The sequence below is a fragment of the Pseudoxanthomonas sp. OG2 genome (genome assembly GCF_014192765.1).
GTDB classification, from domain to species: Bacteria; Pseudomonadota; Gammaproteobacteria; order Xanthomonadales; family Xanthomonadaceae; genus Pseudoxanthomonas_A; species Pseudoxanthomonas_A beigongshangi.
In genome coordinates this window covers 2,325,490-2,383,160 of sequence record NZ_JACHYM010000001.1, presented here as the reverse complement: position 1 = coordinate 2,383,160, position 57,671 = coordinate 2,325,490, and the positions used below count along the sequence as shown (strand labels likewise).

Annotated in this window: 47 protein-coding genes (2 of these 47 only partly in view); 23 read left to right on the top strand and 24 right to left on the bottom strand. The window is 68.1% G+C overall.

Going from position 1 to position 57,671, the window contains the following annotated elements:
* Positions 1–350, top strand: partial view of a glycoside hydrolase family 30 beta sandwich domain-containing protein gene (locus FHW78_RS10945; RefSeq protein WP_255443193.1) — the 3' end only. It extends 1,099 nt beyond the left edge of the window; the window shows 350 of its 1,449 coding nt (coding positions 1,100–1,449); its start codon lies off the left edge, out of view; its stop codon occupies positions 348–350.
* A 73-nt stretch (positions 351–423) separates the two neighbouring features.
* Positions 424–1,437, top strand: a complete 1,014-nt coding sequence (locus tag FHW78_RS10940) for a LacI family DNA-binding transcriptional regulator (protein ID WP_183640098.1) — start codon at positions 424–426, stop codon at positions 1,435–1,437.
* Positions 1,438–1,606: 169 nt separating this feature from the next.
* Here the strand turns inward: FHW78_RS10940 and FHW78_RS10935 are convergent, their stop codons facing one another.
* The 7 genes from FHW78_RS10935 to FHW78_RS10905 form a co-directional block, all read right to left on the bottom strand.
* Positions 1,607–3,181, bottom strand: coding sequence for a sodium/sugar symporter (locus tag FHW78_RS10935; RefSeq protein ID WP_183640096.1), 1,575 nt, complete (start codon positions 3,179–3,181; stop codon positions 1,607–1,609).
* Positions 3,182–3,532: 351 nt separating this feature from the next.
* The gene (locus tag FHW78_RS10930) at positions 3,533–3,979 is read right to left on the bottom strand and encodes a hypothetical protein (RefSeq protein ID WP_183640094.1); all 447 of its coding nucleotides are present in this window, start codon (positions 3,977–3,979) and stop codon (positions 3,533–3,535) included.
* 43 nt (positions 3,980–4,022) lie between these two features.
* Positions 4,023–6,140, bottom strand: coding sequence for a prolyl oligopeptidase family serine peptidase (locus tag FHW78_RS10925; protein ID WP_183640092.1), 2,118 nt, complete (start codon positions 6,138–6,140; stop codon positions 4,023–4,025).
* Between the two features lie 49 nt (positions 6,141–6,189).
* A complete protein-coding gene (locus FHW78_RS10920) occupies positions 6,190–8,007 on the bottom strand; it encodes a hypothetical protein (RefSeq protein WP_183640090.1) in 1,818 nt (605 codons plus the stop codon).
* A 21-nt stretch (positions 8,008–8,028) separates the two neighbouring features.
* Positions 8,029–8,958 carry an ATP-binding cassette domain-containing protein gene (locus FHW78_RS10915; RefSeq protein WP_183640088.1) on the bottom strand — a complete coding sequence of 310 codons (930 nt, stop codon included), beginning with the start codon at positions 8,956–8,958 and terminating at the stop codon, positions 8,029–8,031.
* A 53-nt stretch (positions 8,959–9,011) separates the two neighbouring features.
* Positions 9,012–9,425, bottom strand: coding sequence for a GntR family transcriptional regulator (locus tag FHW78_RS10910; protein ID WP_183640086.1), 414 nt, complete (start codon positions 9,423–9,425; stop codon positions 9,012–9,014).
* A gap of 706 nt (positions 9,426–10,131) precedes the next feature.
* Entirely contained in the window at positions 10,132–10,881 is a 750-nt protein-coding gene (locus tag FHW78_RS10905) for a GntR family transcriptional regulator (RefSeq protein WP_183640084.1), read from the bottom strand.
* Between the two features lie 136 nt (positions 10,882–11,017).
* Here FHW78_RS10905 and zwf point away from each other — a divergent pair, with 136 nt between their 5' ends.
* The 9 genes from zwf (at position 11,018) to FHW78_RS10860 (ending at position 25,115) form a co-directional block, all read left to right on the top strand.
* Positions 11,018–12,496 (top strand): glucose-6-phosphate dehydrogenase, encoded by a 1,479-nt coding sequence (gene zwf, locus FHW78_RS10900; protein WP_183640082.1) that lies wholly within the window; start codon positions 11,018–11,020, stop codon positions 12,494–12,496.
* 4 nt (positions 12,497–12,500) lie between these two features.
* Positions 12,501–13,226, top strand: coding sequence for a 6-phosphogluconolactonase (gene pgl / locus FHW78_RS10895; protein WP_328805074.1), 726 nt, complete (start codon positions 12,501–12,503; stop codon positions 13,224–13,226).
* 77 nt (positions 13,227–13,303) lie between these two features.
* The gene (locus FHW78_RS10890) at positions 13,304–14,071 is read left to right on the top strand and encodes a PspA/IM30 family protein (protein ID WP_183640080.1); all 768 of its coding nucleotides are present in this window, start codon (positions 13,304–13,306) and stop codon (positions 14,069–14,071) included.
* A gap of 51 nt (positions 14,072–14,122) precedes the next feature.
* Entirely contained in the window at positions 14,123–15,781 is a 1,659-nt protein-coding gene (locus tag FHW78_RS10885; RefSeq protein WP_183640079.1) for an ATP-binding protein, read from the top strand.
* Positions 15,778–16,635, top strand: a complete 858-nt coding sequence (locus FHW78_RS10880; protein WP_183640077.1) for a hypothetical protein — start codon at positions 15,778–15,780, stop codon at positions 16,633–16,635. Before FHW78_RS10885 ends, FHW78_RS10880 begins: the two co-directional genes overlap by 4 nt.
* Positions 16,632–18,326 carry an OmpA family protein gene (locus tag FHW78_RS10875; RefSeq protein WP_183640075.1) on the top strand — a complete coding sequence of 565 codons (1,695 nt, stop codon included), beginning with the start codon at positions 16,632–16,634 and terminating at the stop codon, positions 18,324–18,326. Before FHW78_RS10880 ends, FHW78_RS10875 begins: the two co-directional genes overlap by 4 nt.
* 178 nt (positions 18,327–18,504) lie before the next feature.
* Positions 18,505–19,023: a c-type cytochrome gene (locus FHW78_RS10870; protein WP_183640072.1), complete on the top strand. Its 519-nt coding sequence runs from the start codon at positions 18,505–18,507 to the stop codon at positions 19,021–19,023.
* 312 nt (positions 19,024–19,335) lie between these two features.
* Positions 19,336–21,066: an ExeM/NucH family extracellular endonuclease gene (locus FHW78_RS10865; protein ID WP_183640070.1), complete on the top strand. Its 1,731-nt coding sequence runs from the start codon at positions 19,336–19,338 to the stop codon at positions 21,064–21,066.
* 341 nt (positions 21,067–21,407) lie between these two features.
* Positions 21,408–25,115 (top strand): indolepyruvate ferredoxin oxidoreductase family protein, encoded by a 3,708-nt coding sequence (locus tag FHW78_RS10860; RefSeq protein WP_183640068.1) that lies wholly within the window; start codon positions 21,408–21,410, stop codon positions 25,113–25,115.
* Positions 25,116–25,167: 52 nt separating this feature from the next.
* Here the strand turns inward: FHW78_RS10860 and FHW78_RS10855 are convergent, their stop codons facing one another.
* Positions 25,168–25,986: a hypothetical protein gene (locus FHW78_RS10855; protein ID WP_183640066.1), complete on the bottom strand. Its 819-nt coding sequence runs from the start codon at positions 25,984–25,986 to the stop codon at positions 25,168–25,170.
* Between the two features lie 403 nt (positions 25,987–26,389).
* Here FHW78_RS10855 and FHW78_RS10850 point away from each other — a divergent pair, with 403 nt between their 5' ends.
* Positions 26,390–27,112, top strand: coding sequence for an iron-containing redox enzyme family protein (locus FHW78_RS10850; RefSeq protein WP_183640064.1), 723 nt, complete (start codon positions 26,390–26,392; stop codon positions 27,110–27,112).
* Complete coding sequence (locus FHW78_RS10845) at positions 27,109–27,528, top strand: VOC family protein (protein WP_183640062.1); 420 nt, start codon at positions 27,109–27,111, stop codon at positions 27,526–27,528. The genes FHW78_RS10850 and FHW78_RS10845 overlap by 4 nt, the downstream gene beginning before the upstream one ends.
* A gap of 111 nt (positions 27,529–27,639) precedes the next feature.
* Here the strand turns inward: FHW78_RS10845 and FHW78_RS10840 are convergent, their stop codons facing one another.
* The 5 genes from FHW78_RS10840 to FHW78_RS10820 all read right to left on the bottom strand — a co-directional run bounded on the left by FHW78_RS10840 (position 27,640) and on the right by FHW78_RS10820 (position 34,896).
* Complete coding sequence (locus FHW78_RS10840) at positions 27,640–29,454, bottom strand: peptidase M61 (RefSeq protein WP_255443192.1); 1,815 nt, start codon at positions 29,452–29,454, stop codon at positions 27,640–27,642.
* Positions 29,455–29,635: 181 nt separating this feature from the next.
* On the bottom strand, positions 29,636–30,229 hold the full coding sequence (locus FHW78_RS10835; protein ID WP_183640058.1) for a DUF938 domain-containing protein: 594 nt from the start codon (positions 30,227–30,229) through the stop codon (positions 29,636–29,638).
* Between the two features lie 19 nt (positions 30,230–30,248).
* Positions 30,249–31,088 (bottom strand): NYN domain-containing protein, encoded by an 840-nt coding sequence (locus tag FHW78_RS10830; protein WP_183640056.1) that lies wholly within the window; start codon positions 31,086–31,088, stop codon positions 30,249–30,251.
* A gap of 1,124 nt (positions 31,089–32,212) precedes the next feature.
* Positions 32,213–34,309, bottom strand: a complete 2,097-nt coding sequence (locus FHW78_RS10825) for a M13 family metallopeptidase (RefSeq protein ID WP_183640054.1) — start codon at positions 34,307–34,309, stop codon at positions 32,213–32,215.
* Between the two features lie 107 nt (positions 34,310–34,416).
* On the bottom strand, positions 34,417–34,896 hold the full coding sequence (locus FHW78_RS10820; RefSeq protein WP_141454834.1) for a winged helix-turn-helix transcriptional regulator: 480 nt from the start codon (positions 34,894–34,896) through the stop codon (positions 34,417–34,419).
* Between the two features lie 157 nt (positions 34,897–35,053).
* Between FHW78_RS10820 and FHW78_RS10815 the strand changes: the two genes are divergently transcribed.
* From FHW78_RS10815 to FHW78_RS10805, 3 genes are all read left to right on the top strand, one after another.
* Positions 35,054–36,361, top strand: coding sequence for a D-amino acid dehydrogenase (locus FHW78_RS10815; RefSeq protein ID WP_183640052.1), 1,308 nt, complete (start codon positions 35,054–35,056; stop codon positions 36,359–36,361).
* A complete protein-coding gene (alr, locus tag FHW78_RS10810; RefSeq protein ID WP_183640050.1) occupies positions 36,340–37,413 on the top strand; it encodes an alanine racemase in 1,074 nt (357 codons plus the stop codon). The genes FHW78_RS10815 and alr overlap by 22 nt, the downstream gene beginning before the upstream one ends.
* Before the next feature lie 145 nt (positions 37,414–37,558).
* A complete protein-coding gene (locus FHW78_RS10805) occupies positions 37,559–37,879 on the top strand; it encodes an I78 family peptidase inhibitor (protein WP_183640048.1) in 321 nt (106 codons plus the stop codon).
* Here FHW78_RS10805 and FHW78_RS10800 read toward each other — a convergent pair whose 3' ends face one another.
* Positions 37,880–38,986 carry a DNA topoisomerase IB gene (locus FHW78_RS10800; protein ID WP_183640046.1) on the bottom strand — a complete coding sequence of 369 codons (1,107 nt, stop codon included), beginning with the start codon at positions 38,984–38,986 and terminating at the stop codon, positions 37,880–37,882.
* Between the two features lie 89 nt (positions 38,987–39,075).
* Here FHW78_RS10800 and FHW78_RS10795 point away from each other — a divergent pair, with 89 nt between their 5' ends.
* From FHW78_RS10795 to FHW78_RS10765, 7 genes are all read left to right on the top strand, one after another.
* Positions 39,076–39,453, top strand: coding sequence for an I78 family peptidase inhibitor (locus tag FHW78_RS10795; RefSeq protein ID WP_183640044.1), 378 nt, complete (start codon positions 39,076–39,078; stop codon positions 39,451–39,453).
* Positions 39,454–39,794: 341 nt separating this feature from the next.
* Complete coding sequence (locus tag FHW78_RS10790) at positions 39,795–40,115, top strand: I78 family peptidase inhibitor (protein WP_183640042.1); 321 nt, start codon at positions 39,795–39,797, stop codon at positions 40,113–40,115.
* Positions 40,116–40,309: 194 nt separating this feature from the next.
* Entirely contained in the window at positions 40,310–44,767 is a 4,458-nt protein-coding gene (gene gltB, locus FHW78_RS10785) for a glutamate synthase large subunit (protein ID WP_183640040.1), read from the top strand.
* A gap of 124 nt (positions 44,768–44,891) precedes the next feature.
* Entirely contained in the window at positions 44,892–46,337 is a 1,446-nt protein-coding gene (locus FHW78_RS10780) for an FAD-dependent oxidoreductase (protein WP_183640038.1), read from the top strand.
* Between the two features lie 129 nt (positions 46,338–46,466).
* A complete protein-coding gene (locus tag FHW78_RS10775) occupies positions 46,467–47,342 on the top strand; it encodes a methylglyoxal synthase (RefSeq protein ID WP_183640036.1) in 876 nt (291 codons plus the stop codon).
* 369 nt (positions 47,343–47,711) lie between these two features.
* Positions 47,712–48,893, top strand: a complete 1,182-nt coding sequence (locus FHW78_RS10770; protein ID WP_183640034.1) for a benzoate/H(+) symporter BenE family transporter — start codon at positions 47,712–47,714, stop codon at positions 48,891–48,893.
* 119 nt (positions 48,894–49,012) lie between these two features.
* The gene (locus tag FHW78_RS10765) at positions 49,013–49,486 is read left to right on the top strand and encodes a PepSY domain-containing protein (protein WP_183640032.1); all 474 of its coding nucleotides are present in this window, start codon (positions 49,013–49,015) and stop codon (positions 49,484–49,486) included.
* 138 nt (positions 49,487–49,624) lie between these two features.
* Here the strand turns inward: FHW78_RS10765 and FHW78_RS10760 are convergent, their stop codons facing one another.
* From FHW78_RS10760 to FHW78_RS10715, 10 genes are all read right to left on the bottom strand, one after another.
* Positions 49,625–49,861: a hypothetical protein gene (locus FHW78_RS10760; protein WP_183640030.1), complete on the bottom strand. Its 237-nt coding sequence runs from the start codon at positions 49,859–49,861 to the stop codon at positions 49,625–49,627.
* A 94-nt stretch (positions 49,862–49,955) separates the two neighbouring features.
* A complete protein-coding gene (locus tag FHW78_RS10755) occupies positions 49,956–51,197 on the bottom strand; it encodes a TCR/Tet family MFS transporter (RefSeq protein ID WP_343205554.1) in 1,242 nt (413 codons plus the stop codon).
* Between the two features lie 49 nt (positions 51,198–51,246).
* Entirely contained in the window at positions 51,247–52,110 is an 864-nt protein-coding gene (locus FHW78_RS10750; protein ID WP_183640026.1) for a D-hexose-6-phosphate mutarotase, read from the bottom strand.
* On the bottom strand, positions 52,107–53,408 hold the full coding sequence (locus FHW78_RS10745) for a lytic murein transglycosylase (protein ID WP_183640024.1): 1,302 nt from the start codon (positions 53,406–53,408) through the stop codon (positions 52,107–52,109). Before FHW78_RS10745 ends, FHW78_RS10750 begins: the two co-directional genes overlap by 4 nt.
* A 104-nt stretch (positions 53,409–53,512) precedes the next feature.
* Complete coding sequence (locus tag FHW78_RS10740; RefSeq protein WP_183640021.1) at positions 53,513–53,932, bottom strand: YchJ family metal-binding protein; 420 nt, start codon at positions 53,930–53,932, stop codon at positions 53,513–53,515.
* A gap of 48 nt (positions 53,933–53,980) precedes the next feature.
* Positions 53,981–54,973 (bottom strand): hypothetical protein, encoded by a 993-nt coding sequence (locus FHW78_RS10735; RefSeq protein ID WP_183640019.1) that lies wholly within the window; start codon positions 54,971–54,973, stop codon positions 53,981–53,983.
* Between the two features lie 115 nt (positions 54,974–55,088).
* The gene (locus FHW78_RS10730) at positions 55,089–55,655 is read right to left on the bottom strand and encodes a hypothetical protein (RefSeq protein WP_183640017.1); all 567 of its coding nucleotides are present in this window, start codon (positions 55,653–55,655) and stop codon (positions 55,089–55,091) included.
* 119 nt (positions 55,656–55,774) lie between these two features.
* Positions 55,775–56,377: a GTP cyclohydrolase I FolE gene (folE, locus tag FHW78_RS10725; RefSeq protein ID WP_141454851.1), complete on the bottom strand. Its 603-nt coding sequence runs from the start codon at positions 56,375–56,377 to the stop codon at positions 55,775–55,777.
* A 94-nt stretch (positions 56,378–56,471) separates the two neighbouring features.
* Positions 56,472–56,783: a DUF5076 domain-containing protein gene (locus tag FHW78_RS10720; RefSeq protein WP_183640015.1), complete on the bottom strand. Its 312-nt coding sequence runs from the start codon at positions 56,781–56,783 to the stop codon at positions 56,472–56,474.
* A gap of 124 nt (positions 56,784–56,907) precedes the next feature.
* Positions 56,908–57,671: the 3' portion of a HAMP domain-containing sensor histidine kinase gene (locus FHW78_RS10715; RefSeq protein ID WP_183640013.1), read on the bottom strand. The gene runs 577 nt beyond the window's last position; 764 of the gene's 1,341 nt are visible here — the last part of the coding sequence; its start codon lies off the right edge, out of view; the stop codon is at positions 56,908–56,910.

Sequence of the window (57,671 nt, the reverse complement as noted above, 5' to 3'; positions counted from 1 at the left end):
CGCTGGATCAGGATGGCGGCCCGCACGCGGGCGGCTGCGATACCTGCCGCGGCGTGGTCACCATCGACTCGCGCACCGGCGAGGTCAGCCGCACCGACGAGTACTACGCCCTGGCCCATGCCAGCCGCTTCGTGCGGCCGGGCGCTTCCAGGGTCGCGTCCGAGAGCGAGGGTGGCGATCTGGATCACGTGGCGTTCCGCAACGAGGACGATGGCTCGCTGGTGCTGGTGATGACCAATTCCGCCAACCGTACCCGCCGCTTTTCGATTGGGCAGGGCGGCCGGACCCTGCGCTACGCCCTGCCGGCGCGCAGCCTGGCGACCTTCGTGTGGACGCCGGAGGCGCCGTGACGCAGCGCGCAAGGCCGACGCCGCGCGCTCTGGCAGAATGACGCCCTGGAAGAGGTGAAGGAACCCCAGCGCCATGCGCATTCGGATTGAGGACGTGGCCGCCGCCGCCGGTGTTTCGATGAAGACGGTATCGCGCGTGCTCAACCACGAGCCGAACGTGCGCGAGGAGACCCGGCGCCGGGTCGAGGATGTCGTCGCCCGGTTGCAGTACCGTCCCAACCCGTCGGCGCGCAGCCTGGCCGGCCAGCGGTCCTACGTGGTGGCGCTGGCCTACGACAACCCGTCGCGCAACTACCTGATGGAAATCCAGAGCGGCGTGCTGGAAGCCTGCCGTGCCCAGCACTACACCCTGGTGCTGGCGCCGGTGACCTTCGGCCAGCGCGGCTACACCGCCGACATAACCTCGCTGGTCGAACATTTCGGCCTGGACGGGGTGCTGCTGATCCCGCCACTGACCGACGACAAGGCGCTGATGGCGCAGCTGGAGGAACACGAGATCCCGTTCGCCAGCATTTCCCCGCGCGTGCGTCGTGGCCGTATCGGAGTGACCGTGGACGAGCACGCCGCGGTCTGTGACCTGGTGGCCGAACTGGTCGCCCTCGGCCATCGCCGTATCGGCCACATCAAGGGCCACAAGGCGCATGGTGCCTGCGCCTGGCGTTTCGCCGGCTATCGCGACGCGCTGGAACGCGCCGGCATCGACTTCGATCCGAACCTGGTGGTGGAAGGCGAGTTCACCTACGAATCCGGCGTGCATGGCGCCAACCAGCTGCTGGATCTGAAGGATCCGCCGACCGCCATCTTCGCCGCCAACGACGACACCGCCGCCGGAGTGATCCGGGTCGCGGGCCTGCGCGGGCTGAGCGTGCCACGCGATCTGTCGGTCTGCGGCTTCGACGACACGCCGATCTCGCGCCACATTTTTCCGGCCCTGACCACGGTCCGCCAGCCAACCCGCGACATGGGCCGGGTGGCGACCCTGGAACTGCTCAACAGCATCCGCGATCCCGATGCGGGCCGGATGGTGCCGATCCAGTACTCCCTGGAACTACGCGAATCCATCGCCCCGCCCCGCCGCAAGCGATGACGTAGAGCGGAGCTTGCTCCGCTGCTTCTTTGCGCCATCCCCCCAGCCGAGCAAGCTCGGCTCTACACGTAGAGCGGAGCTCGCTCCGCTGCTCTTCGCGCCATCCCCAGCCGAGCTCGCTCCGCTGCTTCTCGCGCCATTCCAAGCCAGGCAAGCGCGCGCCTGCGAATCACCAGAAGATCGTGTACAGGGCGAACAGGATGATGATCACGCCCACCGCGCCGATGTTGAACACGCCCGGGGTGCGGTAGTCCACATCGTCGGTGCGGATGAAATCCTTGCCTTCGGCCCGCGCGGTGGCCAGCGACACCACCACCGCCAGCACCAGCGCGGCCAGGAACACGATGCCGACCCGGTCCATGAACGGCAACAGGTAGACGCCGGTCTTCTGTGCCCAGAAGAAGGCCGCCGACAGCAGCACCGAACCCAGCGCCGCGGCCAGCGCGCCGGCCTCGTTGGCGCGCTTCCAGAACAGGCCGAGCACGAAGATCACCACGATGCCCGGAGTGAAGAAACCGGTGAATTCCTGGATGAACTGGAAACCCTGGTCGAAGCTGCCCAGCAGCGGCTTGGCCGCCAGGATGCCCAGCAGCACGGCGACGGCGGCGGCGATGCGACCGACCTTCACCTGGCGTGCCTCGCTCGGCTTGCTCTTGGACTTGGCGTAGAAGTCGAGGGTGAAGATGGTCGCCACCGAATTGATCTTGGACGCCAGCGACGCGACGATCGCCGCCACCAGCGCGGCGAACACCAGGCCGAGGATGCCGGTGGGCAGCAGGCGCATCATCGTCGGGTAGGCCTGATCAGGTTTCTCCAGTCCCGGCGCCAGCACCACCGCGGCGATGCCCGGCAGCACCACGATCACCGGCATCAGCAGCTTGAGGAAGGCGGCGAACAGCACGCCCTTCTGCGCCTCGGCGATGTCCTTGGCGGCCAGCGCGCGCTGGATGATGTACTGGTTGAAGCCCCAGTAGCTGACGTTCATGATCCACATGCCGCCGATCAGCACGCTGATGCCGGGCAGATCCTTGTAGAAGGGGTTGTCCTTGCCGAGGATCATCTCGAAGTGCTCGGGATGCTGCGACCACAGCTTCTGGAAGCCGGCGACGACGCCCGCGCCTTCGCCGATATGGCTCAGGGTCAGGCCGGCGACCAGCAGGCCACCCAGCACCAGCAGCGACACCTGCACGATGTCGGTCAGCGCTACCGCCTTCAGCCCGCCGTATAGCTGGTACACCAGCGCGAACACGCCCAGCAGGGTCAGCGCCAGCATCTGATCCATGCCGGTTACCTGGCTGACCGCGATCGAACCCAGCCACATGATCGAGGTCAGGTTGACGAACACGTACAGCAGCAGCCAGAACACTGCCATCAGGGTGCGGATGCGGGTGCCGTAACGCTGCTCCAGGAACTGCGGCATGGTGTAGATGCCGTTGCGCAGGAACACCGGCAGGAAGAACTTGCCGACGATCAGCAGGGTCAGTGCCGCCATCCATTCGTAGGAGGCGATGGCCAGGCCGATGGCGTAGCCGGAACCGGACATGCCGATGATCTGCTCGGCGGAAATGTTCGCGGCGATCAGCGACGCGCCAATCGCCCACCATGGCAGCGACTTGCTGGCCAGGAAGTAGTCCTTGGCGTCCTTCTGGTGGCCGCCCTTCTCGCGGGACACCCACTGGGCCAGGATGAAGATGCCGGCCAGATAGACCAGGACGATGCCGATATCGAGTGCGGACAGTTCCACTACGGGCTCCCGTGGTAATGGATGGCGCATCGTCGCGCATCGGGATCCGTGGAAACACGCGCGCTGTCGCACGATGCGCGGCCAGTCGCGGCTCCATGGGATCCACCCGGCGGACGACAGGCGGAATCGCGGCATCACACGCCGGCAAGCACAAGGTTTCCCGCCGCTGATGACAGCGCTGTCAGCTTACGCAACGGGATCGTGTTTGCATCGTGCGATGCACCAATCCGGTGATTGGTATTTCTTTGGTGGTGAGGCAGGCCGGTTTAGATCGGTACAAACCCACTCGCGATGAAAGCGGCACCCGCCGCGCCGCGGCCGGATGCGCGAGGTGCCCGGAAGGCTCGTTCGCTACCGGTGGGCCTTGGCGCAGGCCAACACGTGGTTGTAGTCGCTGGACATGCAGCGATAGAACTCCCGGCGCTCGCCGGTCGCGCCTTCACAGTCGGCGAGCGTCAAGCCCTCCAGCTGCGTCCTCAACGGCGCCGCCATGCGATCGAAATCCGCACGGGCCAGGTAGCCACCATCGAGATTGCGCTGGCCGACTTCCAGCATGGTTTCCACGCCCGAGCGCGCGTTCTCCACCGCCCTGGTGCAGGACAGCTCATTGTCGGCGTCCCGCACCTGCAGGAGTTGCCGGGTGATCGCGTCGACATCCTCCCGCACCCGCGGCGGCAGCTCGCGCGTCGCCGTGGTTTGCTCGGGCGAATCCGGCGTGGCGATGGCGGCGGCGCACGCCGTCAGCAACCAGGCCCCGGCCGTCAGCACCGATGCACGGCGTTTCCCGTTCCCTTCCATGGCATCCCCGTCCCCTCGTTCGAGGGGCGCGAGTATAGCCGCGTCAGCGTGGCCGCAGTCGCTCGTCATCCAGGCGCAGGTTCTTGCGCAACGATTCGCGCAAGGCCGCATCCGGCGGCAACGGCGCGCGTCCGCCCAGGTGCCGGTGCAGCATGGTCTCGACGAGATAGAGATAGGCTTCGCGGGTGACCGGATTGACCAGCTGGTGGCGTCCCTCGGCATCGACGAACAAGGTGACGTCCTTGCCCATCGATTGCAGTTGCGCGGCGTAATGCAGCACGCTGCGGATCGGCACGCGTTCGTCGTCCGCGCCGGCCAGCAACAGCACGGGCCTGCGCAGCGAGGCGGCATTGGCGATCGGCGACTGCGCGCGCAGGCGTTCCATCACGCCGGCATCGGCCGGATCCAGCGACAGCATCCGCATGGTCGCGGCCATCGGCACGCCGCGGGTCATCTGGTCGCGCCCGCGCGCGTACCAGCGCAGCACCCAGCCGAAGTCCGCCGGCGGCACCGCGGCGATGCCGACCTTGAACAGATCCGGCTGGAAGGTCACGCCCTGCAGCGCCGAGTAGCCGCCAAAGGAGGCGCCGAGGATGCCGACGCGCTGGCCGTCGCCTATGCCCTGGGCAAGCAGGTGGCGCACGCCTTCCACGATGTCCTGCTGGACCCGGCCGTTGCCGAAGTCGCCATTGCCGGCGAACAGGTAACGGCGACCGTGTCCGGTGGATCCGCGGAAGTTCGGTTCGAACACCACGTAGCCACGATTGGCGAGCATCTGCGATTGCCCGCCGAACTCAGGCCGGAACAGGTTGAACGGACCGCCGTGGACGTTGGCCACCAGCGGCGCGCGCGCGGGATCCACGCCGGGCGGCACCAGCACGAAGCCATGCACGCGCATGCCGTCGGACGCGCGCCAGCTGAAGGCGATCTTGCGCGCCATCGCCGACTCGGGAAGCCGCCGGACCGGCGTGCGGTCGTGGCGGAAACCCAGATCCCCCAGCACTTCGCGCAGCAGGCCGTCGCGCGGGTCGAACAGGTACAGGCGTTCTCCCTTCAGGGAGGCGGCGCGCTCGTGCACCAGCCAGCGCGCGGCGGGACCGCGCCCGACCTCGATGCGCAGGTCGCGGTGCGGAAGGCGTTGCTGGAGCAAGGCGAGGGATCGCGCCGCCTCCGCCTGCAGGCCATAGGCCATGGCGTCGGTGCTGCGATAGGACGCGAACAGGGGTTCGCGGGTCACCGGATCCAGGGTGACCTGCGCCAGATCGGCTTCATTGCGCGGGTCGGCATGCAGTGTGCGCAGTTTTCCCTGCGCATCCAGGCGCGCCAGTCGGCCGAGATCACCGTCGGCATCCGTGTTGAGCAGGAGATCGCGTCCCTGCTCCAGCGTGCCCAGCATGGAGCAGCGCTGCAATCGCTCGCAGCGCAGCACCGGCCGCGCGCGCCCCTGCTCCACGCGCAGGATGACGTGCGCCTCGCCTTCCACCCGGGCCATCCAGGCCAGCCTTCCCAGCGGATCCACTTCGAAATCGATGATTTCCCGCGCGTCCTCGTGCACCAGCGTCTGCTTGCCCTGCACGTCCACGCGCTGGATCCGCCAGCGCCTGGGCTGGCGCGTGATCGCGGGGGGACTCTCCATCACGAAGGCCGCGGCGGGCGACGCAGGATCCACGGCGACAAAGCGGCGCTCGAAGGTCCCGCCCAGGCGATCGATCGCCCCGGAGCCGGACTGCCCCGCCACCGCCAGCGCGAACAGCTGGCGGGAGGACGCCAGGAACAGCCAGCGGCTGTCGCGCGACCACGACAGTTCGTCCGCGTCGGTGTGTGCGAGCACCCGCTTCGGCGTACCGCCCGCGGTTGGCAGCAGCCACACGCCCCGGTTGGCGCCCTCATCCTTGAGGAAGGCGACCTGTTTTCCATCCGGCGAAAGCCAGGCGCCGATCAGGATGGGACGGGCGATGAAGTCGATCCGCGCGAACATCGGCGCGGCGGGCCGCGCGCGTTCGGCGGCGACGGCGGCGCGCAGCGCGGCGTCCTCGTCGGCACGGGCGGGCGCGCACAGCGTCGCGAGAATCATCAACCATGCGAACCGGCAACGAGGGCGGAACGGCGAGTCGGACGCGCGCGCGACCGGCGCCGCCAGCGGCAGCGATGACAAGCTCATCAGCATTCTCCTGTGTCCGGCCGTCGAGACGGCCGGAGAACGATACGGTTCAGGCCAGCGCGGGTTGCGCCACCAGTTGCGGTTGCAGCACTTCGCGGCGCGGGTGGATCAGCCGCAGGCTCATCAACGCCGGCAGGCTGAGCACGCCGCAGGCGACGATCCAGGCAATCCGTGCGGGCATGGACAGATCGGTCTTCCGCGTCCACCACACCGCGCCCAGCAGCGACAGCAGCATGAGCACGCCAGCGATGACGGCCACCTGGCGAGGCACCGGCGGGCGCGCGGTGTCGTCGGTGATCTGGTAACCCGCGAACAGCCGGCGTGCGGCGCGCTGCAATTCATAGATCACCGGCGCGGGGAACCAGTTCTGGTAGCGCCACAGCGCGGGGAAACCGCTCTTGAGATCCCGTCGCATGATCGGCATGGCCCTGCCCTGATCGTCGATTCGCGTCATCTGCTGGTAGGGCAGCGCACCCTCTGCGTTATGGGCACTGCGACTGAACAGGAACGACACCAGATAGCCGTCCAGCAGTTCGATCGCGTCGGCACGATACAGGTCGCCGACCTTGCCCGGAATGGCCAGGCGCTGGCGCGGCGTGAGCATGCCGTCGCTGGCCGCGAGGTCGCGCCCGTCGTAGAAGTACACGGCGCGGTCGCTGAGCAGGGCCAGATCGTCACCCACCCGGTCATAGCCGGTGATCCGCTCCCCCGCCGGCAGCCGCAGGCGCGGCACCACCCGCTTCTGGTCGCTGTCGTACTGGTAAACGCGGGTGGTGCCGATCAGGCTGTTCTCCGGCCCGGGCATTACCGGCTCCGGGAACGGCGCGTCGCCCTCCACGCCGAGTTCGCCGACGCTGCGGTAGTCCACCAGGCTGTAGCCTTCCAGGCGCATGCGATCGTGGCTGAACACCCAGCGGATGCGGTGCAGCTCGTCGTCGAATTCCATCGGCACGATATTGACCAGCTCGTTGCGCACCGGCGTCGCGCGCAGGCCCGGACCAAACGAGAAGACCTCCGAAATCTGCGCCTGTTCCCGCCACAACTGCGCCTGCGGGTCGCGGCTGCCGCGCAGGCCCATCACCATCAGATCCTTGCCCTCGGCGTTCTCGGACTCCTTCTCGCCGCCAGCGGCCGGCACCGGCGCGTTGTTCGGATGGGAGCCCTGCGCGATCCACAGGAATTCGATACCAAAGCCCACCATCACCAGCGCCAGCCACATCGCCAGTTGCAACGGAACCGCGGTGAAGAAGGTGCGTGGCAGGGTGTGGGGCGCCGCGCCGAGATCCGGTTTGAATGCGACCCACACCATTCCCGCCAGCATCGCCAGGGTGATCAGCTGCACCGCGATCGCGCCCAGGCCGGTGGCCTGGCTGAACACCAGCCAGGACAACAGCGCGATTCCGCTGTATCCATAGCGGCGGTTGGCCAGCATCGCGTAGGCGCCGGCGAGGTAGGCGCAGACCGCAATCAGCCACGCCGATACGCCGAGCAGCAGATGGCGATGATCGACCACCCGCGCGGTCATGAACTCCTGCCAGCCGGCCAGCAGCCACAGTGGCAGCACGACCGCCACCGCCAGTTGCAGCGCGCCCGCGCCTACCAGCACGGCCGCCAGCTTTCCATGCGGAATCGGCCGGTGCAGCAGGTTCATCCAGGTGTTCGGCTTGCGGTAGCCGCCCATCTGATAGAGCCCCAGCAGCAGGCCGGTGACGGCGTAGACGCCGGCCAGCACTTCGTAGACCAGCCGTGGTTGCTGGGCCAGATCGACCACCCGGGTCATGAACCCGAGGATCACCAGTTGCAGCACCGCGTAGGCGATCGCCCAGATACGGAAGCGCTGCATTTCAGCCTTGAACATGTCCCACATGATCGTGTCCTCTCCGTGCGCTCAGTGCTGCCGTTGCGGTTGCGCCGGCGCGGCGTGGTTCTTGGTCAGGAAGCCGTTGACCGCGCGATCCAGGCTGACCGGCATGCACTGGATCGAGCGCGCGCCGCTGGCGCGCAGGAACTCGGCGAAGTCCTCGTCCTGGTCCAGCACCAGGTAGTGGTGCAGGCCGTCCAGCCGCTGCAGTTGAAGCAGGCCGGGAACGGTCGCCGGATCCGGTCCCTTGAACGGGATGTCCGCCACCCAATGGGTGACCCGCGCGCAGAATTCCTCCGGCGCGGACATGTTCTTCAGCTGGCCGCGTTCCAGGATGATGAGGTTGTCGGCGATGCGCTCGATCTCCTCCATCTGGTGGGAGCAGTAGATCACCGTGCATTGCTCGGCCGCGTTGGAGTACATCAGCGATTCCAGGAACGCGCGCTTGGCGACCACGTCCAGGCCCAGCGTGGGTTCGTCCAGCACCAGCAGTTCCGGTCCCTGCGCCAGCGCCAGCGCCAGGTTCAGTCCGGCGCGCTCGCCGCGCGAGAGCTGGGCGACTTTTTGCTCCGGCAGCACGTGGTAATGGCCCAGCACCTCGTCGTAGGCGTGCTGGTTCCAGCGCGGGTACTGGTGCCGCTGCATCGCGGTCACCGCGGCGACCTTCATCCAGCCGGGCAGGGTATGTTCCTCGTTGACGAAGCCGATGCGTGCACGGTCCTCCGGACGCAGCCGCTGGCTGTCGCGGCCGAGGATGCGCGCCTGCCCCACCGTCGGCGGCAGGAAGCCGAGCAGAACGCGGAACAGGGTGGATTTGCCGGCGCCGTTGGCGCCGACGATGGCGTGGATGCGCCCGCGCGGAATGCGCAGGTCGAGGTGGTCCAGCGCCAGCTTGCGCCCGTAGCGCTTGCTCAGCGCGACGGTTTCGATCACGTAGTCGGAAGCGGGAGTGCTCATGGTCGTCCCAGGGTCGGGTGACGGAACGCGGAAGGGGGACGCGCGGATGCGCGTCAGGCGGATTTCTTTTTCGGCGCGATCACGCGCAGTTCCTCGTCCAGCCGCGCCAGCGCGCGATCGGGCGGGTAGTCGAGCGCGATCACTTCATGCACGAACGCCTGCACGGCGTCATCCATGCGCCGCTCGCGTTCGGCGTCGCTCAGGCGCTGGCGCGGCGTGGCCACGAACAGGCCCAGGCCCTGGCGCGATTCCAGCCAGCCTTCACTGGTCAGTTCGGCGTAGGCCTTGGCGACGGTGTTGGGATTGATCATCAGCTGCTGGGCCAGTCCGCGCACGCTGGGCAACTGCGCACCCGGCTTGAGTTCGGCGGTGGCGATCTTCATCCGCACGCCATCGACGATCTGCTTGCTGATCGGACGCGCGTCGCCGGTGGCGATCTGGATCATCAGGGCCTGGGTACGGGCCATGGGACACCTCAATCAACTGTACTAGTACGAACAGTACAGTTGGCTTGCAAGCGGCGTCAAGCGTCCAGAGGTCATGGTCCGACGAAGGCCCGGATCCGGCGACGAAAGCCCCGTCCGCGCGGACGCGCATACCGGAACGGCGTAGGAGCGGCGTCCCGCCGCGAGCCTTTTGCGCGGTCACCCCGGCCATCGCCGTCACCATCGCGATCATCGCAGCCGAGCATCACGCGGAAGATCTCGCGGCCGGAGGCCGCTCCTACCTGGGGTGGTGGGCATTCGCGCCGTGGGTGGCGCCTTGACGGCGTCAGCGCGTTCCAGTCACGCGATCCCAAAGGAAGCGAGGTAGGAGCGGCGTCCCCGCCGCGAGCTTTTTGCGCGGTCACCACAGACATCGCCGTCGCCATCGCCATCGCCATCGCCATCATCGGAACCGGGCATCGCGCGGGAGAGCTCGCGGCCGGAGGCCGCTCCTACCTGGGGTGGCGGGTATTCGCCCGTGGGTGGTGCGTTGACGGCGTCAACGCGTTCCAGTCATGCGGTCCCAAAGGAAACAAGGTAGGAGCGGCGTCCCCGCCGCGAGCTTTTTGCGCGGTCACCACAGCCATCGCCGTCGCCATCGCCATCATCGGAACCGGGCATCGCGCGGGAGAGCTCGCGGCCGGAGGCCGCTCCTACCCGGCGTGTTCGCGGCAGCGGGAGCCGGACGTTATTCGCTCTGCAGTTCGGCGACGAAGTCGTAGGCGTCGCCGCGGTAGTAGGAACGGGTGGATTCGACCACGCGGCCGTCTTCCAGGAAGGCGCGGCGTTCGACCAGCAGTCCCGGGGCGCCGACCGGCAGTTCCAGGTGGCGGGCGGCCTCGTCGTCCAGCGCGACCGCGCGCAGGCGCTGCAAGGCGCGGCGCGGTCGGTTGCCGTGCGCATCGAGCGCCTCGTACAGCGAGGTGGTGACGGTTTCCGGATCCGGCAGCAGCGACAGCGGCACCAGGGTGCGTTCGATCGCGATCGGCGCGCCGTCGACGTGGCGCAGGCGGTACATGCGGACCACGCCGCTACCCGGCGACAGGTTCAGCGCCATCGATTCTTCCGGTGTCACTTCGCCGACGCTGCGTTCGAGGAATTTCACCTGCGGATTGAGGCCGCGCTCGCGCAAGTCGTCGGTGAAGCTGGTCAGGCGCGAGAACTGGCGCAGGATGCGCTCGGCCACGAAAGTGCCCGCGCCCTGCCGCTGGACCAGCAGGCCGGCTTCGATGAGTCCGGCCAGCGCCTTGCGGATCGTCACGCGGGACAGACCCAGCAGGTTGGCAAGATCGCGTTCGCTGGGCAGGGCCTGGCCCGAGCGCAGCACGCCGGCGTCCATCAGGTTCTGCAGGGCGCGGCGCAGGCGCAGGTAAGCCACGGCGCGGGTGGACTCGCCAGTCTGCAGGCGCTGGTATTCATCGAACAGGGCTTTTTGCATGGCCCTGAACATACCACTCACGTACCAATAAAGGCAATATCAGCCGACAAATGGTTACATTGGCCTGATTCATTGGTCAGCGTGGTAGCCCGGTGGTATTGTTCCTCCCCACCTGACAAGCGAACGAGATGACGACGTGACCGCCAAGACCCTGCCCGTCGACCCTTTCGATCTGGTGATCTTCGGAGGCACCGGCGACCTGGCCCTGCGCAAGCTGCTGCCCGGCCTGCTGCGCCGCTATGCCGACGGCCAGATCCGCGAGGACAGCCGGATCATCGGCGTGGCCCGCGACAAGCAGTCCGACGCCGACTACCGCGCCAAGGTGGGCGACGCCCTGCAGCGCGCGGCCGGCAACGACGAGGCGCTCAAGGCCAAGCTGCCCGCCTTCCTGGAGAAGCTCGGCTACCACGCGCTGGACGCGACCAAGGACGAGGGCTGGGAGGAGTTCGCCAGCGCGCTCAAGGCCCATGGCGACCGCATCCGGGTGTTCTACCTGTCGACCAGTCCCAGCCTGTTCGTGAACCTGTGCGACCGCCTGCGCGCGCACGGCCTCAATGGCGGCCAGTCGCGGGTGGTCATCGAGAAACCGATCGGCCATGACCTGGCCAGCGCGACGGTGATCAACGATGCGGTCGGCAGCGCGTTCGCGGAAAGCCAGATCTTCCGCATCGATCACTACCTGGGCAAGGAAACGGTGCAGAACCTGCTGGCGCTGCGCTTCGCCAATATCCTGTTCGAACCGTTGTGGAACGCCAACCACATCGATCACGTGCAGATCACCGTGGCCGAGACGGTCGGCCTGGAGAAGCGCGCGACCTACTACGACACCTCCGGCGCGCTGCGCGACATGGTCCAGAACCACCTGCTGCAGCTGCTGTGCATGGTGGCGATGGAACCGCCGGCGGCGCTGGAAGCCGACGCGGTGCGCGACGAGAAGCTGAAGGTGCTGCGCTCGCTGCGCCCGATCACCGCCGACGAGATCAGCCACATGACCGTGCGTGGCCAGTACCGCGCCGGCGCGGTCAACGGCATGGCGGTGCCGGGCTACCTGGACGAACTGGGCCGCGAGGACTCGCGCACCGAGACCTTCGTGGCGCTGAAGGCGGAAGTGGACAACTGGCGCTGGGCCGGCGTGCCTTTCTACCTGCGCACCGGCAAGCGCCTGCCCGAGCGCGTGTCGGAGATCGTGATTGCGTTCAAGCAGATTCCGCATTCGATCTTCGAGCACGGCGCCGGCCCGGTGATGGGCAACAAGCTGGTCCTGCGCCTGCAGCCGGACGAGGGCGTGAAGCTGTGGCTGATGATCAAGGATCCCGGTCCGGGCGGCCTGCGCCTGCAGCATGTGCCGCTGGACATGAGCTTCGCCGAGGCGTTCGGCGTGCACCAGCCGGAGGCCTACGAGCGCCTGCTGATGGACGTGGTGCGCGGCAACCCGACCCTGTTCATGCGCCGCGACGAGGTCGAGGCGGCATGGAAATGGATCGACCCGATCCTGGGCGCGTGGGAAAACCAGCGCGAGACGCCCAAGCCCTACACCGCCGGTTCGTGGGGACCCAGCGCGGCGGTCGCGCTGGTCGAGCGCGACGGCCGGACCTGGCACGAGGATACGGTGTAAGCGCGTGACCCAGTCCCTCCTCCCCCCCGTCCCGACCGAACTGGTCACCTTCGCCGACAGCGAGGCGCTGGCCGGCGCCCTGGCCGCGGCCGTCGCCGCCGATCTGCGCGCGGGAATCGATGCCCGCGGCGGCGCGCTGCTGGCGCTGTCCGGCGGCACCACACCCAAGCGGTTCATGCAGCGACTGTCGGAACAATCGCTGGACTGGGACAAGGTCACCGTCACCCTGGTCGATGAGCGCTGGGTGGCGCCGGACAACGAACGCTCCAACGCCCGCCTGCTGCGCGAGCACCTGTTGCGGGGCGAGGCAGCGGCGGCGCATTTCCTGCCGCTGTTCCGCGACACCCCGGAGCCGGAGGACGCACTGGCCGAACTGGAACGGCGCTTTGCCAGCCTGCCGCCATCGTTCGACGCGATCGTGCTGGGCATGGGCAGCGACGGCCATACCGCCTCGTTCTTCCCCGGCGGCGATCACCTGGCCGCGGCGCTGGATCCGGCCTCGCCGGCACGCCTGCTGCCGATGCGTGCGCCCGGCGCCGGCGAAGCCCGCATCACCCTGACCCTGCCGGTGCTGCTGGCCGCGCGCCACCTGTACCTGCATATCGAAGGCGCGGAAAAGCGCGCCGTGCTGGATCGCGCCCTCGCGGGCGTCGGCGCCGACGGCCAACTGCCGATCCGCATCGTGCTGGCGCAGGCCGCCACGCCCGTGGTGACTTACCTGACGCCCTGACCCGCCGTCGCGGCGCGGTTGGAATGCCCGCACGCGCCGCGTACAGTAGCCCGCATCGAGAGGATTTCGGGGGCGCCATGCTGGCTCGGTTAGTGAACGTGTTCCGTGGTTTCTTTGCGCAGTTCGTCAAGGGGATGGAAAAGCGCAATCCGGAAGCCCTGCTGGAACTGGAACAGGAAAACCTGCGCAAGCAGATCGGCAGCTACAACCAGAGCCTGGCGACCCACGCCGGCCTGGCCGAGCGCCTGATCGGCCAGGTGCGCAAGCTGGAGAACGAAGAACGCGAGCTGCGCGCGCGCACCACCGCCCACCTGCGCGCGGGCAACCGCGATGCCGCCGCCCAGCACGCCCTGCGCCTGCAGACGGTCAGCCGCGAGTTGCAGGAAAACCGCGACCAGATGGAGCAGGCCGAAGCCACCTACAAGAACCTGGTGAAGGCGCGCGACGTCGCCGTGGCCGCCGCGCGCGCCAAGATCGAGAGCCTGAAGGGCGCCATCAACGACATGCGCATGAAGCACGCGCTGGCGGAGATGAACGAGATGGCCGCCGGCATGGTCACCACGATCGGCGGTTCCGGCGACACCCTCGATCGCCTGCACGAGATGGTCGAGGAAGAGCGCAACAAGGCCGCCGGCCGCGCTCGGGTCGCGCGCGATGCGCTCGACATGAACCAGATCGAGGTCAAGGAAGCCGAGCAGAAGGCGCTGGCCGACCAGGCACTCGCGGATTTCGCCGCGGCCGAGGGCATTTCGCTGCAGGCCGAACCGGCGGCGACGCCAGCCGCGCCCCGCAGCATGGGCGCCGCCGAGGCTGCCAAACCGGTGTCGGAAAACGACGCGGGCTGATCGCCCCGCCCTTGCCCGGAGGATGGCCGCCATGCAGGCGAAGGCGCACTGATGCCGCTCGATAGCAACGCCCCGGCCTGGGCGCACGAACTGGCGCTGGCCTATGAAAGCGGCGCGCACGGACAGTTCGTGCTGTACGGCAACGTCGGCGATCGCCTGCCGCTGTCGGGGCGACTGGTCAGCCTGACCCGCTGGCTGGAATCGCAGTTGCTCACCGGTTTCGACGTGGTGTTCCAGTACGACCCCGGCAACGGGCTCACCGTGCTGCGCGGCAGCGATCGCCTGCGCCAGTGGCTGGCCGGTCGCGATGACGCCGCCTGGCCGCGCGAACCGCGGGCGGCGGTCGAACGCGTTTCCCACTACCTGCGCTACCTCGCCAACCTGAAGGCGCTGGGACAAGGCGACGGCGAGCACGTGGCGGTGATCATGCGCGGCATCGATCAGGTGCTGCCGGGCGGGCGCGCCGGCGACTTCGAGATCGCCAGCCTGGCCAGCCTGGTGCGCGACTGGGCCAGCGAATCTCCGTTCACCGACCAGGCCTTCGCCAGTTTCCTGATCGCCGACAACCTCAACGACCTGCACCCGCAGATCGCTTTCCATCCGCGCGTCGCGCGCATCCGCGTGCCGCTGCCCGACGAGGCCATGCTGGGCCAGGCGCTGGCGCAACTGCGGCTGGATCACCCGGGCGCCTTCGCCGGGGCCGACGACGGCATGATCACCGGCGCCCTGACCGGCGTCAGCATCAGCGCCCTGCAAAGCCTGGTGAGGACCTGCGCCCACCAGGGCCGCGCGCTGGGACCGGCCGACTGGTTGCGGGTCAAGAAGCAGCTGGTCGAGGGCGATGCCAGCGGCCTGGTCGAGTTCATCGACTCCCATCGCACGCTCGACGACTACGAGGCGCCGCCGGCGCTGAAGGAATGGTTGCGCCAGGACATCGCGCTGTGGCGCGCGGCCAACCTGCGCGCCCTGCCGATGGGTTACCTGTTCTGCGGTCCGGTCGGCACCGGCAAGACCTTCCTGGTCGAATGCCTGGCGGGCGAAGCCGGCGTGCCGGTGCTGAAGCTGAAGAACTTCCGCGATCGCTGGGTCGGCTCCAGCGAAGGCAACCTGGAAAAGGTCTTCCGCCTGATCCGCGCGCTTGGCCGCTGCATCGTGTTCATCGATGAAGCCGACCAGACACTGGGCAAGCGCGACTCGGGCAACGGCGACAGCGGCCTGTCCGGCCGGCTGTATTCGATGATCGCCCAGGAGATGTCCGACACAGACAACCGTGGCCGGGTGATGTGGGTGCTGGCTTCCTCGCGCCCGGACCTGATCGAAGTCGACCTGAAGCGGCCGGGCCGCATCGACGTCAAGATCCCGCTGCTGCCCACCACCACCGCCGCCGAAAGCGCGGCCCTGCTCGATGCCCTGCTGAAACGCTTCGGCATGGCGCCGGGCGCTGAGGCATTGCTGGCGCTGCCGTCCCCGTTGCCGCTGTTGCTGACTCCCGGCGCCGCCGAAGCCTTCGCGGTGAAGGCCTACCGGCAGGCCCAGACCACCGGCGTCGCCCCGCTGGAGGCGATCGCCGCGCTGCTGGCCGGCTACCAGCCGCCGGTGCCGCTGGAGGTGCTGGAGTTCCAGATGCGCATCGCCGTCGCCGAGGCCACCGATCTGCGTTTCGTGCCACCCTCGCTGCGTCCGCTGGCGGCCGGGAGCACAACGCCATGAATGCGTTCCGCTACGCCTGGGCCGCCTTCAATGCGCGTCCGCTGGGCATGCCGGTTCCGCCCAACTGGATTGGCCTGGCGGCCTTCGCGCTGGCCGGCATCTTCCTGACGCCGGGTTTCTTCGTGCTCGGCGCGGGCGCGGAAATCGCCTATCTGTACTGGCTGTCGAACCATCGCCGCTTCCGCGCCACGGTGGATGCGCAGGCGTTGCCGCAGGAGTCGGAAGCGGATCGGCGCTACCGCGACCTGCGGGATCCGCTGCCCATCCCGCAACGCCGCCAGCAGGACGCGCTGGAGCACAAGGCGCGCGTGATCATCCAGATGCTGGACAAGTCGCCGGTGATGGCGGCGCATGCGGACAGCCTGGAACAGTTGGTGTGGCTGCACCTGCGCCTGCTGGCCGCGCGCACCGCGATTGCCGGCGTGGTGCACACCGCGCGCGAGGAAAGCGCGGTGCTGGACAAGCAGGAAGCGACCATCGAGGCGCGGCTGGGCCGCGACGACCTCAGCGAGGAACTGCGGCGCAGCCTGCAGCAGCAGAAGACCGTGATCGACCAGCGCCAGGCCGCGCATGCCGATGCCGGTCGCCGGCTCGAGCATGTCGACTCCGAGTTGCAGCGCATCGGCCAGCAGGTGGCGCTGTTGCGCGAGCAGGCGCTGCTGGCCATCGATGAAGGCAGCATCGGCAGCTCGCTGGATGCGCTCAGCGCCTCCTTCGCCGAAGCCAATCGCTGGCTGGAAGGCCAGCGCGACCTGTTGGGCGTCCTCGACCTGAACGCGCAGCCCCGGTTGCCGTCGGCCGTGCTGCGCCCGCCCGTTCCCCGTACCGTGATCGAAGAAGGAGAGTCGTCGTGAGCCGATCCGTTTCCCCGCCGCGCCGCCAGGCCGGCAATGCCAGTGGCAAGCTGATCACCGCGGTGCTGGTGCTGGCGCTGCTCGCGTTCGGCGCATGGCTGGTGATGCGCGACATGGGCAAGGACGAGCCGGCGGGCGCGACGACCTCGCAGGCGGCTGCCGGCAACACCGACGGCAAGGCGCCGGTGCCGGTCGAACCGCAGGCCGGACTGCCCAACCTGGATGCGGCGGCGACCTACCAGCCCAAGGGCAACGTGGTCGACGTCGACATCAGCGAGTACGCCGGCTATGCCGGCCTGATCGCGGCCAACGGCGGACTGGAGCCCAATCCGGATTCGTTCTTCGCGCGCGAGTACGGCTTCCAGGTCCGGCTGAGCCTCAACGAGGAGGAAGGCTGGTCCAAGCTCAACAACGGGCGGGTCGCCGCCTCGGTGACCACCGCCGACACCCTGGCCGTGCTCGGCCGCCAGTTCGACGTGGTGGTGCCGGCGCAGATCGGCTTCTCGCGCGGCGCCGACCAGGTGGTGGTCGACACCGGCATCGCCAGCATCAACCAGCTCAAGGGCAAGGTGCTGGCGGCCTCGCAGTTCAACGAAAGCGAGTTCTTCATCCGCTATCTGGCCTCCGAGGCCGGCGTGCCGGTCAAGGTGCTGCGCGACCTCGACGGGCGCCCGGGACCGGGCGAACTGGGCCTGGTGTTCTACGAGGACGCCTTCGTCGCCTGCGACGCCTACGAGCACGAACTCCAGGGCGGGTCACCGCGCCTGAACGGTTGCGTCGGCTGGTCTCCGCGCACCGACGAGGTCGTCGCCGCCTCCGGCGGCCGCGCCAAGACCCTGGTCAGCAACCGCAACCTGCTGATCATCGCCGACCTGCTGCTGCTCAATCGCGGCTTCGCCGCCGCCCATCCCGACTGGGCGCGCGGGCTGGTGCACGGTCTGCTGGAAGGCAACCGGCTGGTCCGCGACGAGGCGGCCACCCAGATCCCGGTGATCGCCAAGGCCTTCAAGTGGAACGAGGCCGACACCCGCGCCGAGCTGTCCAAGGTGCATCTGTCCAACCTGCCGGAGAACCTGGCCTTCTTCGAAGGCACCATCGATTCGGCCGGCTCCTTCCAGGGCATCTTCCAGTCCTCGGTGCTGGTGTACGGCAACCTGATCAAGAACCCCGCCGACCCGGCCCGCTTCGTGGACACCGCCGCCCTGCAGGCACTGAAGAAGAAAGGCCTGTACGCCAACCAGAGCATCGCCATCGCGCCGATCCGCAGCGGCAACGCGCAGGTTTCGCTGGAGGGCGATGCCCTGCTGAGCAAGGACATCCGGTTCTTCTTCCAATCCAATTCGGCGGTGCTCGACAAGTCCGCGCCGGCCAATGCCGGCTACCTGGACACGATCAAGAACTTCCTCCAGGTCAGCCCCGGCTCGGTGGTGCTGCTGCGCGGCCACGTCGATGACGGCCGCCGCAACGAGTTCCAGAAACAGGGCGGACAGGAACTGGTCCGGAGCATGTCGCTGAAGGCGATGGAGTTGTCGCGCCAGCGCGCGCAGGCGGTCCGCGATGCCCTGCTGGAACGCCATCCCAAGCTGGACGCCAACCGGATCGAACTGGTCGGCCGCGGCTGGGAGGAGCCGGCGGGCACCGACAGTGACCTGAACCGCCGCGTCGAGGTCCAGTGGTTCACCCTGGAATAGCCGGGACGGCGGACCGGGTCTCCTGGAATATGCCGGAAACCGCCACCCTGCTTATAATAGGCCCCCTGTCCGTGGCGTCCGCGCCCGGCACTTGCCGCGAAACCCGCCCTGGTGGCGGTTTCCGACCCCGTTTTTCGTAGCCAAGCACGGCCCGCCGCCGTGCTGCCAAAGGTGGAACGTGCGTAATTACGACCTCGAATTCCTCAAGCATTTCTCGATGGTGATCGGCTTCCTGGTCGTCGTCACCCTGGGCCTGATCATCGGTGCGCATTTCCTGCACTCCTCGATCCCGGCGGAAGTGAACCCGCAGGCCGCCAAGCGCACCGAGGGCCGCATCGCCCCGTCGGGCGCGGTGTACGCCGGCGCCACCGGTGCCGCGGCCCAGGCCGCCGCGCAGGCCGCCGCCGCCGCCGCCGCGGCTTCGCAGGTCGCCTACGGCGGCACCACCGACGGCCAGGTCATCTTCGACAACCTGTGCGGCGCCTGCCACAAGAACGGCACCGGCAACGCCCCGATGCTGACTGCCGCCGGCATGGGCGCGCGCGCCGCCAAGGGCAAGGACACCCTGTACAAGCACGCCATCGAAGGCTTCACCGGTCCGGACGGCGGCATCATGCCCCCGAAGGGCGGCAACCCGGCCCTGACCGAAGAACAGATCCACGCCACGGTCGACTGGATGCTGGCAAACGTGAAGTAAGCCTCCGGCTTGCGCGCGTCACTGAAAACGCCGCCTTCGGGCGGCGTTTTTCGTTGGTGATCCGAACTCCGCGCCAAGAGCCAATTCCCGCTCGCCTCCGGCGCCCGCCCCCCTTTTCAAAAGGGAGCTGACAACACCGCTCCCGATCGCCCCGATGTCTTGCCTCCCCCTTTGTTGCGCTTCACGACCGCCGAGTGGCTGGTCAAAGGGGGATGACCCGCCATTTGGCGGTCGAGGAGCGTTGGCGCTTCCCCATCACCCGTCATCCCCGCTGGCTATCATGTCCGGCTCGACAATCCGCCAGACATCGCCATGCCCTTTCGCCGCGCCCTGCTCGCCACCGCCCTGCTGACCTGCGCCGCGACGGCGGGGGCCGGAGAGGCGGACCTCATCCCCATCGGCCAGGTCCAGGGCGCCGGTACGGCCAGCCCGCTGGTGGGCCAGGCGGTCACGGTCGAAGGCGTGGTCACCGCCGATTTCCGCCAGGGGCTGGGCGGCTTCTTCCTGCAGGATGCCGGCGACGGCGATCCGGCGACCTCGGACGCCGTGTTCGTTCCGCTGGCCTTCGACGCCAACGCGGATGAGGGCGAGATGCCGAAGGTCGGCCAGCGCTACCGGGTGCGGGGCGAGGTCACCGAGCTGGAACCGGGTCGGCAGGGCAGCCGCCTGACCGCGATCACCCCGGGTGACATCGAGCGCCTCGGAACTCCGGTGCCCGCGATCGCCCCGGTCGTGCTGACGGCCGCGCCCGCGGACTGGGAAGCCCTGGAAGGCATGCGCGTGCGCATCGCCGCCCCGCTCACCGTCAGCGGCACCGATCAGGTCGAGCGTTTCGGCGAGCTCACCGCCGCGTTCGAAGGCCGGCTGTGGCAGCCCAGCGAGGTGGCGGCGCCCGGCAGCGAGGCGTTCAAGCAGGTGCTGAAGGACAACGCCCGCCGCCGCCTGACCCTGGACGACGGCAGCGGCGAGCGGGATCCCAAGGCCATCGCCTGGCTCGGCGGGCAACCGATCCCGCGCGTGGGCACCGTCCTGGAGGGCGTCGAAGGCATCGTCGACGAGCGCCATGGCAGCCATCGCCTGCAACTGACCGGTCGCCCGGCACTGCCCGCTCCCGCCTACCCGCTCGCGCCCCGCGTGCCGGGCACGCTCAAGATCGCCGCGTTCAACCTGGAAAACCTGTTCAACGGCGACGGCCACGGCGGCGGCTTCCCGACCCCGCGCGGCGCCAAGACCCCCGAGCAATTGCAGGCGCAGCTGGCCAAGCTGGTCGCCACCGTGCGTGCGCTCGACGCCGACGTGGCGGCGCTGATGGAACTGGAGAACGATGGCTACGGCCCCGACTCCAGCCTCGCCCAGTTCGTCGCGGCCTTGAACGCGAAGGGCGGCGACTGGCGCTTCATCGACGCCGGCCAGGGCCCGGGGCCGGACACCATCCGGGTCGGCCTGATCTACCGCGCCTCCCGGGTCACGCCGGTCGGCCAGCCCGCCACGCTGGCGGGCGGTCCCTTCGGCGACCGCAGCCGGGTGCCGCTGGCACAGGCGTTCCGACGCGGGCAAGGGCCGGCGTTCGTGGTCGTGGCCAATCACTTCAAGTCCAAGGGCTGCTCGGAAGCCACCGGCGCCGATCAGGATCAGGGCGACACCCAGGGTTGCTGGAACGCGCTGCGGCTGGATTCGGCGCGCCGCCTGGACGCGTGGCTGAAGCAGGACCCGACCGGCCAGGGCGGCGCGATGACGGTCATCCTCGGCGACTTCAACGCCTATGCGATGGAGGACCCGGTGCGCTGGCTGCGCGAGGCCGGCTGGCGCGACGCCTTCGCCGTGGCCAGGGTGGAACGGCCCTACAGCTACGTCTACAACGGCCTGAGCGGCCGCCTGGATCACGCCCTGCTCACGCCCGCGCTGTCGGCGCGCCTGCGCGGCGCGGCCGAGTGGCATCTCAACGCCGATTCGGCGGACAGCGCCGGCTACCTCCACGGCGATGCCGGCCAGCCCTGGCGCAGTTCGGATCATGATCCGCTGCTGCTGGGGTTTGATCTTTGAGCAATGAGATGGTGGGTGTTCTTCAAAGGTAAAAGCAAGAACAAGGGGGTCTTGTTCTCCCCGCCAACAGCAAGCGCCTTTCAACAGCCTCATAGCTGGTCAATCCCCCGTCGCCTTCGGCGCCCGCCCCCTTTTGCGCTTTCAACAGCCGCATGGCTGGTCAAGGGGGCAAAACGGCGCGCGATGCCTGAACTCTCCGGCTTTTACCTCCCCCTTTGAAAAAGGGGGATTGAGGGGGATTTGCTCCTGAACCAGGCCCGCAGGACCCCGCTGCTACAATTCGCGCCTTTCGCGTCCGGCCGCCTTGGCCGGATCACGCCAGCCGCTCCAGGGGCCAGCCCATGACCAGCACCGCCGAACTGACCTCGCCGTCGTCCGCCAACACCCCGCAGATCGGCGTGCTGGACAACGACTACACCCTCGAACACAAGTACACCCGCACCGACGGCCGCATCTACCTGAGCGGCGTGCAGGCGCTGGTCCGGCTGCCGCTGATGCAGCGCCTGCGCGATCAGGCCGCCGGATTGAACACCGCCGGCTTCATCAGCGGCTACCGCGGTTCGCCGCTGGGCGGTTTCGACCTGGAGCTGTGGCGCGCGCGCAAGCATCTGGAAGCGGCGGCGGTGAAGTTCACCCCCGGCCTCAACGAGGATCTCGGCGCGACCATGGTCTGGGGCACCCAGCAGACCAACCTGTTCCCCGGCGCCAAGGTCGATGGCGTGTACTCGATGTGGTACGGCAAGGGACCGGGCGTGGATCGTTGCGGCGACGTGTTCAAGCACGGCAATGCCGCCGGCACCTCCCGGCACGGTGGCGTGCTGGCGCTGGCCGCCGATGATCACGCCTGCCGCAGCTCGACCCTGCCGCATGGGTCGGAAGACGAATTCGTCAGCGCGATGATGCCGGTGCTCAACCCGGCCGGCGTGCAGGACATCCTCGACATGGGCCTGGTCGGCTGGGCGATGAGCCGCTACACCGGCCGCTGGGTCGGCTTCAAGACGATTGCCGAGACGGTGGAATCCTCGGCGTCGGTGGAAGTGAATCCGTTCGCGCGCACCATCCTGCTGCCGGAGGATTTCGACATGCCCGCCGGTGGTCTCAACATCCGCTGGCCGGACCCGCCGCTGGATCAGGAAATGCGCCTGCACCGCTACGCGGTCAAGGCCGCGCAGGCGTTTGCCCGCGCCAACGGCATCGATCGGATCGTGCTGGATTCGCCGCGCGCGCGATTGGGCATCGTCACCACCGGCAAGAGCTACCTGGACGTGCTGCAGGCGCTGGAGTACCTGGGCCTGGACGAGCGCGCCTGCGCCGACATCGGCATCCGCGTATACAAGGTCGGCATGACCTGGCCGCTGGAGCCGATCGGCATCGCCGAGTTCGCGCGCGGACTCGAAGACATCGTGGTCGTGGAAGAGAAGCGCGCCTTCATCGAGCGGCAGATGAAGGAGTACTTCTACAACTGGCCGGCAAGCGCGGGCCAGCGCCCGTCCATCGTCGGCAAGTACGACGAGGCCGGCGAGTGGATCCTGCCGTCCACCGGCGAACTCACCCCGGCCACCATCGCCGGCGTGATCGGCCGGCGCATCCAGCGTTTCTTCACCAATGAATCCATCGAGCAGCGCCTGCGCTGGATGGAGGACAAGGAAGCCGAGCTCGCGTTGCCGCGCGCCAGCTTCCCGCGCGTGCCGCACTACTGCAGCGGCTGTCCGCACAACACTTCCACGGTGGTGCCGGAAGGCTCGCGCGCGCTCGGCGGCATCGGCTGCCACTACATGGTGACGTGGATGGATCGCGACACCGACACCTTCACCCACATGGGCGGCGAAGGCGTCACCTGGTCCGGGCAGGCGCCGTTCACCGAAACCGAGCACGTGTTCCAGAACCTCGGCGACGGCACGTTCTTCCATTCCGGTTCGCTGGCGGTGCGGCAGTCGGTCGCCACCGGCGTCAACATCACCTACAAGATCCTCTACAACGACGCGGTCGCGATGACCGGCGGCCAGCCGGTCGACGGCACCCTGAGCGTGCCGCAGATCGCCCACATGATGCGCGCCGAAGGCGTGGATACCATCGTCGTGGTCAGCGACGACGTGCGCAAGTGGAGCCGTCGCGAGCTGTTCCCGACCGGCATCGAGTTCCATGATCGCGGCCAGCTGGAAGAGGTGCAGAAGCAGCTGCGCAAGGTGAAGGGTGTTTCCATCCTCATCTACGACCAGGTCTGCGCCACCGAAAAGCGCCGCCGCCGCAAGCGCGGCAAGATGCCGGATCCGGCCAAGCGCACGATGGTCAACACGCTGGTCTGCGAAGGCTGCGGCGACTGCGGCGTGAAGAGCTTCTGCGTGTCGGTGTTGCCGAAGGAAACCGAATTCGGGCGCAAGCGTGAAATCGATCAGTCCAACTGCAACAAGGATTTTTCCTGCGTCAACGGGTTCTGCCCCAGCTTCGTCACCGTCCACGGCGGCAACCCGCGCAAGGGCAAGAAAGTCAGCGCGGCCGAGAAGCTGGAGAACCTGCCCGCACCGGCCTTCAAGTCGGATCTGGCCCAGCCCTGGAACATCCTGATCACCGGCGTCGGCGGCACCGGCGTGGTGACCATCGGCGCGCTGCTGGGCATGGCCGGGCACCTGGAAGGCAAGGGTGCGAGCGTGCTGGATCAGACCGGCCTGGCCCAGAAGGGTGGCGCGGTGACCACCCACATCCGCATCGCGCGCACGCCGGAGGACATCCACGCCGTGCGTATCGCCGCCGGCGAAGCCGATCTGGTGCTGGGTTGCGACATGGTGGTGGTGAACGACTACTGGGTGCTGTCGAAGGTGCGCGGCGAGCGCTCGCAGGTGGTGCTCAATACCTACGAGGCGATGCCCGGCACCTTCACCACCCGTCCGGACATGCAGTTCCCGGCCACCGACATCATCACCGGCGTGAAGGTGGCGCTGGGCGGCCGCGATCCGATGCTGGTCGACGCCACCCAGCTGGCCACCGCGCTGATGGGCGACGCGATCGCCGCCAACCTGTTCATGCTCGGCTACGCCTGGCAGCAGGGTCTGGTGCCGATTTCGTTCGACGCGATCATGCGCGCGGTCGAACTCAACGGCGCGGCGATCGAGATGAACCGGCGCGCGTTCGCCTGGGGCCGCCTGGCCGTGGTCGATCCGCAGGCGGTACAAGAAGCCGCCGGCTTGATCCGCAATGCCCAGACCGAGTCCGAACGCACCCCGCGCAACCTGCGGATCCTGCCGCCGGGCGAATGGGAAAGCACCGAGTGGGGCGCCAACGCCGCGCCGCGCAACCCGGACAACGAGAGCGAACTGCGTGGCCTGCCGGAAGGCGGCGCCATCGGTGGCGAAGTCGCGTTCCTGCCGCTGGACGACCTGCGCCTGTCGCGCTCGCTGGACGAACTGATCGCGCGCCGCGTGGCCTTCCTGACCGAATACCAGGACGCCGCCTACGCCAGCCGCTACCGCGATCTGGTCACCCGCGTGCGCGCCGCCGAGAACGTGAAGGCGCCGGGTTCCACCGCGCTGACCGAGGCGGTCGCCCGCTACTTCTTCAAGCTCATGGCTTACAAGGACGAGTACGAAGTGGCGCGGCTGTACACCAGCGGCGAGTTCCAGCGCCGCCTGCAGCAACAGTTCGAGGGCGACTATGAAGTGCACTTCCATCTGGCGCCGCCGCTGTTCGCCAAGAAGGACGCGCAGGGCCGCCTGATGAAGAAGGAATACGGCCCGTGGGTGTTCAAGGCCTTCGGACTCCTGGCGAAGCTGCGCTTCCTGCGCGGCGGTGCCTTCGACGTGTTCGGCCGCACCGCCGAGCGCCGCGGCGAGCGCCAGTTGATCAGCGATTACGAACGCACCCTGGATCAGCTGCTCGGTTCACTGGATGCCGATCGTCTGGGCCTGGCAGTGGATATCGCCAGTATTCCCGAGCACATCCGCGGCTATGGCCACGTCAAGGAACGCCACCTGCACGAGGCCAAGGCGCGCGAGGCCGAACTGCTCGCGCAATGGAACAACCCCAGGGCGCTGCACGTCGTCCAGGTCGCCTGACCAAAAACCCCGCCTCGGCGGGGTTTTTTCTTTTCCGAACCGATGCGCGCGGTTACCGCCGGCGCACCGAGGCCAGCGCGGCGCGCAACGGTGGCTTCAGCGGCAACGCCAGCTTGCGATAGAAGAACGACAGCATCCGGCGCGAACGCGGCACCCGCCACGCCAGGCCTTCCTCGATCGTGTATACGCAAGGCGCGCAGGCACCGCAGGGCTTGCCGTTCACCGGCCGATGGCAGAACCAGGTCATGTCCATGAGCCGGTGCCAGCCGGCGGCTTCGGCTTCGCGCTCCATCGCCCGCTTGTCGATCTGGAACAGCGGGAAGCCGAAATGATGGAACAGGGTGTGTTCGGCGGTGCCCGCGTGGCGCGATTCGACGCGGTGGCTGCGATAGCCGCCGGCGGTCTCGAACGGCTGCACGAAGTCCGCCAGCAGCGCCTGCACCTTGTCGTCCACGTGCACGCTCAGTTCGATGCCCGCTGGCGCGTGCTGGCGGCAGAACAGCGCCAGCCATTCGTACTGGCTGCCGATGTAGACCCGCGATCGGACCTCGCGCAGCGCCTCGGTGATCACCGGGTCCCGCGCCAGTTCCGCCACCTGGAACACCCGCAGTGGCCGCAGCAACGCGCGGGTTTCCGGATGCGATTCGTGCAGCGCCGCGGTGATGCGCTGGATGCTGCGGCGTTCGGTGGCCGTCGACGCGCGCGAAGGATCCTCCAGGTAGTACGGCGTCACCGGCAGGCGATGCAGGAGCAGCAGCCGCAGCAGCTGGAAGGTCGAATCCCAGCCGCTGGTCCACAGCAGCGGAACACTCCTGACGGTGTCCGGCGTGGTGGCGGTGGTCGAATCATTGCGGAATATCGGTTCTTGCATGTGCGCGGGAACTCCATGCCGATCGCCTCGGCGGGTTGGGCAACGCATCCACGACCGCAAGCAAGGGACTCCCGGTGCAGCGCGCGCCGATGCTAGCGTGGCCGCGCACGCGCAAGGTGCAATTCTCTTCACTCCGCTGGCTGAACAGGCGATGGCGACGCGAGTCTTCATGCGCGCCTCATGTTTGTCACGCCTCGTGGCGATTCGGTCCACATCGATGAATGCGCATCCGTTGAACGTTCGTCGCGCGATCGGCACGGGCATGTCGCCAGCATGTGAAGGCACGCGGATCTTTGCGATGCGTGCACGTTCTGCTCACGTCTTCGCTACCCATCATCGTCCACCGGGGTCGACGGCAGAGATTGCCGCGCCCCGGCCATTTTCCTTCCCCCAGGAACGATTCATGCAAGCCCAATCGATGACCCGCGATCAGTTCTGGCAGTTCGCCGACAAGGCCAAGGAGGCGACCGAATCCCTCGCCGCGCAACGGATGCAGGTACTCGCCGATCTCTCCCCGGACGCGCTGCGCCAGGTGTGCATCCAGTACCGGTTCTTCACCATCGACTACATCAGCGATCTCGCCCTGCTGGTGGCGCGCCTGCCGTTCGGCGGACTGCGCAGCCTGCTCGGCCAGATCCTCGCCGAGGAACTGGGCGAAGGCGATCCCGAGCGCGCCCATCCGGCCGTGTACGACCGCTTCCTCGCCACCATCGGCGTCGCGCCCGAGGAACTGGAACGACCGCTGATGGCCAACGAGCGCATCCTCAAGGGGCTGACCCGCGACATGGCCAACAACCCGATCGCCTTCGGCGTCGGCCTGCGCGGCATGGGCGGCGAATGCCTGTGCCAGACCTACCTGTCGGTGATGTTCGAGCACATGCGCCGCAATCCGTATCTGGTCGCCAACGCCGACCGCGTCGACTGGGAGTTCTGGACCATCCATACCGGCGAAGAGGACATCATCCATGGCGAATTGACCCGCGCGGCGATCGACGAATACCTGCGCCACGATCCCGGCGTGCTGCCCGAACTGGCGCGCGGCTACGAGCGCAGCATTTCCGCCTGGAACCTGTTCTGGCAGAACATCCTCGACGCGTACACGCCACAACTGGAAGCCGCGTCATGAGCAACATCACCCAGTTCCATCTCGCCTTCCCGGTCCGCGACCTGGACGAGGCGCGCCATTTCTACGGCGACATCATCGGCTGCCCGCAGGGCCGCAGCGACATCTCCTACCAGGACTTCGATTTCTTCGGCCATCACCTGGTCGCGCACATCGGCGGCGACGGCCAGCCGTTGCACAACGGCCGCTTCGACGGCGAGGCGGTGCCGGTGCCGCATTTCGGCATGAACCTGGATCGGCCGGCCTGGGAAACGCTGGCGCGGCGGCTGAAGGACGCCCAGGTCGACTTCCACGAAGAACCGCACCTGCGCCTGAAGGGCAAGCCCGGCCAGCACGTCACCATGTTCCTGTTCGACCCCTCCGGCAACGCGCTGGAGTTCAAGTCCTTCGACGATCCGGAGCAGACGTTCATCCCGTGACCCTGTCCGCTTTGCGGCACTTTGTAGGAGCGACGTCAGTCGCGACCGTAGATTTCCCTCGTCCGTACGTACGTGGTCGCGACTGACGTCGCTCCTACAGGAAAGCGGGCATCAGCGCGGCGCCAGGATTTTCGACAGCCGGTCCTCGGCACCGGGGATGCGTTGCAGGTGCGGGTAGCGCAGACCGTCGCGGTAGTCGATGCGGACGCTGCGGTACTGCTCGCCCTGGCGCACCAGCAGTTCGATCGGTTGCGGCGATGCCTTGGCGGCGATGATGGCGCGCTTGAGGCGCTCGCCGGTGTAGGCCAGGCCGTCCACCGCGATCACCGTCATGTCCTTCGCGAGTCCGGCGGTGAAGGCGGGCGAGTTCCAGATCGCCTCCTGGATTTCGCCGTCGGAGGCGACCTTCAAACCGATCGAGAAACGCAGGTCATCATTGCCGCCCGCGCCCTCCGCGTCGGTGATGGCCGGATTCGGTTCATCGGTATAGGCCAGCCGCCAGCCGGCACGCTCCAGTCCATCGAGCGGCGAGGCGGCACCCTGCCCATCCAGCCGCTCGCGCAGGAAGCCGCGCCAGTCGCCGGGCTGCACTTCGTCGAGCACCCGCACCACGTCGTCGAAGCCGTACAACGAAATCGCCGCGTCGGCGCTGGCGCCGGCGTGGAAGCGGCGGGCGAAGTCGTCCAGGCTGCGGCGGCCGCGCGACTGTTCGCGCAGGCGCGCGTCCACCGCCAGCCACAGCAGCGAGCCTTCCGAATAGAAGTCGTAGCCGCGTTGCCAACTCGACCAGGCTTGCGGTGCATCGTTGTAGTCGACGATGCCCTGGTGCACGGTGTCCTGCAGGTCGCGCCAGTCGCGGCCCGGCTGGGTGGCCGCGGTCGCCAGCGTGTTCGCCAGCACCGCGCGCGCCTGCTCGGGCGTCCACAATCCGGCACGCGCGGCCAGCACCACCGCCCAATACTGGGTCTGTCCCTCGTAAACCCACAGCAGCGAGTTGTCGATGGCGCTGTTGTAGTGCGGCGCCCAGGTGGTGTCCGGACGACGGAACTTGCCGCTCCAGGCATGCACGTATTCGTGCGGCAGCAGATCGTTGTCGATGAAGGCCGCATCGCCGCGCAGGTAGTCGGCGTAGGTGCCGTTCTCGCTGGACTGGCGGTGCTCCAGGCCGATGCCACTGAAGCTGTCGGACAGCGCCAGCAGGAAATCGTAGTGCGCGAACGGACGCGGGCCGAACACCCGATCAGCCTGCGTCACCAGCGCGCGGTGCGCCTGCAGCATCGCCGGCGAGGCGTCCAGCTGCGCGGCGGTGTCGGCCATCGCGTTGAGGCGCACCGGCGTGGTGCCGGTATCCAGATCGAAGCGGCGGAAATGCTGGCCTGCGTAGACCGGCGAATCGATCAGGGTCAACAGATCGGTGGTGGCGTAACGCTGTTCGGCGCCATCGCGTGCCTCCACCGCGAGCGCGGTCGCCGACTCCCAACCCGCCGGCAGGCGCAGGGTCGGGGTGACGCGGATGCGGCGCGCATCATGGCCCGCCGGATACAGCAACACGCGATGCCATTGCAGCGACAGCATCCGTGGCGTCATCGCCACGCGGCCCTGCGACGAGGAGGTCGGCGACAGATACTGGAAGGCGACCTCGATCTCCGCCACGCCCGCCGGCACGTCCAGCTGGAACGCATACATGTCGCCAGGATCGCGGCGCCAGGCGATGCGCTGGCCGTTGCCGGTGATGACGAGCCCGGCGATCTGGTTGATCGGCCCGGTCGGCGCATGGTTGCCGGGAATCCACTTCGGATACCACAGGGTCAGCGGCCCCGCGGCGACCGGGATGCGCTCGCGCACGCGCTGGATGCGCCGGTCGATATCGCTGGCGTCGACGTCGAGTCGCAACGTGCCGGGATAGTCCTGCGTGGAGAGGGACATCGAAGCGGGTGCCGGTATCGAGGCCGGCTGCGCGGCAAGCGGACCGCCCAGGAAAAGACCGAACGAACACAACAACCCCAATGGCAACCTGGACATTCCGCGCGCGTTCCCCTGTGACGTTGCATTCATCCTAGCCGTTCGCCATGAACGCGGCGACCCGCCGTGACGCGTCCGGTCCTCGTCAGACCTTGCGCCAGACCAGGCAGCGGTTGTTCGCCGGCATGGCGACATCGTCGATCAGCAGGAACCCCTGGGCCTGAGCCAACGCATCGACGGACTCGAAGTCGCGGATGCCCGAAGCCGGATCGCGCGCTTTCAGCCATGCGTCGAACTCGCGGTTGCTCTCGCTGGTGTAGCGGCCTTCGTAGTTGAACGGACCGTAGACGATCAACGAGGCGCGCGCCCCCAGCACGCCGCCCAGGCCGGCGAAGAACGCCTGCACCGAGGCCCAGCCCATGATGTGCAGGGTGTTGGCGCTGAAAGCCGCGTCGAAACGTTGCGCCGGCCACTGGCCATCCACGTCCAGTTCCAGCGGCGGCGGCGTGTTCGGCAGATCCGTTTCGTCCAGCCACTGGCGGATGCCGGGCAGGTTGTCGGCGACGTCCGAGCACTGCCAGACCAGGCGCGGCAGTTTCATCGCGAAGTACACCGCGTGCTGGCCGGTGCCACTGCCGATTTCCAGGACCCGGCGGGCTTCGGCGAAGTGATGGCGCAGCACCGCCAGGATTGGATCGCGGTTGCGATCGCAGGAAGGCGCATGGGGCTTGTCTTCCATCATCGCGCCGCTCCCGGGGTCAGTCGCGCCAGCGCACGTAGAAGCGCCGGCTGGCGCCGCCATCCCCGCCGCGCTCTTCCACTTCGAAGTGGCGGGGATGCTGCTTCAGCAGGTCGCTGAGTTTCTTCTGCCCGTACAGGCGCGGATCGAAGTCCGGGCGGATCTTGATCAGATAGCTGCCAACCGTGCCCAGGAACGCCCAGCCCTGATCGTCGGAGGCTTCCTCGATGGCCTGGCGGATCAGTCGCAGCGGCAGCGCTTCGCCGCGCGCCGGTTCCGGCGGCGGCGCGGCGGTCGGCTCGGCCTGGGTTGGTCCGTTCTTCGGCGCGCCGGCTTTCTTCGCCGCCTTCTTCGCCGGTTTGGCGGGCGGCGGTGGCGCGGCCGGTGTTTCGCTGCGCAACACCTCGGTGTAGACGAACTTGTCGCAGGCCTGGACGAAGGCGTCCGGCGTCTTGCGTTCGCCGAAGCCGTACACCATCAGGCCTTCCTCACGCAGGCGCTGGGCCAGACGGGTGAAATCGCTGTCGCTGGAGACCAGGCAGAAGCCATCGAAGCGCTGGGTGTAGAGCAGATCCATCGCATCGATGATCAGCGAGCTGTCGGTGGCGTTCTTGCCGCTGGTGTAGGCGAACTGCTGCACCGGCGCGATCGAATGCTTCAGCAGCGCCTGCTTCCACTGGGTCATGCGGGTGCTGGTGAAATCACCGTAGATGCGCTTGACGCTGGCCACGCCGTATTTGGCGATCTCGCCCAGCAGTCCTTCGATGACGGCGGGCTGGGCGTTGTCGGCATCGATCAGTACCGCCAGCCGGCGCTGTTCGTCATCGGGTTCCGGACGGGAGACCGGTCGGTTCTTCATGGCGCTCCTGCGTCGCTTCGCATGCCCGGCGGACTATGCCTGTCCGCGCACGCCATCGCAATCGGACCCGGCGGCGCGCGGTGAAAGGGAGACATGAAAAAGGGCGAATGTCGCCATGCTCTCTCAACGTGCAGAACAATTGCAGCGATTCGGCGCTTGCCCCTTCCCCCGCTGGCGGGGGAAGGCCGGGATGGGGGCGCCTCCAGCAATCGCTGTCTGATCGACGGCAACGGTGTGCAGGCTTGGCGGCTGATGCCAGGGCGCAGTTTTTTTCCGGCTGGCCCCCTCCCCAACCCTCCCCCGCAAGCGGGGGAGGGAGCAGTCTGCCTCTCCGCTCTCTCAACGTGCGGACCAATTGCAGCGATTCGGCGGTTGCCCCTTCCCCCGCTGGCGGGGGAAGGCTGGGATGGGGGCACTTCCAACGATCGCTGTCTGATCGACGATGGCGGTGTATGGGCTTGGCGGTTGCAGCGATTCGGCGGTTGCCCCTTCCCCCGCTGGCGGGGGAAGGCCGGGATGGGGGCGCTTCCAGCGATCGCTGTCTGATCGACGATAGCGGTGTGCAGGCTTGGCGGCTGATGCCAGGGTGCGGTTTTCCGGCTGGCCCCCTCCCCAACCCTCCCCCGCAAGCGGGGGAGGGAGCGGTCTGCCTCTCCGCTCTCTCAACGTGCGGACCAACTGCAGCGATTCGGCGGTTGCCCCTTCCCCCGCTGGCGGGGGAAGGCCTGGATGAGGGCGCTTCCAACGATCGCTGTCTGATCGACGATGGCGGTGTGCGGGCTTGACGGTTGATGCCAAGGCGCGGTTTTTTTCCGGCTGGCCCCCTCCCCAACCCTCCCCCGCAAGCGGGGGAGGGAGCGGTCTGCCTCTCTGCTCTCTCAACGTGCGGACCAATTGCGGCGATTCGGCGCTTGCCCCTTCCCCCGCTGGCGGGGGAAGGCTGGGATGGGGGCGCTTCCAACGATCGCTGTCTGATCGACGATGGCGGTGTATGGGCTTGGCGGCTGATGCCAGGGCGCGTTTTTTCCCGGCTGGCCCCCTCCCCAACCCTCCCCCGCTAGCGGGGGAGGGAGCGGTTTGCGCTTGCGGGATTTCCAGCGAGGCGATGCGGTGCTGGCGCCGGTTTACCAGATCTTGACCCGGTCCTTCGGTTCCAGGAACAGCTTCTCGCCCGGCTTGGACGGGAACGCCGCATACCAGGCATCGACGTTGCGCACGGTCTGGGCGCGGTAGCGGCCCGGTGCGTGGCCGTCGCCGATCACCTGCGCGCGCAGCGCCGCGTCGCGGGTCTTGGTGCGCCAGGCCTGCGCGTAGGCGATGAAGAAGCGCTGGTCGCCGGTCAAACCATCGATCACCGGCGCTTCCTTGCCGCCCAGCGACTTCTTGTAGGCGGTGTAGGCGATGGCCAGGCCGGACACGTCGGCGATGTTCTCGCCCAGGGTCTGCTCGCCGTTGATGTGCAGGCCCGGCAGCGGTTCATAGGCGTTGTACTGCGCGATCAGGCGATCACCGGCGGCCTTGAAGTGCGCGGCGTCCTCCGGTGTCCACCAGTTGCGCAGACGGCCCTGGTCGTCGAAGTCGGCGCCGGTGTTGTCGAAGCCGTGGCTGATCTCGTGGCCGATCACCGCGCCGATGGCGCCGTAGTTGGCGGCCGGATCGGCCTTGGGATCGAAGAACGGCGCTTCCAGGATCGCGGCCGGGAAGTTCATCGCGTTCTGCAGCGGCAGCTGCACGGCGTTGACCGTCTGCGGCGTCATCCACCACTCGGCGCGATCGGCCGGCTTGCCCAGCTTGGCGGTCTGGTGGCGGTACTCGAATTCCTCGGCGCGGCGCGCGTTGCCGAGTGGATCGTCGGCCTTCACTTCCAGCGAGGCGTAGTCGCGCCAGGTTTCCGGATAGCCCACGCCCACGCGCATGGTCGCGGCCTTGGCCTTGGCTTTTTCCTTGGTCGCCGGGGTCATCCATTCCAGCTTGTCCACGCCTTCGCGGAACGCGGCCAGGATGTTGTTGACCATCTCCTCGACCTGCACCTTCGACGAGGCCGGGAAATACTGCTTCACGTAGATCTGGCCGATGGCGTCGCCCAGCGCGCCGTTGGTGGCGCCAATCGCGCGCTTCCAGCGATCCCGCTGCTTGGGCGTGCCCTGCAGGGTCTTGCCATGGAATTCGAAGCTGGCGTCGGCATAGGCCTTGGGCAACATGCCGGCACTGTGGTCGATGGCGTGGAAGCGCAGGTAGTCCTTCCAGGTCTGCAGCGGCTGGCTGGCGACCAGCGCGGACAGCTGGGTGATCGCCTTGGGCTGCCAGGCCACCAGCGTCTTCTGTCCACTCAGGCCGGCGCCATCGAAGAAGGCCGCCCAGTCGATGCCCGGCGCCTTGCTCGCGAACGCCGCGGTCTCCCACGGATTGTTCGCCTTGTGCACGTCCTGGCTGTCGACGATGTTGGCGTGCGCGTGGGCGATCTTCATTTCCAGATCAAAGATCGCCTTGGCCTTGGCGGCCGCGTCGGCGTCGCTCGCACCCGCCAGCTTCAGCATCTGGCCGATGTAGGCCTGGTACTTCCCGCGGTTGGCGGCCATGTCCTTGTCGGCGGCCAGGTAGTACTCGCGATCCGGCATGCCCAGGCCGCCCTGCATCAGGTAGCCCACGTTCTGCGACGGATCTTCCAGGCCCTGGGCGACGAACAGGCCGAACAGGTTGTCGGTGGCAAAGTTGGTCGCGTTGAGCGGATCGGTGTCGGCGCGCACGGTGCTGCCGATGTAGCGCGACAGGTCGGCCGGCGTGGCGATGGCATCGATCTTGTCCAGCCATGGCTGCAGCGGCGCCAGGCCGCGCTGCTCGATGCCGGCCTCGTCCATGAAGGCGGCGTAGTAGTCGGCGATCTTGCGCTCGGGCGTGCCGGCGGCCGGGTTGGCCTTGGCCAGGCCCTGGACCAGATCGGCGTTGCGCTTCTCTGCTTTCTGGAAGACCTCCAGGAACACGCCGGTGCTGGAACGGTCGTCCGGAATCTGCGCGTTCTTGCGCCAGCCGCCGTTGGCGTATTCGTCGAAGTCGTCACCCGGCGCGACCGCCTTGTCCAGGCCGGCCAGATCGATGCCGACGACCGGCGCGGCGGCGGGCGCTTCGGCCTTGGGCGCCTCGGCCGCCGGTTCGGGGGTACGGTTGCAGGCGCTGGCGCCGCACAGCGCGGCGGTCAGCAGGATCCAGCGGTGGGCGTGCATGGCGGACCTCGGAACGGGACAAAGGCGGCCACGATACTCCCGTCCGCCGCGCGGACGTCATGTGCCCATGGTCATCCCGGACCGTTCAGCCCGTCGCCGCCCGACACTCAGTCGGGCACCGGCAGGCTGAGGGTCTCCTTGACCTCTTCCATCACGATGTAGCTCTTGGACTCGCGCACGTGCGGCAGGGTCAGCAGGGTGCTGCCGAGCAGCTTGCGGTAGGACGCCATCTCCGAGATGCGCGCCTTGATCAGATAGTCGAAATCGCCCGAGACCAGGTGGCATTCCAGCACGTTGGGCAGGCGCAGGGCGGCGCGGCGGAACTCCTCGAAGATGTCGCCGGACTTGTAGGCCAGGCTGATCTCCACGAACACCAGCAGGTTGGCCTTGAGGTACTGCGGATCCAGCCGGGCGTAGTAGCCGGTGATCACCCCGTCGCGCTCCAGCCGGCGGACCCGCTCGGTGCAGGGCGTGGTGGACAGGCCGACCCGTTCGCCCAGTTCGGTGAAGGAGATCCGCCCCTCCTCCTGCAGCACGCGCAGGATGTTGCGGTCGATCTTGTCCAGTTCGCGGCGGCGCTGGGTCATGGGGGCTCCAAGGAAACCGGGCTTTTCGGTGGAATTCCCCAATGTTGCCATCAAATACGGAAAATAACCCTATACATCCGTCCCTATACTCGCCGAACTCCGGAAACCCGGCCTCCAGGCCAGGGAAATGTCCGGAATCACTGGCGGGAGCATCGGCATGCGGGTTCTGGTTCTGGGCAGCGGCGTCATCGGCATCAGCAGCGCGTGGTATCTGGCGCGCGCGGGTTTCGAGGTGACCGTCATCGATCGGCAGGCCGGCCCGGCCGGCGAAACCAGTTTCGCCAACGCCGGCCAGATCTCGCCGGGCTACGCCTCGCCGTGGGCCGCGCCGGGCGTGCCGCTCAAGGCGCTCAAATGGCTGTTCTCCAGGCATGCGCCGCTGGCGATCCGCCCGGGCCTGGACCCCAACCAGTACCTGTGGCTCGCGCAGATGCTGCGCAACTGCACCCAGGAGCGCTACGCCATCAACAAGGCGCGCATGGTGCGCCTGTCCGAATACAGCCGCGACTGCCTGGACGAGCTGCGCGCGGAAACCGGCATCGGCTACGAGGGCCGCCAGCTCGGCACCACCCAGTTGTTCCGCACCCAGGCCCAGCTCGATGGCGCGGCCAAGGACATCGCGGTGCTGGACGAATACGGCGTGCCCTACGAACTGCTGGATCGCGACGGCATCGCCCGGGTCGAACCGGCGCTGGCGAACGTGTCCGACAAGCTGGTCGGCGCGCTGCGTCTGCCCAACGACCAGACCGGCGACTGCCACCTGTTCACCCAGCGGCTGGCGGCGATGGCCGCGGCGGCCGGCGTGGAGTTCCGCTACGGCCAGACCATCGAGGCGCTGGAAACCGAAGGCGGCCGCATCCGCGGCGTGCGCATCGACGGCAAGCGGGAAACCGCCGACCGCTACGTGCTGGCGCTCGGCAGCTATTCGCCGCGACTGCTGGCGCCGCTGGGCATCCGCCTGCCGGTGTATCCGCTCAAGGGCTATTCGCTGACCCTGCCGATCGTCGACGCGGCGATGGCGCCGACGTCGACCATCCTCGACGAGACCTACAAGATCGCGATCACCCGCTTCGACGATCGCATCCGCGTCGGCGGCATGGCCGAGGTGGCCGGCTTCGATCTGTCGCTGTCGCCGAAGCGTCGTGCGACCCTGGAAATGGTGGTCGGCGACCTGTATCCGCGCGGCGGCGATCTGTCCCGCGCCAGCTTCTGGACCGGCCTGCGCCCGGCCACGCCGGACGGCACGCCGGTGGTGGGTGCGACCCAATACTCGAACCTGTTCCTCAACACCGGACATGGCACACTGGGCTGGACCATGGCGTGCGGCTCGGGCCGTTACCTGGCCGACCTGATGGCCTCGCGCATGCCGCAAATCAGCGGCGAAGGCCTCGACATTTCCCGCTACGGCGCGCGCCGCGGCGGCCATGACCCCCAGCCTGAACCATGCGCCCAGCCCGCGCGCTGATCGACCTGCAGTCGCTGCGCCACAACTACCGCATCGCCCGAGAACTCGCCGGCGGTCGTTCCCTCGCCGTGGTCAAGGCCGACGCCTACGGGCACGGCGCGGTCCGCTGCGCCCAGGCGCTGGAGGCCGAAGCCGCCGACGGTTTCGCGGTCGCCTGCCTGGAAGAGGCGCTGGCCCTGCGCGGCGCCGGCATCCGCTCGCCGATCCTGTTGCTGGAAGGTTTCTTCGAGGCCGACGAACTGGCGGTGATCGCCGCGCATGATCTGTGGTGCGTGATTCACGCCCACTGGCAGATCGAGGCACTCGCCAGCACCGCGCTGGAACAGCCGCTGCGGATCTGGCTGAAGCTGGATTCGGGCATGCACCGGGTCGGCCTGGCGCCGGAGGACTATCGCGCCGCCTGGCAGCGACTGGCCGCGTTGCCGCAGGTGGCCTCGGTGGTGGCGATGACCCACTTCGCCCGCGCCGACGAACTGGACAGCGAACGCACGCCGCAACAGGTGGAAGCCTTCGCCGCGACCCTGGACGATCTGCCCGGCGAACGCAGCCTGTGCAACTCGCCCGGCCTGCTCGGCTGGCCGGCGGCCGGCGGCGACTGGGGCCGAGCCGGACTGATGCTGTACGGCGCCAATCCGTTCCCGTCCTCCCACCCGCAGGCCGATCGCCTGCGTCCGGTGATGACCGCCGAATCGAAGATCATCAGCGTGCGCGAACTCGCCGCCGGCGAACCGATCGGCTACGGCGGCGGCTTCGTCACCGAACGCCCGACCCGGGTCGGCGTGGTCGCCTTCGGCTACGCCGACGGCTATCCGCACTTCGCCCCCACCGGCACCCCGGTCGCCATCGACGGCCAGCGCAGCCGGCTGATCGGCCGCGTGTCGATGGACATGCTCACCGTCGATCTGACCGATGTGCCGCAAGCGGGTCTGGGCAGCCGGGTCGAACTGTGGGGCGCGCAGGTGCCGGTCACCGAACTGGCCCGCCACGCCAACGGCAGCGCCTACTCGCTGCTGTGCGGACTGAAGCGCGCACCGCGGATCTATCGCGACTGACCCGCCTCCCCCTTCGAAGAAGGGGGACCGAGGGGGATTTGCCCTTCGCTTTAAAGGCCCGCCCAACCCGCGACGGCCCACCCGGAAATACCGGTCGCGTTCGGCATACCATGCGCGCCATCCACCCGCCGATAAGGAAGCCGCCATGTCCCTACGTCCCTTGCTGGGTTCCGCCGCCATCACCGCCGCGCTGGCCCTGGCTGGCTGCAGCTCGACCCCGCCATCAGCCGACACCGGAGCCGCCACGCCCGCACCCGGCTCGGGCAAGTGCAACGCCGACGCCGTGCAGTGGGCCGTCGGCCAGGAAGGCAACCAGGCCAACATGGGTCGCGTCTGGCGCGAGAGCGGTGCGGGCCTGATGCGTCCCATCGGTCCGAACCAGGCGGTGACCATGGACTACCGCGAGGACCGGGTGAACGTGCACCTGGACAAGGACAACAAGATCAGCAAGGTCGCCTGCGGCTGATCATTTCCGGTTCGCCGCTTTCCGCTTCCCGCCCGACGCCGCACGCGCGGCGTCGCGGTGGGCCCGGCTGAGAAAACGCAGCGCGGCGCTTTCCCATTGCCGGGGCCCGCGCGCGTCTCCCGCGCAGCGCGCCACCCGGCCGTCGCGCCAGCCCTCGAACACGCACGGGTCGATATACGCCTTGCGGCAAACCGCCACCGTGTTGCCCAGCATTCCGGCCACCGCCTCGGTGACCGTCTGCCGCACCCGCGCCAGCGCGCGCTCACCGCCGCGCGCCGGCAACGGAATCGCCGCCAGTTGCTGGAACGCGGCCAGGGTCCCGCCCCAGGTGCGGAAATCCTTGGCGGTGAACGCTTCGCCCATCGCCTCGCGCAGGTAGTCGTTGACCGCACCCGAATCCACCGGATGCAGCTGGCCATCGTCATCGCGGTACTGGAACAGCAATTGCCCGGGCAGTTGCCGGCAGCCACGCACCAGCCGGACCAGCCGTCGATCATCCACCGCGATGTCGTGCACCTGTCCGCCCTTGCCGGCGAAGCGAAGCCGCACCCGGCCCCCACGCACGAACTCGACATGGCGATTGCGCAGGGTGGTCAGGCCGAAGGAACCGTTGTCACGCACGTAGCCGGCGTTGCCGATCCGCACCAGCGTCGCGCCCATCAGCGCCACCACGATCGCCAGCACCTTCCCGCGCGGATGGCCTGGCCGCGCCAGATCGGTACGAACCCGGCGACGCAGGCGCGGCAAGGCACGGCCGAAGGCAACGATCCGGGTGAACTTGCCATTGCCGCGCACTTCACTCCATTGCGGGTGGTAGCGGTACTGCTTGCGCCGCCGCGCATCGCGTCCGGTGGCCTGCAGATGGCCGCGCGCATGCGGGCAGATCCACACCTCGGTATAGGCCGGCGGGACGGCCAGCGCGCGGATGCGTTCCAGCGTCGCCGCATCGCGGACACGCGCGCCCGCCGGGTCCAGATAAACGAAACCTTTGCCGGCACGCCGGCGGCGGATCCCCGGTTCAGCATCGCTGACATGAATCAGGCCGGCTTCGCGCGCCTGCGCGGCCGCGTCGGCGAGAGCATTCAAGACTTCGGGAGATCCGGGCATGCCCAATCCTGCCGACGAGTGCGGTTAACGACATGCGAATGTGAGCTGGGCGATGCTTGGCCCATCATCCGTTTGCCACTGGAGCCTGCATGTCCCGTTACGCGATTCCCGCCCTGTTGCTTTCCCTGACGCTCGCCGCCTGTTCGGCGCCGGCGCCCGACGAACAGACGGCCGCCACGGAACAGTCGCAGGCCGCCGCCGCCGCCGCCGCGCAACCGCCCGAACCCGGCAGCGATCCCACTGGCACCGCACCCGCGCCCGGCGGCAGCTGCGACGACACCCAGGCGCAGTGGATCATCGGCAAGGCCGCCACGCCCGCCGACACCGAGCAGGCCGGCAAGGACGCGAAGGCCAACGCCGTGCGCACGCTCAAGCCGGGCGAGGCCGCCACCATGGACTTCAATCCCAGTCGCCTGAACATCGACCTGGATGACAAGGGTGTGGTGACGGCGGTTCGTTGCGGCTGATCGGGCTTCGATAACCGGAAAAAAGCGCCCCCATCCCGGCCTTCCCCCGCGAGCGGGGGAAGGGGCGGTATCCGGTGTCGGGAAGCGACAGCCTCCGGTGTCGGGAAGGGGCAGCCTCCGGACGCGGCTTCCTCTCCCATCGTTCGGGCATTCTGCGGTTCGCGGGAAAAGAATCGGAACACGGACACGACTCCCTCCCCCGCCTGCGGGGGAGGGTTGGGGTGGGGGCAAAACGTGCCCCCATGACTTCCCGCGCGATCACGCGCATCCGGAAACACTTAAGATCCTCGCCATTCGCATCGACGCCACCGGCGTCGGCACGCACCGGGAAGGGATCCCGCATGGCCAGCAAGCTCCGCACCCTCGCATGGCTGTTCGCCGCCGCGCTCGCAGGCTGCGGTTCCACGCCTCCGCCGAAATCCGCGCCGCCCGCCGCCGCAGCCCGGGCCCCATTGCCGCCACGCTGTGATCCTTCCGCCGCGCAGCTCGTCATCGGCCTGCCGATCGATGCCGGCGTGATCGAGAAAGCGCGCGCGGCCGCTGGCGCCGACATGGCGCGCGCCGTGCGCGTGGATCAGGTCGGCGTGCAGGATTTCCGCGCTGGCCGCCTCAACCTGTATCTCGACACGCAGCGACGCGTCGCGCGCGTCGGCTGCGGGTGAACAGGCGCGCGTGCCGCGCGCAGCAGACCAAAGAAAATCCACTGGAAAAGTTGCTTCTGCAACTATCGTCGTACTCGTCGGAACGCTGTTGCGGCACCGCAACATCTGTGCTTTAGTCGGGACTCCGGTGACATTTCGAAGTGCCGCTGCGTGGGCAGGGCACGGTGTCGCCGTCAGCAAGGTTTGAGGCAGAGATGGCCCCTCGCAGTCGCCACGGGCTCTACGACCCGAACGACGAACGCGACGCATGCGGTTTCGGCATGATCGCGCAGTTGGATGACCAGCCTTCGCGTGCGCTGGTCGACACCGCCATTGCCGCGCTTTCGCGGATGACCCATCGCGGCGGCGTCGCCGCCGACGGGCTTACCGGCGATGGCTGTGGCTTGCTGATCCGAAAACCCGATGCCTTCCTGCGCGCGCTGGCCCAGGAAGCCGGCATCACGATCGGCGCGCGCTTCGCCGCCGGGCTGGTGTTCCTGCCCCACGACGCCGCGCCGGCGGATCGATGTCGCGCCACCCTGGAAGCCGAACTGCGCCGCGTCGGCGTGATGCCGCGCGGCTGGCGCGTGCCGCCGACCGACGACAGCGTCTGCGGCGTGCTGGCCAAGGAAACCCTGCCGCGCATCGAACAGATCTTCGTCGACGCCGGCGACCAGCAGGATGACGATGCCTTCGGCCTGGCCCTGTTCCTCGCCCGCCGTCGCGGCGAACAGCAGCTGCGCAAGGACGTCTCCGACTTCTACGTGGTCACCCTGTCCCCGCACGCCATCGGCTACAAGGGCATGGTGCTGCCGGACAAGCTGCCGGTCTTCTATCCGGACCTGCAACGCAGCGACCTGGGCAGCAGCGCGGTGGTGTTCCACCAGCGCTTCTCCACCAACACCCTGCCGCGCTGGCCGCTGGCGCATCCGTTCCGGCTGCTGGCGCACAACGGCGAAATCAACACCATCGAAGGCAACCGCCGCTGGGCGCAGGCGCGCAGCAAGGTGTGGAAGACCCCGCGCTTCGACATCGCCGAATTCGATCCGGTCATTTCCATGCACGGCTCCGATTCGCAGAGCCTGGACAACATGCTGGAGCTGCTGATCGCCGGTGGCATGGATCTGCTGCAGGCGCTGCGCATCCTGGTGCCGCCGGCGACCCAGTCGCTGGAATTCAAGGACGCCGATCTGGCCGCGTTCTACGAGTTCTACGGCCTCAACACCGAGCCGTGGGACGGTCCCGCCGGCATCGTCGCCTGCGACGGCCGCTACGCCGCCTGCATGCTGGATCGCAACGGTCTGCGCCCGGCGCGCTGGATGCTGACCAGCGATCGCCATTTCCTGGTCGCCTCCGAAGCCGGCGTGTGGGAAGTGCCCGCCGAACGCGTCACCCGCAAGGGCAAGCTCGGCCCCGGCGAGATGATGGCCATCGACCTGAAGCGCGGCGACCTGCTCGACAGCGAGGCGGTGGATCGCATCAACCGCGGTCGCGCGCCATACAAGCAATGGCTGCACCATGGCGTCACCTACCTGCAGACCGAACTGATCGATCCGTCGCTCACCGACGCGCCGTTCGACGAGAAGACCCTGCGCGGCTTCCACAAGCTGTTCCAGCTGACCAGCGAGGAAGTGGAGCAGGTACTGCGCCCGCTCGCCGAGACCGAGCAGGAAGCCACCGGCTCGATGGGCGACGACACCCCGATGGCGGTGCTGAGCCGGCAGACCCGGCCGCTGTACGACTACTTCCGCCAGGGCTTCGCCCAGGTCACCAACCCGCCCATCGATCCCTTGCGCGAAGACTGCGTGATGTCGCTGGCGACCCAGCTCGGCAAGGAGACCAACATCTTCCACGCCGGCCCGGAGACGGTCAGCCACGTCATCCTCAATTCGCCGGTGCTCAGCCAGCGCAAGCTGCGCCAGCTGCTGAAGATGGATCCGTACGATCAGAAGCACCGCTACATCGACCTGTCCTACAGCGTCGAGGAAGGCCTGAAGGCGGCGATCGAGCGCATCTGCGCCGAGGTCGAGCAGGCCGCGCGCGAAGGCATGGTCATGGTGGTGCTGAGCGATCGCCGCCCGCAGCAGGGCCGGCCGATGGTGCATGCGCTGATGGCGACCGGTGCGGTCCATCACCACCTGTGCCGCGAAGGCCTGCGCTGCGACGTCAACCTGATCATCGAGACCGGCACCGCGCGCGACGCCCACCACATCGCCTGCCTGATCGGTTACGGCGCCACCGCGGTGTATCCGTACCTGGCCTACCAGACCCTGTTCGACCTGGGCCGGCGCGGCATCCTGCAACTGAAGAAGGGCGGCGAACAGGCCCAGATCGGCCGCAGCTACCGCAAGGGCATCTACAAGGGCCTGTCCAAGATCATCTCCAAGATGGGCATCTGCACCATCAGCAGCTACCGCGGCGCGCAGCTGTTCGAGATCGTCGGCCTGGATCCGGACGTGGTCGAGCTGTGCTTCGCCGACACCCCCGCGCGCATCGGCGGCGTCGGTTTCGAACGCCTGGACACCGAGGCGCGCGAACTGGAAGCGCGCGGCTGGAACGATCGCGCGCAACCGGAAATCGGCGGCCTGCTCAAGTACGTCCACGGTGGCGAATACCACATGTACAACCCGGACGTGGTGACGACGCTGCAACGCGCCACCCGCACCGGCGAGGCCGCCGACTGGCAGCAGTACGCCGACGCGGTGAACTCGCGTCCGCCCTCGGCGCTGCGCGACCTGCTGCGTCTCAAGCCCGCCGCCACCCCGACGCCGCTGTCGGAAGTGGCCGAAGCCGGCGATCTGCTGCGCCGTTTCGACACCGCCGCGATCAGCCTGGGCGCGCTGTCGCCGGAAGCGCACGAAGCGCTGGCGATCGCGATGAACCGCCTGGGCGGACGCAGCAACTCCGGCGAGGGCGGCGAGGACCCGGCGCGCTACGGGACCGAGAAGCGCAGCAAGATCAAGCAGGTCGCCTCCGGCCGTTTCGGCGTCACCCCCGAGTACCTGGTCAATGCCGAGGTGCTGCAGATCAAGGTCGCCCAGGGCGCCAAGCCCGGCGAAGGCGGCCAGTTGCCCGGCCACAAGGTCAACGAACTGATCGCCCGCCTGCGCTACGCGCGCCCGGGCATCGGCCTGATCTCGCCGCCGCCGCACCACGACATCTACTCCATCGAGGATCTGGCCCAGCTGATCTACGACCTCAAGCAGGTCAATCCGCAGGCGCTGGTCTCGGTGAAGCTGGTCTCGCACGCGGGCGTGGGCACGATTGCCGCCGGCGTGGTCAAGGCCGGCGCGGATCTGATCACCATCTCCGGCCACGACGGTGGCACCGGTGCCAGCCCGATCAGTTCGATCCGCTACGCCGGCGTGCCGTGGGAACTCGGCGTCGCGGAGGCGCACCAGGCGCTGGTCACCAACCAGCTGCGCGAGCGTACCGTGCTGCAGACCGACGGCGGCCTGAAGACCGGCCTGGACGTGGTCAAGGCGGCGCTGCTGGGCGCGGACAGCTTCGGTTTCGGCACCGGCCCGATGATCGTGCTGGGCTGCAAGTACCTGCGCATCTGCCACCTCAACAACTGCGCCACCGGCGTGGCCACGCAGGACGAACGCCTGCGCTCGCAGTACTTCACCGGCTTGCCTGAGCGCGTGGAGAACTTCTTCCGCCTGCTCAGCGAGGAAGTGCGCGAGTGGCTGTCCTACCTGGGCGCGCGTTCGCTGGACGAGATCGTCGGCCGCACCGATCTGCTGGAGCAGATCGACGCCTCGCCGCGCGCCGGCGTGCGCATCGATCTGGCCCGCCTGCTGCAGGGCGCGCAGACCGGCAGCGAAAGCTGCGCGGCCCAGCGCCTGTACGAGTCGCCCGACAGCCTGGCCACCCAGCTCGACGGCCTGCTGGCCGAACCGATCCGGCGCAAGGCCGGCGGCGAGCACCGGTTCCTGATCCACAACACCGACCGTTCGATCGGCACCCGCCTGTCCGGCGCGATCGCCCGCATGCACGGCAACCAGGGCATGGCCGACGCGCCGCTCAACCTGCGCTTCCGCGGCACCGCCGGGCAGAGCTTCGGCGCTTTCAACGCCGGTGGCTTGCAGATGGAACTGGAAGGCGAAGCCAACGACTACGTCGGCAAGGGCATGGCCGGCGGCCGGCTGGTGGTGCGTCCGCCGCGCGGCGCGCGCTTCGAAGCCCGCAATACGCCGATCATCGGCAACACCTGCCTGTACGGTGCCACCGGCGGCGAACTGTTCGCCGCGGGCCGAGCCGGCGAGCGCTTCGCGGTGCGCAACTCCGGCGCGCTGGCGGTCATCGAGGGCGCAGGCGATCACTGCTGCGAATACATGACCGACGGCATCGTGATGGTGCTGGGCCGGGTGGGCCTGAACTTCGGCGCCGGCTTCACCGGCGGCCTGGCCTACGTGCTGGATCTGGATCGCGATTTCGTCGATCGCTACAACCACGAGCTGATCGACATCCACCGGATCTCGCCGGAAGGCTTCGAGAGCCACCGCCAGCACCTGCACAAGCTGATCCAGCGCCATCGCGAACTCACCGGCAGCATCTGGGCGCAGCAGATCCTGGACGAGTTCCGCGACTACGTCGGCAAGTTCTGGTTGGTGAAGCCGAAAGCGGCCAGCCTGGAGTCGTTGACGGATTCGCTCAGGCGGGCCGCCTGAGCGACGGGATTCGGGAATCGGGATTCGGGATTTGCAGGAGCGCGATCCCCATCCACTTTCCGGGTCCCGGTTCACCTGGCTTTTGATTTCGCGAATCCCGAATCCCCATTCCCGAATCCCCACCATGAGCAAGAAAAGCGTCTTCCAGTTCCTCGAACTGCCCCGCACCATGCCGCAGCGCATTCCACTGGAACTGCGCACGTCCGGCGACTGGGGCGAACTGTACGGGAAATTCGACAAGCCCGAGGCGCAGTACCAGGCGGGGCGCTGCCTGGATTGCGGCAATCCGTATTGCAGTTGGAAATGCCCGGTGCACAACGCGATTCCGCAGTGGCTGCAACTGGTGCAGGAAAACCGCATCGAGGAAGCCGCCGCGCTCTGCCATTCAACCAACCCGCTGCCGGAAGTCTGCGGCCGCGTGTGCCCGCAGGATCGCCTGTGCGAAGGCGCCTGCACGCTGGAGGAATTCGGCGCGGTCACCATCGGCGCGGTCGAGAAGTTCATCACCGACACCGCGCTGGCCAACGGCTGGCGTCCGGACCTGAGCGACGTCAAGCCGACCGGCAAGCGGGTGGCGGTGATCGGCGCCGGTCCGGCGGGCATCGGCTGCGCGGATCGGCTGGCGCGCGCCGGCATCCACGCGGTGGTATACGACCGCTATGAACAGATCGGCGGCCTGCTGCAGTTCGGCATTCCCACCTTCAAGCTGGAGAAGAGCGTCATCGCCCGCCGCCGCGAGGTGCTGGAAGGGATGGGCGTGGAGTTCCGCCTGGGCATGGAAGTGGGCCGCGACGTGAGCCTGGAGGAACTGCTGGCCGATTACGACGCAGTGTTCCTCGGCACCGGCGCCTATCGCTACACCGATGGCGGGCTGGAAGGGCAGGATCTGGACGGCGTGCTGCCAGCACTGCCGTTCCTGGTGCAGAACGGCCGCATTGTCGGCGGCAATGATCCCTGGGGTCGACCGATCGCCGGCTGGGAAGACAAGCTGGCGCTGCCGGATCTGGCCGGCAAGCGCGTGGTGGTGCTGGGCGGCGGCGACACCGGCATGGACTGCGTGCGCAGCGCGATCCGGCTGGGCGCGGCCAAGGTCACCTGCGCCTACCGCCGCGACGAGGCCAACATGCCCGGCTCGGCGCGCGAAGTCGCCAACGCGCGCGAGGAAGGCGTGCGCTTCCTGTTCAACCGCCAGCCGCTGGCGATCCGCGGCGACGCCGACGGCAAGGTCGTCGGCGTGGAGGTCGTCGAAACGCGCCTGGGCGAGCCGGACGCGCGCGGCCGCCAGGGCGCGGTGCCGATCGAGGGCAGCGAATCGCTGCTGGAGGCCGACGTGGTGATCATCGCGTTCGGTTTCTCGCCCAGCGTGCCCGAATGGCTGGCCACGCAGGGCGTGGAAGGCACGCCGAACGGGCGCATCGTCGCCGGTGGCGGCGATCGCCTGCCGTTCCAGACCACGAACCCGAAGCTGTTCGCCGGTGGCGACGCGGTGCGCGGCGCGGATCTGGTGGTGACCGCGGTCGCCGAAGGGCGCGACGCGGCGGCAAGCATCGCGGAGATGCTGGCGGAATAGGTCTTCACACCGACCCACCACGTTCACTCGCGGGCGTTGTTGAATTGGTATGGCAATGGTGGGCCGGAGCCCACCTGTGCCGCGCACGCGGGATCGCTAGACTAGCGCTTTCCCTTCGACGCCCCGTCCATGCGCCTGGGTCTTGCCGCCAACCGCCTGCACCACCACAACGAAGACGCCGCATTGTTCCGCTGGCTGCGCGCCAGCGAGTCCGGCATCCGCGAACTGAAGCTGGGCCTGCACGCGGTCGGGCGCACCTACGACGCGATCGCCGCCGCCGGCATGCTGGCGAACTATCCGCAGCTGCGCCGCTATCCCTATGGCCGCGAAGGCGGGCTGATGAAGCTGGTCGCGGAAGTGGTCGGGCTGGAAGGCGCCGAGCGCAATCTGGATGGCGCGATCTACCTGATCGATCCGGTGGATCCTTCTTCCATCTTTCCCGAAGCGATCGCGCTCAAGCGGCAATGCGTGATCCACGGCAAGCCGTTCCTGTCGACCGTCGCCTCGGCGCGCGACTGGGTGGAGATGGAACGCATCCATGCCGGCTTCGTGCCGGATCCCGGTGCCGATCGTTTCCACGCACTGGAGGACCAGACCCTGGCGCTGATCGCACACGACGCGATGAAGCCGCAGATGCTGGCCTTCGCCGCCGAGCATTTCGATCAGCTCTCGCGCTTCGCCCACCGCGTCGCCACCGGCACCACCGGCCAACGCCTCAACGAACTGGCGTGGAGCCGCGGCTGGCCGCAGGACAAACCCTGGGCCGAGCGCTACCAGAGCGGCCCGATGGGCGGCGACGCGCAAATTGCCGATCGCGTGCTGGAGCATCGCTGCCAGCGGGTGATTTTCTTCGAGGATCCGCACGTGGCGCGCCAGCACGAAGCCGACATCCAGTTGCTGGAGCGCGCGGTCACCACCGTCACCGACGAAGCGGTGTGCATGACTTCGCCGGTGGTGGCCAGGCGCTGGCTGGCGGCGGTGGCGCTGCGCGCGACGAAACGCTGATCGCGCATCCCGGTTCGATCGCGCAGAGCGGAGCTTGCTCCGCTGTTGCGGGATCACGCTTCCTGCGAGCGCCCCCATCCCAGCCTTCCCCCGCAAGCGGGGGAAGGAGCCAAAGCGGCTGCGCTCCATCTCCATATCACCACCCGGACACAACCCCCTCCCCCGCTCGCGGGGGAGGGCTGGGGTGGGGGCCAGCCGTACAAATTCCACCCCTCAGCAACCCAACACAACCGCACTACCACCTTCCCCACCCGCAAAGTGAAACGAACCAGGAACCCGGCACCCATTTCCACCTGCCCAACCACTCCACACCTTCTTCCCCCCGCATCCCTGGGCGACAATGCCCCGGTTCCGTTGAGCGGCATCTCCATGTCCAACGCTTCCCCGCCGCGCCACCTGTTGCGCGATCTTTCCCTGTCCGCCATCGCCGCCGGTTTCGTCACCGTGCTGGTGGGCTTCGCCAGTTCGGCCGTTATCGTCTTCCAGGCCGCGCAGTCGCTGGGCGCGTCGCCGGAGGAAATCAGTTCGTGGATGTGGGCCCTCGGCCTGGGCATGGGCCTGACCTGCATCGGCCTGTCGCTGCGCTACCGCATGCCGGTGGTGACCGCGTGGTCCACGCCCGGCGCGGCGATGTTGATCAGCAGCGCGGCGGGATTGCCGCTGTCCGATGCCATCGGCGCGTTCCTGATCTCGGCGGGGCTGATCACCGTCGCCGGTTTCTCCGGCCTGTTCGAGAAGACCATCAGCCGCATCCCGGTGCCGCTGGCCTCGGGCATGCTGGCCGGCGTGCTGCTGCGTTTCGGCCTGGACGCCTTCGTCGCCATGAAGACCCAGCTGGGCATGGCGCTGACCATGTTCGTGGTCTACCTGCTCGCGCGCCGGCTGCTGCCGCGCTACGCGGTGATCCTCACCCTGCTGGTCGGCATCGCCTTCGCCGCCGGGCTCGGCCAGCTGAAGACCGACGGGCTGAGTTGGGAACTGGCGAAGCCGATCTTCATCTTCCCGAGCTTCTCGCTGCCCGCGCTGTTCGGTATCGCGCTGCCGCTGTTCGTGGTGACGATGGCGTCTCAGAACGTGCCGGGCGTGGCGGTGATCCGCGCCTCCGGCTATGCGATTCCGATCTCGCCGGCAGTGGGTTGGACCGGCGTGGCGAACCTGCTGCTGGCACCGTTCGGCGCGTTCGCGCTGAACCTGGCCGCGATCACCGCCGCGATCTGCATGGGCCGCGAAGCCCACGAGGATCCGGATCGGCGCTACGTCGCGGCAATCGCGGCGGGCGTGTTCTACGTGCTGGTCGGCATCTTCGGCGCCACCGTGGCCGCGCTGTTCGCCGCGTTCCCGAAGGAACTGATCATGGCAATCGCCGGCATCGCCCTGCTGGGCACGATCGGCAACAGCCTGTCGGCGGCACTGCGCGAGGAATCGCATCGTGAACCCGCGTTGATCACCTTCCTGGTGACGGCTTCGGGCCTGACCATCGCGGGCATCGGATCGGCGTTCTGGGGTTTGATCGCCGGCGTCGTGACGCTGTTGATCTGGCGACGCGGATAGAACGCCGCGCTCACGCGGTTTTCATTTCGCCGAACGGTTCACGCCGTCTTTCCAGCGGGTTCATCCGCCGGTGAAGTCGACGGCGGCAGGATTGGGTTCCCTCCCGACAGGAGCGAACCATGCAGACGCTTTCCTTCATCCGCCCTTCCCGCAAGCTCTGGTTGTTGTCGCTGGCATTGGCCGCCACGCCGCTGCTGGCGCAGGCGCAAACCCAGCAGGCGCAGGATCCCGCCAAGGCCGCGATGACCGAACCGCAGGTACGGGCGCTGCTGACCGAGAAAGGCTATACCCGCATGGACGATCTCGATTTCGAGGACGGCATGTGGGAGACCGACGCCACCAGTGCGGACGGCAATCGCGTCGACGTGCGCGTGAATCCGGCCAACGGCGACATCAAGGCCGAGGCGCTGGTGTCCAACTTCAGCGAGAACGACATCAAGGCGAAACTGGCCGCCGCCGGCTACTCCAAGGTGCATGACGTCGATTTCGACGACGGCATGTGGAAGGCCGAGGCCGAGCGCGCCGACGGCAATGACGTTGAGATCCATCTGGACGCCACCAGCGGCGCGATCGTCCACGTCGAAAACGACTGACGCGGCATCGCCGGCCTACGCCCCGAATGAAGTCTCTCTCCCGTCCGGGGCGTGGTCGGCGGTGGAGGGAGGTGGCCTCCGGCCTGCGCGCCGGCAGGCCGCCTCCCGGCGCGGAATGTGCTCGCCGGACGACGCGCCTCAGTCGTCCTTTTTCTTCGCCCCGCTCAGATCCAGCGGCTGGCTGCTCTTCTCATCCTGCGACCAGCGCACGCCACTGGTGCGTTCGCAGTCCTTCGACACCGGATCATTCGGATTGTCCGGGCGGCCGGCGCACAACGGATTCATGTCCACCGCCGCGTTGGTGTCGTAGTACTCGGGCTGGCTTGCGCAACCGGCCAGTACCACTGCAAAGACAAGCAATATCGTTCCACGCATGGGTCACCTCACCGTATGTCTCCGGCGCGAGCATCTCCCATCACGGGCACGGCGAACAGTGCCGGAGGTTGAGTCCCTCGGCGGGTCCGGATGATCAGGCGTGCGATACCGGCGCCGGCCGGGCGAAACGCCACCCCACCAGCAGGCCGATGAAAAGCAGCAGCGACGCCAGCATCCACGGTGCGCCCGGCAGGTGCGCCGGCGCGTTCTTGCCGATGAACAGGGCGAAGGTGCTGGCGTACATCATCGGGCCCGCGATGCCGGCCAGGCTGACCAGGCTCATCAGCGCGCCCTGGATGCGGCCCTGCACTTCCGGACCGACCTGGCGCGTGATCAACGCCTGGGTGGCCGGCCCGGCCAGTCCCCACAGTGCGCTGATCGGCAGGCCGACCAGGAACATCCAACCCGCTTCGGCCAGCCCATAGATGAAGAAACCGGCCACGCCGCAGGCCAGGCCGAACAATAGCGTGCGGCGCTCGCCCAACTTCGGCACGATCCGTCCGACCAGCCCCGCCTGCACGATCACGCTGAACACGCCGACGATCGCCAGCACCCAGGCCACCTGCCTTTCATTCCACTTGTACTGGTACTCGGCGAACAGCACGAAGATGCTCGGGTACACGTAGTGGGCGAGGTTGGCGATCAGCACCACCGCTGCCAGGCCAAACACCTGCGGGTAGCGCTTCAGCAGCACCAGCGAACCGATCGGATTGGCATGCGACCAGTCGAACCGGGGCGTGCGTCTTTCCTTCGGCAACGACTCCGGCAGCACGAACCAGCCGTACAGGAAATTCAGCAGCGCCAGCCCGGCCGAGAACCAGAACGGCAGGCGCAGATCGATCGCCCCCAGCTGGCCACCGATGATTGGACCAATGATGAAGCCCACGCCGAACGCCGCACCGATCATGCCGAACGCCTGCGCGCGCTTCTCCGGCGGAGTGATGTCGGCGATGTAGGCGTTGGCGGTGGTGAAGCTGGCCGAGAACACGCCCGAGAAAATGCGCGCGATCAGCAGCCACGGCAGCGACTGCGCCAGCGCCATCAGCAGGAAGTCCGCGCCCAGCCCGAGGCAGGACAGCAGGATCACCGGGCGGCGGCCGAAACGATCCGACAGCGCGCCCTGGATCGGCGAGGACACGAACTGGATGATCGCGAACAGGGTGCCGAAGATGCCGACCCACCAGGCCGCCTTGGCGAAGTCGCCACCGACGAACTCGCGCACCAGGCCGGGCAGCACGGGAATGATCACGCCGAACGACAGGATGTCGATCAGGACGGTGACGAAAATGAAGATCAGCGCGGCGCGGCGGCCGCTGACAGGCGGGGCATCGGTCACGGGATACGCACGGCGGAAAAAAGGTGCCGCAGTGTAGTGGATCTCTCGTCTACAAAGGTGAGACGGACAGGCGCTGCCCCAGTCGATGTTCCGCACCCGGCGCCAGACGGACGACATCGGCGCCGGCGTTGGCGGTTTCCACGCACAGGAATTCCCGCCAGCCCTGCGCCGGCAGGTCGGCGATGGCGGCGGTCCCGGCCTCGCCGGGATTCCAGATCACCAGCGACCGGCTGCCCCGGGTTTCCAGCGCGATGCGGCGCCGGCCAACCGGATCGGTCAGGGTGAAGCGCGCGCTGGCATCGGCGTAGATGCGGTCGCTGCGCCCGGGATCACGCGGTTCGTCCAGCCGCCAGTCGCCGGCCTGAGCGTGCTCGTTGCCATCGAACTTGTCGGCGTACCGCAGGCCATCCACGCCGGAAACGGACACCTGCCGCACATCGCCCACCGCGAAGTAGCTGTGCAGCGCCTGGGTGAAGGCGATATTCGCGTCACCGTCATGGGTGGTGATGAGCGTCTGCTCCAGCACGGCGCCGATGCGCAGCCGCTGGCGCAGGCGCAAGGGCGTGCGCGGATCCGGCGGCAACGCCAGATCCAGCACCACCGCGTCGTCCTCTTCCACCGCGTCGACGAACTGCCAGGCCGAGATGCGCGCATGGCCATGCTGCGGCGCGTCGGCGGGTTGCCCGTCGCGACCGAAGTAAGGCCAGCACACCGGCACGCCGCCGCGGATCGCCTGCGGTGGCCGGCGCGTGGTCGGCGAGCACCACAGCACCTCGTCGAAGCCCGCCGGCTGCCAGGCCAGCAACTGTCCACCATGGACGCTGACCGCCGCGCGCACGGCGGACGTGTCGATCCGCCAGGCGGGAATGCCGTTGAAGTCGCCGAGGTGGATGGAAGCGGGCGTCGAGGTCATGGTGGACTCTTGGGCGGTGCGACCGGCGGGCCGGCGCGTTCGAGGGCGGTCAGGATTTTCTGCCCGGCGCGGCCATCGGCGGGCAGCAGACCGAGGGCCTGCTGTTCGGCCTGGATGGCGCGGCGGGTATTGGTGCCGATCATGCCATCGGCCGCGCCGATCGCGTGGCCGCGTGCCAGCAGCAACATCTGCAACTGCTTGCGCTGCACGCGCGACAGGCCGGGATCGTCGGTGGGCCACGGGGTCAGCAGGCCGGTGCCACCGCGCAAGCGATCGGACAGCAGCGCAATCGCCAACGCATAGCTTTCGGCGGCGTTGTAGGCGTAGATCGCATCGTAGTTGCGGAACACCAGGAAGGCCGGACCCTGCGCACCGGTCGGCAACAGCAATGCCGCAGGCGTATCCGCCGTGATCAACGCTCCGCCATCGGCGCGGGCGACGCCTCGCGCCAGCCAGTCCGACAGTGGCCGCCGCTTCGTGCGGCCCGCCAGCGAGACATCGAAACCCGGCGGCAGCTTCACCTCGTAGCCCCACGGCTCGCCGCTGCGCCAGCCCGCGCGTTGCAGATAGGCCGCGGTGGAACCCAGCGCGTCGGGAATGCTGTCGACCAGATCGCGCCGGCCATCGCCATCCTGATCCACCGCGATGCGCGCATAGGTCGAGGGCATGAACTGGGTATGCCCGAACGCCCCCGCCCAGGAACCGGTCAGGTTCGGATCCCGCAGATCGCCGGATTCCAGCAGGCCGAGCAGCGACAGCAACTCGCCGCGGAAGAACGACTGCCGGCGGCCGAAGCAGGACAGGGTGGACAGCGAAACGAGCAGCGGTCGCTTGCCCGACACCCGGCCGTAGTCGCTCTCAACGCCCCATACCGCCACCACCGTCGCCGGATCCACGCCCGACTGCGTGCCCACCGTGGCGAGCAGATCGCGATGCAGATCGAGCTGGGCCCGGCCATCGGCCACGCGCTGGTCGTCGACCAGCCCGGCGAGATAGTCCCATAGCGGCGTGGTGAACTCCGGCTGCGCATCCAGCAGATCCAGCACGGACAGATCCGGCGCCAGATCGGCGGTCAGCCGATCAAAGCTGTCCGCCGTGATTCCGCGTGCCGCGGCCAACGGCCGGATCTTCGCCAGGCAAGCGTCGAATACCGGGTCCCGCCGCACCGGCACGGGAGGCGCGGCGGGCGGTGAAGGCGCGGACGTCGATTGCGCCGGCGGACCCACCGGTGGCGCGGGGGGTGGAAGCGGCGGCGGATCCTGCGGCGCCAGCAGCGCCCACAGCAGCAGCGGTTTCATCGGCGGGCCTCCCTGGCCAGTGGGGAACCCTACTCTGCCCTGCCCGTTGTCGATTGGCGACCACATGCCTGAACGGCGCGCTGTGCCGCACCCGACGCCCCGGCTCAGCGGTGATCGCCGTCCACGTAGAACCAGCGGCCATCCCTTTGCACGAAACGACTGAGCTCATGCAGACGCACCGCCGCGCCGCCACCCACGCGATAGCGCGCGACGAATTCGACTTCGGCGGTGCGTTCCCCGGCGGCGTTCTCGCCGGTCAGGCGATGCTGTTTCACCGTCAGGCCCAGCCATTGGGTGCGCACGCCGCCGGGCGCGTCCAGTCCGAGGTCCGGCGGGCACGTCGCCGGATCCCAGCTCGCGCGCAGGTAGGCTTCATCGCCGCGCACGAACGCGCTGTAACGCGAACGCATCAACGCTTCGGCGTCAGGCGCGGCTTCACCAGCATGGTATCGGCCGCAGCAGGCGGCATGGGCGGTGCCGGAGCCGCAGGGACAGGCATCGGGAACGGGTTTCATCCGCGCCATCATCGCAGCGGCGCGGCATCCATGCACGCGCCACCGGTGTCGCGCGCCCTACCTTGCCAGCGTCGGGTTCTGCGCAACCGCGCAGTCACGCAGACGGGCGGCATTGGCTTCGTCGCCCGCGTCGTCGAGAAGATTCGCCAGATCCATCTGCGCGGCCGGATCCCCCAGCCACGCCGCATGCCGGCGCAGGCCCTCGACCAATGCACTAGCGCCACCGGAGCCGCCGTCATACCCGGACGTCGCCGCCAGCAGCGTGGCGAGCTTGTTGTAGCCGGCGGGAACCTCCTGTTTCAGCAGCCAGGCCACGACCACCTGGGCCGATTCGAAATCCTCGTCCGCCAGCATCGCGTCGAACAGGCCCGCGGCGGCGCGCCAGTTGCCGCCGCGTGCGGCCTGCGCGTATGCGGCGACCGCGCCGGGCTCATCATCCAGCATCGCCTGGCGCGGCAACGCGTCCTGCGAGGGCGCGGTGGCCACGGCGAGCTTGAGCCGGCCACAGGAAAACGCATCCGGACCGGCGCGCCCCGCGTCCGTCGCCAGCCAGCGCCGATGCGCGGCCAGCGAGTTTTCCAGGATGCGCGGCACCTGCTTGAGGCCGACACGCTCGCTCGCCCAGGCGACGCGTGTCTCGCGGTTCTGCTGGCGCACCGCGTCCTGTCGTTCGAAGGTCTCGGCCTGTTCGCGCTGCCACGCCGAATCCTCGCGCGGGCGGATGGTCACGCAACCTTCGAACCGGGCCGCCGGCAACGGCCAGCAGTGCGCCGGCACCTTCACCGGAAAGCGGCCCCAGATCATCTCCAGCACGTAGTCCTCGTGACCCTCGCGCGGCGCCACCGTGACCCGCGCGGCCGTGTCGCTGAGGCCCTTGCGGATCACCGTGCCATCGGGCAGTTGCCACTGGTAGGGCTCATCGGCCAGCCGCGCTTCCAGTTGCAGGTAGGGCTCATCGGCGGCCATCGCGGCCCCTGTCCCTCCCAGCAGACCCAGTCCGCAGGCCAGAAGGCGCAAGATGCGAGCCGGCTTGGCATGACGCCATGGCATCGGCATTTCCTGAAAACAAAGCGCCATTGTGCGGGCGCCACGCCCGGTTCGAGTCGATGGACTCTTCAATGTCACGCGCCGCATCTGAAAATCACGCCCGCAGGGCCGAATCCGCTCAACCGTCGTAGGAACGGCAACCCCAGCGGAACGCGTAGGCGGCAGCTTCGATGCCGCGCCCGATCACCAGACGCGGTGCGGTCGCATCCACGCCGGAACGCAGCGGCTTGACACGGCTGTATTGCACGTCCAGTTCGCCGAAACCGTCAATCGCCGCCCGCTCTGGTGCGTGCGGCGTGGCTTGCACACGACGGACGAAATCCTCCATGTCGCCGCGCGCCTGCGCGATCACCGCCACACCGCTGTCGCCGCGCACGACGATGGCGGGAATCTCGGTGCCGTCGATCTTCAACGGTTCGCGGAACCGGTACAGCAGGTCGATGATCTCGCCAGGCGCGCGGTCGGTGATTTCGACGCCGGACGCGCGCAAGCGTTCGGCCAATGCCGGATCACGCCCATCCGGGAAATCGGTGCGGCAATGCAGCGCGTCGGCGAACAGCGCCGTCACGTCCAGCGGTCCCGCCGGAGTCACCGGTCCGGATGACGTGGGAGAAGCGCAGGCCGCCAGCAACACCGGCAGCAGGCATGCCAGCAGGCGAAAACGAATGGATACGGGGTGGATCATGCGACAGCCCTCCGATGGCACTGCGTGGGGATCATGTCCGCGCGCCTCGCGGCAGGCCGGCCTCGCGAACCTGTCCGGGCCAGCCCGCGACACAGCCGCGCGCAACTGGCCGGCGGCACTCAGCGGCGGCCGCCGGTCTCGATGAAACGCAGGAATTCGGCGCGGGTGCGCGCGTCCTCGCGGAACTCGCCCAGCATCTTGGAGGTGACCATGCTGACGCCACGTTTGTGCACGCCGCGTGTGGTCATGCACTCGTGCGCGCCGTCGATCACCACGCCGACGCCGCGCGGTTGCAGCACGTCCTGGATGCACTGCGCGATCTGCGCGGTCAGCTTCTCCTGCACCTGGAAGCGGCGCGCGTACACGTCCACCACCCGCGCCAGCTTGCTGATGCCGACCACCTTGCCGTTGGGCAGGTAACCCACGTGCGCCTTGCCGATGATCGGCGCCATGTGGTGTTCGCAATGGCTCTCGAACTCGATGTCGCGCAGCACGATCATCTCGTCGTAACCGGCCACTTCCTCGAAGGTGCGCGCCAGATACTCGCGCGGATCCATCCGGTAGCCGCTGAACCAGTCGCGATACGCCTTGGCCACCCGCTTGGGCGTGTCCAGCAGGCCCTCGCGCGCCGGATCCTCGCCGGCCCACTCCAGCAGCACGCGGACCGCGTCCTCGGCCTGCTCCTGGCTGACCTTGCCGGGCTTGTCGTCGGAATGGCTCATGGCATCGAAAACCTGCTTGCGGGGGTGGAGATCCTACCGCATTGGGGCGGATTCCGTTTCTCGCAGCCTGACCAAACGCTATGAACAGATGTCCTCAGCCATGGCCTGGACTGAAGGCACCCGTCGCTGGGGAAGTGGGTTCCGAAAGTTCGTCATGCAGTGATTCGAGAATCGCCGCAATGGTGTCCGGGGCCGCATGGCCATACCGCTCCTGAAGGGCATTGGCGATATGCCGGATGGTGTCCGCAAGGAAGACACCCCAGGCAGAGGCTTCGTCGCGGCCATTGTCCTGCCACATGCCGATCTTGATCGTGCAGTGCTGGCCTTTCTCCGCGATCCATGCGCTCAGCATCTGTATGGAGTTCTCGTCACGCTGGGCCGCGGGTGGGATGACCAGTGCCTTCATCGTCTTTCCTCTTGATGGATTTTCGTCATGGCGTGATGCCAATCGGGATGAACATGTTGTCAGGGAGTCAGTTCATTCGACCGTCGATGAGTCGCGGCTTGATTCATCGGCTGGCCTGTGTTTCTCACGAAGGCACACCCAACACCACCGTCGCCCGCAAACCACCCCCTTCCCGGTTTCCGAGTTGCACCTGGCCGCCCAGCGCGCGCGCGAGTTGCTGGGCGATGGCCAGGCCCAGGCCGGTGCCGCCGGTGGCGCGGCCGCGCGAGGGTTCGAGTCGCTGGAAGGGTTCCAGCACGAGGTCGAGCTTGTCCTCCGGAATGCCGGGGCCGCGATCGAGCACGTCGATGCATACGCGCCCCGCGTCATCCAACCGCAGTCGCGTTTCCGCGCCGCCGGCATACGCCAGCGCGTTGTCGATCAGGTTCTGCACCACGCGGCGCAGCACCTGCGGATGGGTTTTCAACGACGCGCTGTCGCCTTCCAGGCGTTGCACGGGCTTGCCCATGTCCTGGTAGTCGCCCACCAGGCTGTCCAGGAACGCGCCCACGTCCAGCCGCACCGCGGGCCCGGTGGCGACATTGGCGCCGCGCGCGTAGTTGACGCCTTCGCGCACCAGCTGACTGATCTGATCCACGTCCTCGAGCAGGCGGATCTGCGACGGACTTTCGTCCATCGCTTCCAGGCGCAGCCGCATGCGCGTGATCGGGGTCTGCAGATCATGGGAGATGGCGGCCAGGATCTGGGTGCGCTCGGACACGTGCGCGGCCACCCTCGATTGCAGGACGTTGAGCGCGCGAGCCGCCTTGGCCACTTCCGCCGGACCTTCCTGCGATACCGGTTCGGGCGGTCCGGCGGGATCCATGCCCTCGGCGGCGGCGGCCAGGC

What these genes read in the sequence shown, in the direction of transcription:
- FHW78_RS10940 (WP_183640098.1), top strand. Translation starts at nt 424, where the DNA reads ATGCGCATTCGGATTGAGGACGTGGCCGCCGCCGCCGGTGTTTCGATG.
- FHW78_RS10930 (WP_183640094.1), bottom strand. Translation starts at nt 3,979, where the DNA reads ATGGAAGGGAACGGGAAACGCCGTGCATCGGTGCTGACGGCCGGGGCC.
- FHW78_RS10925 (WP_183640092.1), bottom strand. Translation starts at nt 6,140, where the DNA reads ATGAGCTTGTCATCGCTGCCGCTGGCGGCGCCGGTCGCGCGCGCGTCC.
- FHW78_RS10920 (WP_183640090.1), bottom strand. Translation starts at nt 8,007, where the DNA reads ATGTGGGACATGTTCAAGGCTGAAATGCAGCGCTTCCGTATCTGGGCG.
- FHW78_RS10915 (WP_183640088.1), bottom strand. Translation starts at nt 8,958, where the DNA reads ATGAGCACTCCCGCTTCCGACTACGTGATCGAAACCGTCGCGCTGAGC.
- FHW78_RS10910 (WP_183640086.1), bottom strand. Translation starts at nt 9,425, where the DNA reads ATGGCCCGTACCCAGGCCCTGATGATCCAGATCGCCACCGGCGACGCG.
- FHW78_RS10905 (WP_183640084.1), bottom strand. Translation starts at nt 10,881, where the DNA reads ATGCAAAAAGCCCTGTTCGATGAATACCAGCGCCTGCAGACTGGCGAG.
- FHW78_RS10890 (WP_183640080.1), top strand. Translation starts at nt 13,304, where the DNA reads ATGCTGGCTCGGTTAGTGAACGTGTTCCGTGGTTTCTTTGCGCAGTTC.
- FHW78_RS10885 (WP_183640079.1), top strand. Translation starts at nt 14,123, where the DNA reads ATGCCGCTCGATAGCAACGCCCCGGCCTGGGCGCACGAACTGGCGCTG.
- FHW78_RS10880 (WP_183640077.1), top strand. Translation starts at nt 15,778, where the DNA reads ATGAATGCGTTCCGCTACGCCTGGGCCGCCTTCAATGCGCGTCCGCTG.
- FHW78_RS10865 (WP_183640070.1), top strand. Translation starts at nt 19,336, where the DNA reads ATGCCCTTTCGCCGCGCCCTGCTCGCCACCGCCCTGCTGACCTGCGCC.
- FHW78_RS10860 (WP_183640068.1), top strand. Translation starts at nt 21,408, where the DNA reads ATGACCAGCACCGCCGAACTGACCTCGCCGTCGTCCGCCAACACCCCG.
- FHW78_RS10855 (WP_183640066.1), bottom strand. Translation starts at nt 25,986, where the DNA reads ATGCAAGAACCGATATTCCGCAATGATTCGACCACCGCCACCACGCCG.
- FHW78_RS10850 (WP_183640064.1), top strand. Translation starts at nt 26,390, where the DNA reads ATGCAAGCCCAATCGATGACCCGCGATCAGTTCTGGCAGTTCGCCGAC.
- FHW78_RS10845 (WP_183640062.1), top strand. Translation starts at nt 27,109, where the DNA reads ATGAGCAACATCACCCAGTTCCATCTCGCCTTCCCGGTCCGCGACCTG.
- FHW78_RS10840 (WP_255443192.1), bottom strand. Translation starts at nt 29,454, where the DNA reads ATGTCCCTCTCCACGCAGGACTATCCCGGCACGTTGCGACTCGACGTC.
- FHW78_RS10835 (WP_183640058.1), bottom strand. Translation starts at nt 30,229, where the DNA reads ATGGAAGACAAGCCCCATGCGCCTTCCTGCGATCGCAACCGCGATCCA.
- FHW78_RS10830 (WP_183640056.1), bottom strand. Translation starts at nt 31,088, where the DNA reads ATGAAGAACCGACCGGTCTCCCGTCCGGAACCCGATGACGAACAGCGC.
- FHW78_RS10825 (WP_183640054.1), bottom strand. Translation starts at nt 34,309, where the DNA reads ATGCACGCCCACCGCTGGATCCTGCTGACCGCCGCGCTGTGCGGCGCC.
- FHW78_RS10820 (WP_141454834.1), bottom strand. Translation starts at nt 34,896, where the DNA reads ATGACCCAGCGCCGCCGCGAACTGGACAAGATCGACCGCAACATCCTG.
- FHW78_RS10815 (WP_183640052.1), top strand. Translation starts at nt 35,054, where the DNA reads ATGCGGGTTCTGGTTCTGGGCAGCGGCGTCATCGGCATCAGCAGCGCG.
- alr (WP_183640050.1), top strand. Translation starts at nt 36,340, where the DNA reads ATGCGCCCAGCCCGCGCGCTGATCGACCTGCAGTCGCTGCGCCACAAC.
- FHW78_RS10805 (WP_183640048.1), top strand. Translation starts at nt 37,559, where the DNA reads ATGTCCCTACGTCCCTTGCTGGGTTCCGCCGCCATCACCGCCGCGCTG.
- FHW78_RS10800 (WP_183640046.1), bottom strand. Translation starts at nt 38,986, where the DNA reads ATGCCCGGATCTCCCGAAGTCTTGAATGCTCTCGCCGACGCGGCCGCG.
- FHW78_RS10795 (WP_183640044.1), top strand. Translation starts at nt 39,076, where the DNA reads ATGTCCCGTTACGCGATTCCCGCCCTGTTGCTTTCCCTGACGCTCGCC.
- FHW78_RS10790 (WP_183640042.1), top strand. Translation starts at nt 39,795, where the DNA reads ATGGCCAGCAAGCTCCGCACCCTCGCATGGCTGTTCGCCGCCGCGCTC.
- gltB (WP_183640040.1), top strand. Translation starts at nt 40,310, where the DNA reads ATGGCCCCTCGCAGTCGCCACGGGCTCTACGACCCGAACGACGAACGC.
- FHW78_RS10780 (WP_183640038.1), top strand. Translation starts at nt 44,892, where the DNA reads ATGAGCAAGAAAAGCGTCTTCCAGTTCCTCGAACTGCCCCGCACCATG.
- FHW78_RS10775 (WP_183640036.1), top strand. Translation starts at nt 46,467, where the DNA reads ATGCGCCTGGGTCTTGCCGCCAACCGCCTGCACCACCACAACGAAGAC.
- FHW78_RS10770 (WP_183640034.1), top strand. Translation starts at nt 47,712, where the DNA reads ATGTCCAACGCTTCCCCGCCGCGCCACCTGTTGCGCGATCTTTCCCTG.
- FHW78_RS10765 (WP_183640032.1), top strand. Translation starts at nt 49,013, where the DNA reads ATGCAGACGCTTTCCTTCATCCGCCCTTCCCGCAAGCTCTGGTTGTTG.
- FHW78_RS10760 (WP_183640030.1), bottom strand. Translation starts at nt 49,861, where the DNA reads ATGCGTGGAACGATATTGCTTGTCTTTGCAGTGGTACTGGCCGGTTGC.
- FHW78_RS10750 (WP_183640026.1), bottom strand. Translation starts at nt 52,110, where the DNA reads ATGACCTCGACGCCCGCTTCCATCCACCTCGGCGACTTCAACGGCATT.
- FHW78_RS10745 (WP_183640024.1), bottom strand. Translation starts at nt 53,408, where the DNA reads ATGAAACCGCTGCTGCTGTGGGCGCTGCTGGCGCCGCAGGATCCGCCG.
- FHW78_RS10740 (WP_183640021.1), bottom strand. Translation starts at nt 53,932, where the DNA reads ATGGCGCGGATGAAACCCGTTCCCGATGCCTGTCCCTGCGGCTCCGGC.
- FHW78_RS10735 (WP_183640019.1), bottom strand. Translation starts at nt 54,973, where the DNA reads ATGCCATGGCGTCATGCCAAGCCGGCTCGCATCTTGCGCCTTCTGGCC.
- FHW78_RS10730 (WP_183640017.1), bottom strand. Translation starts at nt 55,655, where the DNA reads ATGATCCACCCCGTATCCATTCGTTTTCGCCTGCTGGCATGCCTGCTG.
- folE (WP_141454851.1), bottom strand. Translation starts at nt 56,377, where the DNA reads ATGAGCCATTCCGACGACAAGCCCGGCAAGGTCAGCCAGGAGCAGGCC.
- FHW78_RS10720 (WP_183640015.1), bottom strand. Translation starts at nt 56,783, where the DNA reads ATGAAGGCACTGGTCATCCCACCCGCGGCCCAGCGTGACGAGAACTCC.